Annotated in this window: 44 protein-coding genes and 3 tRNA genes; 17 read left to right on the forward strand and 30 right to left on the reverse strand. The window is 65.0% G+C overall.

Annotated elements, in window-relative coordinates; translation table 11 throughout:
* Positions 1-209: 209 nt before the first annotated feature.
* The 5 genes from CI41S_RS27435 to CI41S_RS27455 all read right to left on the reverse strand — a co-directional run bounded on the left by CI41S_RS27435 (position 210) and on the right by CI41S_RS27455 (position 3,735).
* Positions 210-1,586 carry a TolC family outer membrane protein gene (locus CI41S_RS27435; protein ID WP_139862433.1) on the reverse strand — a complete coding sequence of 459 codons (1,377 nt, stop codon included), beginning with the start codon at positions 1,584-1,586 and terminating at the stop codon, positions 210-212.
* Positions 1,587-1,815: 229 nt separating this feature from the next.
* Complete coding sequence (locus tag CI41S_RS27440; protein ID WP_139862434.1) at positions 1,816-2,481, reverse strand: protein-L-isoaspartate O-methyltransferase family protein; 666 nt, start codon at positions 2,479-2,481, stop codon at positions 1,816-1,818.
* Between the two features lie 124 nt (positions 2,482-2,605).
* On the reverse strand, positions 2,606-2,785 hold the full coding sequence (locus CI41S_RS27445; RefSeq protein ID WP_139862435.1) for a hypothetical protein: 180 nt from the start codon (positions 2,783-2,785) through the stop codon (positions 2,606-2,608).
* Positions 2,786-2,915: 130 nt separating this feature from the next.
* A tRNA-Asn gene (locus tag CI41S_RS27450) sits at positions 2,916-2,990 on the reverse strand.
* Positions 2,991-3,249: 259 nt separating this feature from the next.
* On the reverse strand, positions 3,250-3,735 hold the full coding sequence (locus tag CI41S_RS27455) for an anthrone oxygenase family protein (RefSeq protein WP_139862436.1): 486 nt from the start codon (positions 3,733-3,735) through the stop codon (positions 3,250-3,252).
* Between the two features lie 93 nt (positions 3,736-3,828).
* On the opposite strand from CI41S_RS27455, the gene CI41S_RS27460 reads away from it, so the two are divergent.
* Positions 3,829-4,476: a TetR/AcrR family transcriptional regulator gene (locus tag CI41S_RS27460; RefSeq protein WP_139862437.1), complete on the forward strand. Its 648-nt coding sequence runs from the start codon at positions 3,829-3,831 to the stop codon at positions 4,474-4,476.
* 287 nt (positions 4,477-4,763) lie between these two features.
* Positions 4,764-4,946 (forward strand): hypothetical protein, encoded by a 183-nt coding sequence (locus CI41S_RS27465; RefSeq protein WP_139483694.1) that lies wholly within the window; start codon positions 4,764-4,766, stop codon positions 4,944-4,946.
* A 67-nt stretch (positions 4,947-5,013) separates the two neighbouring features.
* Here CI41S_RS27465 and CI41S_RS27470 read toward each other — a convergent pair.
* Positions 5,014-5,087: transfer RNA gene (locus CI41S_RS27470), tRNA-Cys, on the reverse strand.
* 405 nt (positions 5,088-5,492) lie between these two features.
* Between CI41S_RS27470 and CI41S_RS27475 the strand changes: the two genes are divergently transcribed.
* A complete protein-coding gene (locus CI41S_RS27475) occupies positions 5,493-6,671 on the forward strand; it encodes a hypothetical protein (RefSeq protein ID WP_139862438.1) in 1,179 nt (392 codons plus the stop codon).
* 26 nt (positions 6,672-6,697) lie between these two features.
* Here the strand turns inward: CI41S_RS27475 and CI41S_RS27480 are convergent, their stop codons facing one another.
* From CI41S_RS27480 to CI41S_RS27505, 6 genes are all read right to left on the reverse strand, one after another.
* Entirely contained in the window at positions 6,698-7,414 is a 717-nt protein-coding gene (locus CI41S_RS27480) for a tRNA-uridine aminocarboxypropyltransferase (RefSeq protein WP_139862439.1), read from the reverse strand.
* Between the two features lie 72 nt (positions 7,415-7,486).
* Complete coding sequence (locus CI41S_RS27485; RefSeq protein ID WP_139862440.1) at positions 7,487-8,392, reverse strand: thermonuclease family protein; 906 nt, start codon at positions 8,390-8,392, stop codon at positions 7,487-7,489.
* Between the two features lie 255 nt (positions 8,393-8,647).
* Entirely contained in the window at positions 8,648-11,752 is a 3,105-nt protein-coding gene (locus tag CI41S_RS27490) for an efflux RND transporter permease subunit (protein ID WP_139862441.1), read from the reverse strand.
* Positions 11,749-14,895, reverse strand: coding sequence for an efflux RND transporter permease subunit (locus CI41S_RS27495; protein WP_139862442.1), 3,147 nt, complete (start codon positions 14,893-14,895; stop codon positions 11,749-11,751). Before CI41S_RS27495 ends, CI41S_RS27490 begins: the two co-directional genes overlap by 4 nt.
* A gap of 48 nt (positions 14,896-14,943) precedes the next feature.
* Entirely contained in the window at positions 14,944-16,407 is a 1,464-nt protein-coding gene (locus CI41S_RS27500) for an efflux RND transporter periplasmic adaptor subunit (protein ID WP_139862443.1), read from the reverse strand.
* Positions 16,397-17,830, reverse strand: coding sequence for an efflux transporter outer membrane subunit (locus tag CI41S_RS27505; RefSeq protein WP_244626718.1), 1,434 nt, complete (start codon positions 17,828-17,830; stop codon positions 16,397-16,399). Before CI41S_RS27505 ends, CI41S_RS27500 begins: the two co-directional genes overlap by 11 nt.
* Before the next feature lie 636 nt (positions 17,831-18,466).
* Between CI41S_RS27505 and CI41S_RS27510 the strand changes: the two genes are divergently transcribed.
* A complete protein-coding gene (locus CI41S_RS27510) occupies positions 18,467-19,501 on the forward strand; it encodes a cysteine synthase A (protein ID WP_139862445.1) in 1,035 nt (344 codons plus the stop codon).
* 76 nt (positions 19,502-19,577) lie between these two features.
* Here the strand turns inward: CI41S_RS27510 and CI41S_RS27515 are convergent, their stop codons facing one another.
* The 4 genes from CI41S_RS27515 to CI41S_RS27530 are packed head-to-tail and all read right to left on the reverse strand — an operon-like array spanning position 19,578 to position 24,099.
* Complete coding sequence (locus tag CI41S_RS27515; protein WP_139483710.1) at positions 19,578-20,318, reverse strand: amino acid ABC transporter ATP-binding protein; 741 nt, start codon at positions 20,316-20,318, stop codon at positions 19,578-19,580.
* An 11-nt stretch (positions 20,319-20,329) separates the two neighbouring features.
* Positions 20,330-21,850: an amino acid ABC transporter permease gene (locus CI41S_RS27520; protein WP_139862446.1), complete on the reverse strand. Its 1,521-nt coding sequence runs from the start codon at positions 21,848-21,850 to the stop codon at positions 20,330-20,332.
* Positions 21,847-23,058: an amino acid ABC transporter permease gene (locus CI41S_RS27525; RefSeq protein ID WP_139862447.1), complete on the reverse strand. Its 1,212-nt coding sequence runs from the start codon at positions 23,056-23,058 to the stop codon at positions 21,847-21,849. Before CI41S_RS27525 ends, CI41S_RS27520 begins: the two co-directional genes overlap by 4 nt.
* A gap of 24 nt (positions 23,059-23,082) precedes the next feature.
* Entirely contained in the window at positions 23,083-24,099 is a 1,017-nt protein-coding gene (locus CI41S_RS27530) for an amino acid ABC transporter substrate-binding protein (RefSeq protein WP_139483716.1), read from the reverse strand.
* Positions 24,100-24,427: 328 nt separating this feature from the next.
* Here CI41S_RS27530 and metC point away from each other — a divergent pair, with 328 nt between their 5' ends.
* The 5 genes from metC (at position 24,428) to CI41S_RS27555 (ending at position 30,249) form a co-directional block, all read left to right on the forward strand.
* Positions 24,428-25,624 carry a cystathionine beta-lyase gene (gene metC / locus CI41S_RS27535; protein ID WP_139862448.1) on the forward strand — a complete coding sequence of 399 codons (1,197 nt, stop codon included), beginning with the start codon at positions 24,428-24,430 and terminating at the stop codon, positions 25,622-25,624.
* Between the two features lie 291 nt (positions 25,625-25,915).
* Entirely contained in the window at positions 25,916-26,719 is an 804-nt protein-coding gene (gene cpaB, locus CI41S_RS27540) for a Flp pilus assembly protein CpaB (protein WP_139862449.1), read from the forward strand.
* Between the two features lie 14 nt (positions 26,720-26,733).
* On the forward strand, positions 26,734-28,227 hold the full coding sequence (locus CI41S_RS27545) for a type II and III secretion system protein family protein (RefSeq protein WP_139862450.1): 1,494 nt from the start codon (positions 26,734-26,736) through the stop codon (positions 28,225-28,227).
* Positions 28,228-28,258: 31 nt separating this feature from the next.
* Positions 28,259-28,996, forward strand: coding sequence for a CpaD family pilus assembly protein (locus CI41S_RS27550; RefSeq protein ID WP_139862451.1), 738 nt, complete (start codon positions 28,259-28,261; stop codon positions 28,994-28,996).
* On the forward strand, positions 28,993-30,249 hold the full coding sequence (locus tag CI41S_RS27555; protein ID WP_139483725.1) for a CpaE/TadZ family protein: 1,257 nt from the start codon (positions 28,993-28,995) through the stop codon (positions 30,247-30,249). Before CI41S_RS27550 ends, CI41S_RS27555 begins: the two co-directional genes overlap by 4 nt.
* Positions 30,250-30,275: 26 nt before the next feature.
* On the opposite strand, the gene CI41S_RS27560 is transcribed toward CI41S_RS27555, so the two are convergent.
* Together CI41S_RS27560 and CI41S_RS27565 are read right to left on the reverse strand one after the other, a co-directional pair.
* The gene (locus tag CI41S_RS27560) at positions 30,276-31,100 is read right to left on the reverse strand and encodes a tetratricopeptide repeat protein (protein WP_172626928.1); all 825 of its coding nucleotides are present in this window, start codon (positions 31,098-31,100) and stop codon (positions 30,276-30,278) included.
* A 161-nt stretch (positions 31,101-31,261) separates the two neighbouring features.
* Positions 31,262-31,507, reverse strand: a complete 246-nt coding sequence (locus CI41S_RS27565; protein WP_139862452.1) for a PilZ domain-containing protein — start codon at positions 31,505-31,507, stop codon at positions 31,262-31,264.
* A 248-nt stretch (positions 31,508-31,755) separates the two neighbouring features.
* Here CI41S_RS27565 and CI41S_RS27570 point away from each other — a divergent pair, with 248 nt between their 5' ends.
* The gene (locus tag CI41S_RS27570; RefSeq protein WP_139862453.1) at positions 31,756-33,447 is read left to right on the forward strand and encodes a Na/Pi cotransporter family protein; all 1,692 of its coding nucleotides are present in this window, start codon (positions 31,756-31,758) and stop codon (positions 33,445-33,447) included.
* 231 nt (positions 33,448-33,678) lie between these two features.
* On the opposite strand, the gene CI41S_RS27575 is transcribed toward CI41S_RS27570, so the two are convergent.
* On the reverse strand, positions 33,679-34,134 hold the full coding sequence (locus CI41S_RS27575) for an RbsD/FucU family protein (RefSeq protein WP_139862454.1): 456 nt from the start codon (positions 34,132-34,134) through the stop codon (positions 33,679-33,681).
* A gap of 359 nt (positions 34,135-34,493) precedes the next feature.
* Here CI41S_RS27575 and CI41S_RS27580 point away from each other — a divergent pair, with 359 nt between their 5' ends.
* Positions 34,494-35,513 carry a restriction endonuclease gene (locus CI41S_RS27580; protein WP_139862455.1) on the forward strand — a complete coding sequence of 340 codons (1,020 nt, stop codon included), beginning with the start codon at positions 34,494-34,496 and terminating at the stop codon, positions 35,511-35,513.
* 214 nt (positions 35,514-35,727) lie between these two features.
* Here CI41S_RS27580 and CI41S_RS27585 read toward each other — a convergent pair whose 3' ends face one another.
* From CI41S_RS27585 to CI41S_RS27615, 7 genes are all read right to left on the reverse strand, one after another.
* Positions 35,728-36,807 carry a c-type cytochrome gene (locus CI41S_RS27585; RefSeq protein ID WP_244626714.1) on the reverse strand — a complete coding sequence of 360 codons (1,080 nt, stop codon included), beginning with the start codon at positions 36,805-36,807 and terminating at the stop codon, positions 35,728-35,730.
* Between the two features lie 71 nt (positions 36,808-36,878).
* The gene (locus CI41S_RS27590; RefSeq protein WP_139483734.1) at positions 36,879-37,217 is read right to left on the reverse strand and encodes a lipid-A-disaccharide synthase N-terminal domain-containing protein; all 339 of its coding nucleotides are present in this window, start codon (positions 37,215-37,217) and stop codon (positions 36,879-36,881) included.
* A complete protein-coding gene (locus CI41S_RS27595; RefSeq protein WP_139862456.1) occupies positions 37,217-38,050 on the reverse strand; it encodes a glycosyltransferase family 2 protein in 834 nt (277 codons plus the stop codon). The genes CI41S_RS27590 and CI41S_RS27595 overlap by 1 nt, the downstream gene beginning before the upstream one ends.
* A gap of 65 nt (positions 38,051-38,115) precedes the next feature.
* Entirely contained in the window at positions 38,116-38,946 is an 831-nt protein-coding gene (locus CI41S_RS27600) for a phosphatase PAP2 family protein (protein WP_139483738.1), read from the reverse strand.
* A gap of 6 nt (positions 38,947-38,952) precedes the next feature.
* A complete protein-coding gene (locus CI41S_RS27605) occupies positions 38,953-40,617 on the reverse strand; it encodes an ArnT family glycosyltransferase (RefSeq protein ID WP_430650047.1) in 1,665 nt (554 codons plus the stop codon).
* A 139-nt stretch (positions 40,618-40,756) separates the two neighbouring features.
* Positions 40,757-42,784 carry a penicillin-binding protein 1C gene (pbpC, locus tag CI41S_RS27610; protein WP_430650049.1) on the reverse strand — a complete coding sequence of 676 codons (2,028 nt, stop codon included), beginning with the start codon at positions 42,782-42,784 and terminating at the stop codon, positions 40,757-40,759.
* Positions 42,785-42,867: 83 nt separating this feature from the next.
* Entirely contained in the window at positions 42,868-48,087 is a 5,220-nt protein-coding gene (locus CI41S_RS27615) for an alpha-2-macroglobulin family protein (protein ID WP_139862459.1), read from the reverse strand.
* Between the two features lie 297 nt (positions 48,088-48,384).
* Here CI41S_RS27615 and CI41S_RS27620 point away from each other — a divergent pair.
* Positions 48,385-48,461 (forward strand) — tRNA-Arg (locus CI41S_RS27620).
* A gap of 236 nt (positions 48,462-48,697) precedes the next feature.
* Here the strand turns inward: CI41S_RS27620 and CI41S_RS27625 are convergent.
* Positions 48,698-49,981, reverse strand: a complete 1,284-nt coding sequence (locus tag CI41S_RS27625) for a hypothetical protein (protein WP_139862460.1) — start codon at positions 49,979-49,981, stop codon at positions 48,698-48,700.
* A gap of 567 nt (positions 49,982-50,548) precedes the next feature.
* On the opposite strand from CI41S_RS27625, the gene CI41S_RS27630 reads away from it, so the two are divergent.
* The 3 genes from CI41S_RS27630 to CI41S_RS27640 all read left to right on the forward strand — a co-directional run bounded on the left by CI41S_RS27630 (position 50,549) and on the right by CI41S_RS27640 (position 53,888).
* Complete coding sequence (locus CI41S_RS27630; RefSeq protein WP_244626715.1) at positions 50,549-51,658, forward strand: acyltransferase family protein; 1,110 nt, start codon at positions 50,549-50,551, stop codon at positions 51,656-51,658.
* Positions 51,659-52,089: 431 nt separating this feature from the next.
* Complete coding sequence (locus tag CI41S_RS27635; protein ID WP_172628213.1) at positions 52,090-52,749, forward strand: GDSL-type esterase/lipase family protein; 660 nt, start codon at positions 52,090-52,092, stop codon at positions 52,747-52,749.
* Positions 52,750-53,030: 281 nt separating this feature from the next.
* Positions 53,031-53,888: an FkbM family methyltransferase gene (locus CI41S_RS27640; RefSeq protein WP_139862462.1), complete on the forward strand. Its 858-nt coding sequence runs from the start codon at positions 53,031-53,033 to the stop codon at positions 53,886-53,888.
* 77 nt (positions 53,889-53,965) lie between these two features.
* Here CI41S_RS27640 and CI41S_RS43700 read toward each other — a convergent pair whose 3' ends face one another.
* On the reverse strand, positions 53,966-54,112 hold the full coding sequence (locus CI41S_RS43700) for a hypothetical protein (RefSeq protein ID WP_172626929.1): 147 nt from the start codon (positions 54,110-54,112) through the stop codon (positions 53,966-53,968).
* A gap of 473 nt (positions 54,113-54,585) precedes the next feature.
* On the reverse strand, positions 54,586-54,849 hold the full coding sequence (locus CI41S_RS27645; RefSeq protein ID WP_139862463.1) for a hypothetical protein: 264 nt from the start codon (positions 54,847-54,849) through the stop codon (positions 54,586-54,588).
* Here CI41S_RS27645 and CI41S_RS27650 point away from each other — a divergent pair.
* On the forward strand, positions 54,848-55,144 hold the full coding sequence (locus tag CI41S_RS27650) for a hypothetical protein (RefSeq protein WP_139862464.1): 297 nt from the start codon (positions 54,848-54,850) through the stop codon (positions 55,142-55,144). The two genes, CI41S_RS27645 and CI41S_RS27650, sit on opposite strands and share 2 nt — an antisense overlap.
* Positions 55,145-55,169: 25 nt before the next feature.
* Here the strand turns inward: CI41S_RS27650 and CI41S_RS27655 are convergent, their stop codons facing one another.
* The gene (locus tag CI41S_RS27655) at positions 55,170-55,388 is read right to left on the reverse strand and encodes a hypothetical protein (RefSeq protein WP_139862465.1); all 219 of its coding nucleotides are present in this window, start codon (positions 55,386-55,388) and stop codon (positions 55,170-55,172) included.
* A 119-nt stretch (positions 55,389-55,507) separates the two neighbouring features.
* Here CI41S_RS27655 and CI41S_RS27660 point away from each other — a divergent pair, with 119 nt between their 5' ends.
* A complete protein-coding gene (locus tag CI41S_RS27660; RefSeq protein ID WP_139862466.1) occupies positions 55,508-55,885 on the forward strand; it encodes an SH3 domain-containing protein in 378 nt (125 codons plus the stop codon).
* The last annotated feature ends 205 nt before the right edge of the window (positions 55,886-56,090 follow it).

Genomic DNA, 56,090 nt, shown 5'->3' on the forward strand with positions numbered 1-56,090 from the left:
CCCAGATCAAGCCCGCCCGAGGCCTTCGCGCAGCCTCGTGTCGCTCGTTGCGTCCGCTGCACCAACATCATGGCCCTGCCGCGAATCGCCTTGCTGCCCGGCATAACGGTAAGTCAGCCTTTATCGATTGCAAGCAAACGCGCGCGCTCGCGGTCCTGATTGACACAGAACCACGAGCTTAAGCGCAACAAGCAACGTTGATGTGGCGGCTAGCGGCCGTCGGGCGTGCGGACGCCGGCCCAGCTGTCGCGCACCTGGTGGTAGTGCACGCTCGGATCGTAGACCGAGGTGGGCAGGCCCATCACTGTCGGCGACAGCCGGCCGATCGCGTTCAGCACGTTGTAGGAAGCGACGACGCGGTCGTGCTGCGCCGTGACCAGCGAGTTGCGCGCGTTGACCAGCGCCTGCTGCGCGTTGAGCACGTCGAGCGTGGTGCGCTGGCCGGCCTTGGCCTCTTCGCGCACGCCGTTCAGCGCGATCTCGGAGGCCTGCACCTGCGCCTGCGCCGAGGCTACCTGCGACTTGCCGGCGATCAGCTGGCCCCAGAAGGTGACGACGTTGGCGCGGGCCTGGTCCCGGGTCTGCTCCAGCACCAGGCGCTGCTGCGCCAGCGATTCCTTGGACTGCCGGATCAGCGCATATTCGGTGCCGCCCTGGTAGATCGGCAGGGACAGTTGCACGGACGTCAACGCGTTGAAAGCGCGCTGCGTCAGCAAGGTTTGCTCGTATTGCTGCGTCACCTGGGTCGACAGCGTGACGGTCGGGAGCAATGCGCCCTCGGCGATCTTGGTCTGCAGGAAGTTGACGTCGACGCCGAACATCGCCGCGGTGACGTTCGGATTCTGGGTCAGGCCGAGATCGACCGCGGCGGCCAGTGTCGACGGCAGGAAGCGGTCCACCGGTGATCCCGGCGCGAGATTGGTCGGCTCGCTGCCGATGATGCGTCGGAAGTTGGAACGCGTCGTCGTGAGATTGGCTTCGGCAGTGAGTTGCTGCGTCCTGCCGGCCGCGAGCTGCGCTTCGGACTGCGCAACGTCGGTCCGGGTCACTTCGCCGACATTGAAGCGGTCCTGGGTCTGCTTCAGGGTCTGCTCCAGCACGCGGGTGTTGCTGCGCTGAACCTCGACGATCGCCGAATCGCGGAGATAGTCCATGTAGATCGTGGCGGCCTGCAGCAGCACGGACTGCTCCAGCACCCGCAACCCTTCGCGTGCCGACGACACCTGGCTCTCGGCCGCGCGCACCCGTTGCGGCGTTTGCGCATTGAAGAGCGGCTGGTTGACCGTGATGCCCGCGCTGCGCGGCACCGTGGGGCCGATCACCGGCTGCCCGCCCTGCCGCGAGTCGGTATATTGATAGCCCGCACTCGCGGTCAGCGCGACCTGCGGGCGATAACCTGAGAGTGCCTGCGGAACGCCTTCGTCGGTAGCCCGCACCTGCGCGCGTTGCGCGTTCAGCTGGGGATTGTTTTGGTAGGCACGCACCAGCGCGGCCTCGATTGTATCGGCGAGCGCAGGCACGGGGCCCATCTCAGCCAACAGAAGGACCGCAATCGCAGCCGCGGTGATGACCTTCACCCCACGCATCCCCAGTAATCCATCCATTTGTAGTCGCCCGGCTCATGAACATGGGCCGACCGTCGCCTCAGACGAAGTGAGTCCGGCCTCACCTTAGTCCGCAGCTAGGGGCAACGGAACTACCCCGCAACGCAAGACGGTGGAAACTCTTTACGTGGGGCAAACGGGCCACACTTCTGATTCAGAACGGGATTTTATCGAGCCCCGGCAGCGCAGTCCCTGGCGGCGCGGTAATGGCTCAGAAGACGAAGGCCGGCAGCCGCTCAAGTCCGGGCAGCACAGGAGCCGTGGCGTCGAACAGCTCCCGATGTCCGTAGTCCCCCCGGGTATGGGTCACGAGGCCTGCCCTGGGCGGCCGCGTCAGCGCGAAGACCCCCACCAGCCGGCCGCCTTCCTTGAGCTGGGCAAACAGCCCGGTCGGGAGGATTTCGGTGGCGCCGTTGAGGACGATGACGTCGTAGGGCGCGCCCCCAGCGTCGCCGTCGGCGGCGGCGGCGGTCGTCACTGTGACATTCCGGCTGCCGAGCTGGGCCAGCGCCGCGCCAGCCTTGGCGGCCAGGGCCGGATCGCTCTCGGTCGCCCTCACCTCGCCGGCGAAGCGCGCCACGATGGCGGCGGCGTAGCCGGTCGCACAGCCCACCACCAGGACGCGGTCGGTCGCCTTGATGTCGGCCGCCTGCAGCAGTTTGGCGAGCAGCGCCGGCGTGATCAGGCAGCGCCTGGTGCTGCCGCCCTCGGCGACGTCGAGATCGAGGTCGAGATAGGCCAGCGCCTGCTTGTCGGCCGGCACGAAGGCCTCGCGCGGCACCGTCAGCATGGCATCGAGGATTCGATCATCGGTGACGTCGCTCGGACGCACCTGACCATCGACCATGTACTGGCGCGCGGTCGAAAAACCGGACATTGGCGAAGACCCTGCAAGTCGCGCGGCATTGCCGCTGGAGGAGCTAGAACAGGGCCATCTTTTGGAACAAGCTCCGCCAAAACGCAACACGCGGTTAACCTGCGCGCGTGCGCCCGGCGGCCGCCTATTCGATTGTGACGGCGAGCCGGCCGATCAGCCGGGCCACTTCGTCGAGATGCGCCGAATCGTGGTCCTCGACGGCCTTCGCCAAACGGCGCACGCATTCATCGTCGCTGATGTCGGGAACATCGGCGGGAACAAGCGTCGGCTGCTGGAATGACAGGTCGACCAGGTTAATGGACATGACAATCACCTCTCGAGACCCGGCGAGATGGAATGTCTGAAGTTATTGAGTCGATTTGACGACGGGAATGGTCTGTCGCGACAGGCCACAGGCTTGTGATCGGGTGATGGATGATCGATGGGGCCAGGACTGGCTCCCCGGGCTGGATTCGAACCAGCGACCATTCGATTAACAGTCGAATGCTCTACCGCTGAGCTACCGAGGAATAGGCGAACCAATCGTTCGCGAGCGGGCAGCGTATAACAAAGCCTTTCGGCCTTGCAAAGAACCAAATGCTGGCTCCGGGGAAACTTTAGCAAGTACGGTAAAGTCACTGCCGCACAAGGGTTTATCCCACAGCCGGCCATCCGCCGGGCCCCGCCGCAGGCCGACGAAGCCTTAACCACGATGCGGTGAACCGCCCTGCCCCGATTCTCGACAGATACGCTTCGATTGCTGACACGGCTCTCCGGACCGCAATCGCGCTATCGCTGGGCGATCGCGACCATGAACAGCACCATCGCCGCGGTCGAGGCGACCGTCCGCACGTGGTTCCAGAAGGTCCAGTCGGTCAGGTGGCGCGCCCAGATCGGCGCGGCCGCGCTGCTCGCCGGATCGGTCGCGGCAAGCCGGTCGTTGAGCGGCACGTTGAAGACCATCGTGACGACGAACATGCCGACAACATAGATGACGCCGCCGCAAATCATCGCGAGCGCGCCCGGCTCCTGCCACTGCAGGCTTGCCAGCAACACCAGCGCCGCGCAGGCGAGTGTGGTGCCGAGGAACAGCGGCATGAACAGCGAGCGGAGGATATCGACATTGATGGCGTTCATCGCGGAAATCCCGGCCGACTGATCAATGCGGCCGAGCGAGGTCATGATGAAGGCCGAGAACGCGAAATACAGCCCGGCGATCAGGCCGCAGCCGATCGCGGAAAACCACAACAGGCCCGAGGTCAGAAGCTGGCGCATCGTTCGATCTCCAAATGCGAGGATTGCTCGTGTTTGATAAATGCGATAAACTCTCGTATTAAGGAGGTCAACACCCGATCGCGGAGCCGACCGATGACGAGACGAAAGGCCGCGCCCGCGGCGACAGAGCCTAAGGCCGGGCTGGCGCGGCTTGCCCCGGCGCAACAGCGCAGCCGCTTGCGCTTCGAGCGCATCCTGGCCTGTGCGGCCGAGATCATGGCCGAGAAGGGCAGCGAGGCGTTCCGGATGAGCGACATCGTCGAACGCAGCGGGATCGCGTTCGGCTCGCTCTATCAATATTTCCCGGACAAGACCGCGATCATCGGCACGCTGGCGGAACGCTACAACGCCGTTGGGCGCCACTGCGTCAGGCGCGACCTGGCCGCCGTGACCACCGCGCGCGACCTGCACCCTGCCCTGTGCCGCATCGTCGACAGCTACTACGAGATGTTCATGCGCGAGCCCGTGATGCGCGACATCTGGCAGGCGACCCAGGCCGACCGCGCCCTGCAGCAGCTCGACGCGAAGGACATGGCCGCGCTCGCGGGCCTGCTGTCCGAGGCTGTCAGGCGGATCGCGCCCGATCTGCCCGCAGCCGCCCTCGCCACCTTCTCAGGGCTGACCATGACGCTGATCGCAGCCGCCGTACGTCACGCGATCACCCTGCCGGCACGACAGGCACGGCGCGTGCTCGAACTGTTCAAGGGGATGCTGCCGCGAGATCTGACCAGGCTGGCGTGATCGCTTGACCGACGCGTCCGGCGGCCGCGTCCGAGACGTGCCTTCATGGTCACGTCTTCCTGACACCGTAGGATTGCTGCAGCGCTCAAGCGTCCGCTGTTTTTCGCAGAATGTGATTTGTTTCACACGAGGCGATCGACGGCCCGGCCTAAAACGCGAAGGGAGATGTTAGCGCCTCATTAACCAGAGCGGATGCCATCGTCCTTTTCGTAAAATTCGAACGATTCGCTCAATCCGGACCGAAGACCGTTTTGCGACCATGGCGCTCTCGAACCTCGGAGAGCGCGATGAGCGAAGTCGAATTTGATCTGTTGCTGGACGCCGTGCGAGCGGCCGTCGCGCCCATTGCTCAGGAGGATTTCGTGGCCCAGACGTCGCCCCGCATTCAGCCGCCGCCGCGCGCCGCCAATGACAATGATGCGCCCTGGCCGTTGATTCCGTTTCCTGAAGGCTGGTACGCCGCAAGCTAATGCGGCTTCTCATCTGTTGGCTGCAAGTCGCTGAAAGCAAGCCGCTAAGCAAGCCTCTAAGAATGAGTGGAGGCCACGACCAGAATTGAACTGGTGTACACGGTTTTGCAGACCGTTGCGTAACCACTCCGCCACGTGGCCCCTTGGGGGCGGATCAATACAGACCTGCAAGGGCTTAAGCAACCGCTCTCACGCGGTTCCAGGTGGAGTTCTGAAACTCGACCCGCCGCGCGTCTGACGCTGGCGTGCCCATTCTGTTCTCGGTAGGATGATGTTCCTTTGCTTGGGAATTCCTTGGGAACCCGGCACAGACCTATTGTGCCGGGCAGACCGGCCGGGAGATTACCGAAACCTTTGGCAGAGCCGCGCGTCAATTCGGGACCGCCGGCTTGCAAACCTGGCGCATAATGCGCGATGTGGAGCGGCGCAGACTGCCTTCTCAACAACCATCACTGCTGATGTGCTGTCTTTGCAGCACAGCGTTCGATAGTCACGTACCCATCATTCGTTTGTTTCACACTATTTGAATTTCAGAGTACCAACGCCGTGAAAAACGTCCATGAACGCCGCCTGGAAGAACGCCGTTCCAGTGCCTCTTCGGAAGCGGCGACGCAACGTCTGGTAGACCACACCATCAGGTTCATACGCGCCGCCACCCCGGATGCCAGGCCCGATGGCCGGGCGAGCAGGTCCATCGACAGGCGATGGCTGTGGTCGCTTTGCGCGGCCATGCTTGCCGTCTATTTCGCCGCCGCCCTGTATCTCGATCGAAGCTTTGTCGATCCGACACCGAAGGGCGAAGTGGTCGTGCGCCTGACGCGGCCCTTCGAGCGGTACGGGCTTGCTTCGGTGGCGTTCCCGGTCAACCTGAATGCCGAAGCCGACAACCCAGCCATCGACGGCGACCGCACATCGCGGTTGGTCATCTACGAGGACGATCGCCCGCTCGGCCCGGCGCATGTGGGGTTCGGGGAAATCGACAAGCTGGGCGGCGGCCGGTTTTCCCACCTGCCGAACGGCATCTTGTTCTCAAGCAGCGACGGCACCGATCCGAACACCAACCGCCGCAACTATTGGGCTGTCGTTCCGATCGAGCTGAAACCGAAGGGTGACAACGTTGTGCGTCTGATGGGCCCCTTCGAGCGGTACGCCCTTGCATCGGTGGCGCGCCCGAGCAAGCTGGAGGCCGCAGCCGACGACCCGGCGGTTGAGGGGGATCGCACATCCAAGGTGGTCGTCTACGAGAATGACCGTCCGCTCGGACCCGCACACACGGGGTTCGGCGAGATCGACAAGCTGGGGGGCGGTCGATTTTCTCATCAGACAACCGGCATCGTCTTCTCGAGCAGCGACGGCAGCGATCCGAATACCAATGGCCGCACCTATTGGGCCGTCGTCCCGCCTCCCCCGAAACGGCCGGCAGGGCGAGAAGTCGTGCAACTGACCGGGCCCTTCGAACGGTACAAACTAGCATCCGTGGCGCGCGACCTGTCGCAGGAACTGCAGGCCGAAGCCGACAAGCCGACCGTCGAGGGGGATCGTACGTCCAAGCTGGTCGTCTACGAGAATGAGCGTCAGCTTGGCCCCGGGCACGCAACCTTCACCGACATCAACGAGCACGGCGGCGGCCGATTCTCCCATCAGCCAACCGGCATCATCTTCTCGACCAGCGACGGCACCGACCCGAACACCAACGGGCGCGTCTACTGGGCGGTCGTCCCGTAAGCACGCGGGATGGCCTGGCAAGCGATCTAGTTCCGGCGGCGCCGGCGAAAATCCCGCTTCTTCGGTTTCGGCGCCAGTTCCGGCATCGTTGCCTGGACGTCGCGGAAGCGCGTCAGCATCCGATCGAAACTGTCGTTCAAGGCCTCGGCGATGTCCGGCCGCTTTTGCAGCGCCCCCAGCAGCATCGCCGCCGCCTCGATGGTGGACAGGCCGTCGCGGCGCGGTTCCCGTCGCAACTGGCCGTAGCGCGAGGGCCGTTTCGGTCCGAGGATCACCCGCTGACACCTGAGCATCCAGGGATTGCGCCACCACAGCGCCTTGGCCTGGCTCCAGGTGCCGTCGAGCAGCACGATGCCCTCGATGCGGCCGAGGATGCTGCGCTGGTTCGGCTCCAGTTCGCCCTTGCGGTTGATCGCGACGATCTCGGCATCGGTATCGAGGTCCTCGACCTTGGCCGAGCCGAGATAGAGCACCGCCCAGCGCGCCGGATCGGCCACCGGCCGACCGAGCGCCTTGGCGAGGCTGGGCCAGGACAATCCGATCCGGTGCACCGCATTCTCGAAATGACGGGCGGTCAGCCGCGCGGTGCCGAGCGCCCTGTCCTGCTCCTGCGGATGCTGCAGGATCAGTAGCTGGATGCGGCTTTCGATCGGCGTGACGCTGTCGCAGATGCAGAGCGGCAGCGGCTTGCCGCAATGCGGGCAATCGGCCACGACATCGGGGGCTTCGACAGGATTCGACATGCCACGGCTATACGCCGCCAATGGCCGCGCCAGCAACATCAACGCAAGGCCGGCCTCGCTCAGACCGTCTCGTTAAGGGGCCGGATCGGGCGCAATGATCAGATCCTCGGGATTGAAACGCAGCGACAGGCGGTTGCCGGAGATCTCGAAGGTGTCGTGCATGTTGGCCTTTTCGCCGTTCGGAAGGCGCAAAGTGTCGTCGCGCCTGACCGGGTCCTGGCGAATCCAGCTGTCGAATTCGGACAAACCGCTGTGGCCCTCCCGGATAAAGGTGACAAGCCGCCTGAACAATTTGGGCCACATCACCAGAGCCTGGAGATCATTGAGCGCGACGATCGTGGCCGGTTTTTCCACCCCGACGCTCTCGCTGTCGAACATCCCGGCGTTATCAGCCCTGGCCTGCGCAATGATGCTACGCAAGCGATCGATGAGAGCGATTGGCATCGTGTCATAGGGTTCGACATAGGCAAGGCCCGCGCGCACCAGTGTGGCGTTCACGCTGCCGTCGAGCCGTGCCTCGTCGACAAACAGCGGCTGTCCATCCTCCGTCGGTGGAACGCCGACATAGACCAGTCCGAGCAAGCGGCCGTTGGACTCGATGCCGTTGGCCACCACGTAACCCGGCAACGGGTCAACGTCGACGGCCGACACGATGTTGGGTTCGTCCGCAAAAAATTGGACACCTTTGTAGCCGAGCAGCGCCAGATTCCTGTCGCGGGCACCGAAGGCGAACCTGTCGTTTTGATGGGCCCCGTCAAAATGGGTTTCCAGCGTATCGATGCCTTCGTAGCGAACATTGATGCCTTTCGACCGGATGTCCGGCGGCCGGGCGGAAAAGCGCGGCAACGAGGCCAGGAGCTCGAGGTTGGCCGGCTCGAAGCGGATGGTGTCGCCGTCGGGCTGCGGGCCTCGCCGCGGATCGTCGGCGCGATGAATACGATACTGACCGTGGAGAACCGTGTAGCGTGCCTTCGCCATCATCCTCTCCTTCCGCAATATGACATCGAGTTGGCGGCGTGCGCCCAGCGCATCGCCGGCGACCAAGCCTAGCATCCCGGCCACAACCTAAAGTGTGAAGTTGACGACAATTCGCTCCGGCCGCGGCGCTTTGCGGCGAGGCGTAGACGCAATCGACAAGCCATTCTCGCGTCTGCCGAAAATCGTGTCTCTTCCGCTTCGATGCGAGGTGCGGCATTTTGCCGTGCACCTCGCGCCAGAGCGCTCTCGAGCCGTTTATTCCGCCGGCGCGGGGACGGCGGACGGCGCGGAGCGCTGCCGCAGCCGGTCGATCAAGAGATAGATCACCGGTGTCGTGTACAGCGTCAGGATCTGCGACACGAACAGGCCGCCGATGATGGTGATGCCGAGCGGCCGGCGCAGCTCGGTGCCCGGGCCGGTCGCTATCACCAGCGGGACGCCGGCGAACAGCGCCGCCATCGTCGTCATCAGGATCGGGCGGAAGCGCGCCCGGCAGGCCTCGAAGATCGCATCGCGCGACGACAGGCCCTGATGCCGCTCGGCCTCGAGCGCGAAGTCGACCATCATGATGCCGTTCTTCTTGACGATGCCGATCAAGAGGATGATGCCGACGAAGGCGATCACGGTCAGCGGCGTGTTGGTGACCTGCAGCGCCAGCAGCGCGCCGAGCCCAGCCGACGGCAAGGTCGAGATGATCGTGATCGGATGCGCGAGGCTCTCATAGAGCACCCCGAGCACGATATACATCGCGACCAGCGCGCCGAGGATCAACAGCGGTTGCCGGCCGCTGGTCTTGTTGAAGTCGCCGGCATTGCCGTCAAAACTGCCGCGAATGCCCTCCGGCATGTGCAACTCGTTGACCGCCTGCTGGATGTTGCTGGTTGCGACCTCGAGCGGCACGTTGGGCAGCAGGTTGAACGACACCGTGGTCGAGGGGAAGCCGCCGGAGTGATAGACCGCGAGCGGCGACAGTCCGCGCTGGTAATGCACCACGGCCGACAGCGGCACCTGCGCGTCGCCGGCGCCGGCGACATAGACGCGGTCGAGGTTCGACGGGTCGCTCTGGAATTTGGGATCGGTTTCCAGCACCACCATGTACTGGTTGCGCTGGGTGTAGATGATCGAGATCTGGCGCTGGGCGAACGCGTTGTTGAGCGCGTTGTCGATGTCCTGGACGCGGACGCCGAGGCTGGAGGCGGTCTTGCGGTCGATCACGAGGTTGAGCTGCAGGCCGCCGGGATCGCGGTCGGAGGAGACGTCGGTGATGCCCTCCACCGTCTCCATCCGCTTGGCGACGATCGGCGCCCATTTCTGCAGCAGATCGAGATCGGTCGAGGCCAGCGTGTACTGGTAGTCGGAATCGCTCTGCCGGCCGCCGGTGCGGATGTCCTGCGCCGCGAACATGAACAGGCGGATGCCGGGCACCATGAACAGATTGCGGCGCAGCCGGTCGATCACCTGCGCGGTCGAGAGCCCGCCGCGCTCCTCCGGCGGCTTGAGGCTGATGAACATGGTGCCGCGGTTGGAGGTCGCCCCGCCCGGCCCGCCGCCGGAGCCGACCGACGAGCCGATGCCGGCGACCGCGGGATCGGCCATCACGATGTCGGCCAGCCGCTGCTGCAGCGAGAGCATCGCCTGGAACGAGATGTCCGCCGAGGCGCGCGTCGAGCCGATGACAAAACCGCTGTCGTCGGTCGGGAAATAGCCCTTCGGGGTCTTGATGTAGAGCGTCACCGTCAGCGCGATAGTGGCGAAGAACACGATCAAGGTGAGGAACGGATAGCCGAGCACGATCCGCAGGGTCGACGTATAGAACGCGACGACGCGCGACAGCGTGCCCTCGATGGCGCGGTCGTACCAGGTGGCGTGGTCCGAGGTCGCCTCCTTGATGTAGTGCGCGCAAATCATCGGCGTGACCGTCAGCGACACCACGGTCGAGACCGCGATCGCAAACACCAGGGTCAGCGAGAATTCGCGCAGCAGCCGGCCGACCACGCCGTCCATGAAGATCAGCGGCGTGAACGCGGCGATCAGCGACAACGAGATCGACAGCACGGTGAAGCCGATCTGCTTGGCGCCCTCGAGCGCGGCCGGATACGGCGCCATGCCCTGCTCGAGATTGCGGTACATGTTCTCGATCATCACGATGGCGTCGTCGACCACGAAGCCGACCGAGATCGCGAGCGCCATCAGCGACAGATTGTCGATCGAGAAGCCGGCGAGCCACATCCCGGCGCAGGTGCCGGCCAGCGCCAGCGGCACCGAGACGCCGGCGGCGATGGTCGGCACCATGCGGCGCAGGAACACAAACACCACGACCATCACCAGCACCACGGTCGCGAGCAGCGTGAACTGCATGTCCTCGACGCTGGCGCGGATCGTTCCGGTGCGGTCGACCAGGGTCGAGATCTCGACCCCGGCCGGGATCCATTGCTTCAGCTCCGGCAGCAGCGCGCGGACGCGGTCGACGGTGTCGATGACGTTGGCATCTCCCTGCTTGGTGATCTGGATCAGCACCGCCGGCTGCTTGTTGAACCAGGCGATCGAGCGCGAATTGCGCACGGAATCCTCGACTTCGGCGACGTCGGCGAGGCGGACGAAATTGCCGATCGAGCTCTTGATGATGATGTCGCGGAACTCGGCCGCGGTGCGCATTTGCCGGTTGATCGATAGCGTCTCGCTCTGCCGGCCGCCGTTGAAGATGCCGACCGGCCCGAGCGGATTGGCGTTGATGATCGCGAGCCGGACGTCGTCGGTCGCGATCCCGGCGTTGGCCAGCGACACCGGGTTGAGCGCGATGCGCACCGCCGGTTGGTCGGCGCCGCTGACGGTCACCTCGCCGACCCCCGGCACTTGCGAGATGCGCTGCGCGATCACGGTGTCGGCGACGTCGTACATCGCGCTGGTCGAGATCGTCTTCGAGGTCAGCGCCAGCACGAACACCGGCGCCGCCGCCGGATTGGCCTTGCGGAATTTCGGCAGCGTCGGCAGGTCGCTCGGCAGGTCGGCGAGCGAGGCGTTGATCGCGGCCTGGACGTCGCGCGCGGCGCGGTCGATGTCCCGGCCGATCGAGAACTGCACCTGGATGCTGGTGGTACCGAGCGAGCTCGTCGAGGTGATCTGGTCGACGCCGGCGATGGTGCCGAGCTTGCGCTCCAGCGGAGCCGCGACAGTCGCGGCCATCACCGACGGATCGGCGCCGGGCCGGGTCGCCGACACCCGGATGGTCGGGAAGTCAACATTCGGAACCGACGACACCGGCAGGAACTGATAGGCGACGATGCCGACCAGGAACAGCCCGATCGCAAGCAGCGTGGTGCCCACCGGCCTGCGAATGAAGGGCTCCGAGATCGACATCACTGAATGCCTTCGGTCGCGCCCGCGGTCGGCGGCCCGCGGGGACCGGGATCCGGCACCGCCCGCTCGATCCGGCGGTTGAGCCGGTCGAGCGCCAGATAGATCACCGGCGTGGTGTAGAGCGTCAGCAACTGGCTGAGCAGCAGGCCGCCGATGATCGAGATGCCGAGCGGGAAGCGCAGCTCGGCGCCGGTGCCGCTTTCGATCGCAAGCGGCAGCGCGCCGAACAGCGCCGCCAGCGTCGTCATCATGATCGGACGGAAGCGCAAGAGGCAGGCCTGCACGATCGCGTCATAGGACGACATGCCCTGATGCCGCTCGGCCTCCAGTGCGAAGTCGATCATCATGATCGCGTTCTTCTTGACGATGCCCATCAACAGGATGATGCCGATCAGGCCGATCACCGAGAGGTCCTGCCCGCACAGCCACAGCGCGAGGATCGCGCCGACGCCGGCCGAGGGCAGCGTCGAAAGGATGGTGATCGGGTGGATGTAGCTCTCATAGAGCACGCCGAGCACGATGTAGATCGTGACGATCGCGGCCAGGATCAGCCAGGGCTGTCCGGCGAGCGAGCGGGCGAATTCGGCGGCGTCGCCGGAATAGATGCCGGCGATGCTGCCGGGCATGCCGATCCGGGTTTCGATCGCCTTCACCGCGTCGACGGCGTCGCCGAGCGCCTCGCCCGGCGCCAGATTGAAGCTGAGCGAGGCCGACGGGAACTGGGCCTGGTGCGAGATCGCAAGCGGCGCCGTGGTCCGCGTCAGCGTCGCGACCGCCGACAGTGGCACCTGCCCGGCCGGGCTGCCCGGGGTTGCCGCGACGCCCGGGACATACAGCTTCGACAGGATCGATGGATCGCGCTGGTACGTCGGCAGGGCCTCCAGCACCACGCGGTACTGGTTGGCTTGTCCGTAGATGGTCGAGATCTGCCGCTGCGCGAAGGCGTCATTCAGCGTGTCGTTGATCACCTGCAGGCTGACGCCGAGCTGGCCGGCGCGCTGGCGGTCGATGTTGAGCGCCGCACGCAAGCCGCCCTCCTGCGCCTCCGAGGAGACGTCGCGGAAGATCGGATCGCGCCGCATCTCGGCGACCAGCTTCTGCGCCCATTGCGAGACCTCGGCGGCGTCGGTGCCGGTCAGCGTGTACTGGTATTGCGAGCGGCTCGACTGAGTCGAGATCTGCACGTCCTGCACCGGCTGGAAGTAGACGGTCATGCCGGGCACCGTCGCCACCTTCTGCTTGAGGCGCTCGACCACCTTGGCGACGCCATCGGGCCGCTCGTCGAGCGCCTTCAGCGTCATCACCAGGCGGCCGACATTGGTGGTCGGGTTGACCGAGCCCGAGCCGATCACCGAGACCACGCCGACCACGTCGGGATCGGCCTTGAGGATGTTGGCGACCTCGGTCTGCCGCCGCTGCATTTCCGCGAACGAGACGTCGGGGCCGGCCTCGGTCACCGCGGTGATCGAGGAGGTATCCTGCAGCGGCAGAAAGCCCTTCGGCGCCAGCACATACATCACCAGGGTCAGCGCGATGGTCGCGAACGTCACGAACAGCGTCGCGCGCTGGCGCTGCAGCACCCAGAGCAGCGTGCGGTGATACAGCGTCACCGTCCAGTCGATGAAGCGGCTGACCGCGGCGAGGCCAGGGATCGCGACTTCCTCGTGGATGTTCTTGAGCAGCCGCGAGCACATCATCGGCGTCAGCGTCAGCGACACGATTGCCGAGGTCACCACCGCGATGGTCAGCGTCAAGGCGAATTCGCGGAACATGCGCCCCACGAGTCCGGACATGAACAGCAGCGGGATGAACACCGCGATCAGCGACACCGTCAGGGAGATCACGGTGAAGCCGATTTCGCTGGCGCCCTTCAGCGACGCCTCCATCACCGTCTCGCCCTCTTCCATGTGGCGGACGATGTTCTCGATCATGACGATGGCGTCGTCGACCACGAAGCCGGTTCCGATGGTCAGCGCCATCAGCGACAGATTGTCGAGGCTGAAGCCGGCGAAATACATGATGCCGAAGCTCGTGATCAGCGACAGCGGCAGCGCGACGCCGGCGATCAGGGTCGCGCGCAGCGACCGCAGGAACAGCAGCACCACCAGCGTCACCAGCACCACGCTGAGCACCAGCGTGAACTGCACGTCGCGGACCGAGGCGCGGATCGTCACGGTGCGGTCGGACACGATGGTCAGATTGACACCGGCCGGAACCGCGCGCTGCATCCGCGGGATCTCGTTGCGGATCTGCTTGACGACGTCGATCACATTGGCGCCCGGCTGGCGCTGGATGTCGATGATGACGGCCGGCGTGCCGTTGTACCAGCCGCCGGTGCGGTCGTTCTCCAGCCCGTCGATGATCTGGGCGACGTCGCCGATCGTGACCGGCGAGCCGTTGCGGTAGGCGATGATGATGGGACGGTAGGCGTCGGCGGCGGCGATCTGATCGTTGGCGGCGATGGTGTAGGACTGCTGGGCGCCGTCGAGCGAGCCCTTCGGCCCCGACACGTTGGCGCCGGCGATCGCGTTGCGCAGGTCCTCCATTGAGATGCCGTAGGCGGCGAGCCGGGCGAGGTCGGCCTGCACCCGCACCGCCGGCTTCAGGCCGCCGAGGATCGAGACCCGGCCGACGCCGGAAATCTGCGCCAGCCGCTGCCCCAGCAGGGTGTCGGCGAGATCGCTCATCGCCCGCAGCGAGATGGTGTCCGAGGTCAGCGCCAGCGTCATGACCGGCGCGTCGGCCGGGTTCACCTTGTTGTAGACCGGCGGGTACGGCAGCGTTTTGGGCAGGATGCCGGCCGCGGCGTTGATCGCGGCCTGGACGTCCTGCGTCGCACCGTCGATGTCGCGGTTGAGGTCGAACTGCAGCGAGATCTGGCTGACGCCGAACGAGCTCGTCGAGTTCATCGACGACAGCGACGGGATCTGGCCGAGCTGCCGTTCCAGCGGCGCGGTGATCAGCGACGCAATGACGTCCGGGCTCGCGCCCGGCAATTGCGTCGTCACCTGCACGGTCGGGAAGTCGACCTGCGGCAGCGCCGAGACCGGCAGCGCCCAGTAGCCGAGCGCGCCGCCGATCATCAGCGCAATGCCGAGCAGCGAGGTGGCGATCGGCCGGCGGATGAACGGTTCGGAGACGCTCATGGCTGCGTGCTCGCTGTGAGATCGATCATGACGAGGTTGTCGGTTAGGTCATGGCTGCTTCGCCGCGCCTGACTGTTCGCCCCCCGCCGCCGGTGCCGGACCGGTCTGCCCCTTCTGATCGCCTTCGCTGTGCTCCTGCCGGCCGCGATGTTCGCCGCCCTTGCCCGGCCAGTCCTTCTTGCCCTCTCTGCCTTGCCCCTGACCCTGCCCCTGGCCTTGGCCCTGACCTTGGCCGCCGCCCTTGCCGTCGGGACTGCGGCTGCGCTTGCGCGGCGCAAGATCGGCGGCCGGCGGGCCGTCATCCTTGCCGATCACGACCTTCGCGCCGTCGGCGAGATTGGCAAAGCCCGTGGTCACGACGCGGTCGGACGTGGTGAGGCCGCTGGCGATGACGGCGTCATGCTCGTTCTGCTGCGTCACCGTGACGGGCCTCGCGGTGACGACGTCGCCCTCGCCGATCACATAGCTGAAGGTGCCGGCCGGCCCGCGCTGCACGGCCGAGGTCGGCACCACGATCGCCTGTGACAGCGTCTCGACCTTGAGGCGGACATTGACGAACTGGCCGGGCCAGAGCTGATAATTGGCGTTGGGGAATTCGGCCTTCAGCTTCAGCGTGCCGGTGGTCGGATCGACCTGGTTGTCGATGCCGGTCAGCTTGCCGGTGTCGATCACGGTGACGCCGTCATTGCCGAACACGTCGACCGCAAGCTGGCCCTTCGCCGCTGCCGCGTTGACCCGCATGATCTGCTGCTGCGGCAGGCTGAACCACACCGCGATCGGCTGCAGCTGGGTCAGGATCACGAGCCCTGTGGCGTCCGCCGCGTGGATGATGTTGCCCTGGTCGACCTGGCGCAGGCCGGCGCGGCCCGACATCGGCGCCACGATCTTGGTGTAGCTCAGCGTCGCCGCCGAATTGTCGATCGCGGCCTGGTCGGCCTTGATCAGTGCCTCCTGCTGCGCCACCAGCGCGCGCTGGGTGTCGGCCTGCTGCTTGGAGCCGGCATTGGTGGCAGCAAGCTGTTCATAGCGGGCGAGGTCGAGCTTCTGGTTGGCGAGCAGCGCGACGTCCTGCGCCTTCTTGGCCACCGCCTGGTCGTATTGCGCCTGGTAGATCGCGGGATCGATCTCGCCGAGCACATCGTCCTTCTTGACGTCCTGGCCCTCGACGAAATTGACCTTGATCAGCTTGCCGTCGACTTGCGAGCGCACCGTGACGGTGTTGAGCGCCTTCACCGAGCCGACGCCGTCGAGATAGACCGGCACGTCCTGTACGCGCGGCGTTGCGGCCAGCACCGGCACCGGCAGGTCAGGCCGCGCGAACGCGCCGCGGCCGCCACCGCCGCCCTGCTTGGGCTGGTACGCGAGCCAGCCGAGATAGCCGAGACCGCCGAGGATCACGAGCGTGATGATGAGCGACACGATGCGCCCGAGCACGCGCGAGAGCACGCTCCGCCGGGGCCGCGCGGTGCTTTTGTCGTCGTCCCTTTCCTTGGAATCGGGCCTAAAGAGCATCGACCGGTCTTTCCATCTTCGGTTCCCAGCCGCCCCCCAGTGCCTGATACAGGCTCACGATCGCCAGCAGCCGCGCCAGTTGGGCCTGGGAATACGCATCTTCAGCCTGGAACAGAGTCAGCTGGGTGTTTAGCACAGTTACGATATCGGCGGTGCCGGCCTTGAGCTGCTGCTCGGCGAGCTGAAAGGCGCGCCGCGAGGCCGACAGCACGTCACGCTGCAATTGCAGCTTTCGCGTGGTCTCGCGAATCGCGACCAGCGCATTGTCGACGTCGGTAAAGGCCTGGACCACGGTCTTGCGGTAGGTCTGCAGCAGCTCGTCCTGCTTTGCCTTCGCGTTTTCGAAATTGCCGAGAATCCTGCCGCCGTCGAAGATCGGCTGGGTCGCGCTGCCGACCAGACTGAAGAACGCCGCGTGCGGCTGGAACAGCGAGACCAGCGCCTGGCTCTGATAGCCGCCCTGCCCGGTCAGCTGGATGCTTGGAAAGAACTGCGCCCGCGCGCTGCCGACATTGGCGGTGGCGGAGGCGAGCTGCGCCTCCTGCCGGCGGATATCGGGACGCTGGGTCAGCAATTCCGACGGCAAGCCCGGCGTGACGCGGGGGATACCGACCGAATTGAGCGTGCCGCCGGCGATCCGCACGCTTTCCGGCGGCCGCGACACCAAGACCGCAAGCGCGTTGATGTTCTGCTCGAGCGTCTGGCGCAGCGGCGGCACCAGCGCGCGCTGGTTGGCGAGCACGCTCTCCTGCTGCGCGACGTCGAGATCGGTGCCGGTGCCGGCCTTGAAGCGGTCCTTGATGGCGTTGAGGATGCGCTCGGCGCTGGCGATGTTGCGCTGGGCAGTGCGCAACCGGTCCTGGCTGGCGAGCACGGTGAAATAGGCGTTGGCGACGCTCGACAGCGTGGTCAGCGCCACCACCTCGCGGTCGAACCGATTGGCGACCGCGGTCTCCTCCGCCGCCTGCAGCGCGTCGCGGTTCTGGCCCCAGAAGTCGAGCTGATAGCTCGCGCTCAGCGACGCGTTGTAGTTCACGACCTCGCGGCCGCCGATCGAGAGGCCGCTGGCGCTCGAGCCCGAGGTGCGCGAGTAGCTTTCCGATCCGTTGAGATTGACGGCCGGCAGCAGCGCAGCGCCGGCCTGCCGCGCCAGCGCGTCGGCCTGGCGAAACCGCGCCACGGCTGCGGCGATATCGAGGTTGACGGTCTGCGCCTCCTCCATCAGCTGCGTCAGCTCCGCCGAGCGAAAGCCCCGCCACCAGTCGAGCGTCGGCACCGCATCCCCCGGCTTGCCGAGACGCGCGGCCTTGTAGCCCTGCGGGATATCGAGCGCCGGATCGGGAATGTCCTGGGTCAGGATGCAGCCGGCGGAACTGGCGAGGAGACCGAGCGCGACAAACGACCGGCCCGCGAGCCGTCGCACGCGGACGACGAGGCCAAGGGGGCCTCCGGGGACCGTCGCGGGCACTGGCTGGGTCACACCCGTTCTCCGCCGAGCACAGAGTCCACCCGCGGCGTCCCAATGACGCGTTCGGGGATGGTCTGGGGGTCGTTCACGGGGTGATGCTTTCAATGGAACCGGCCTGGCCCATACTACCCCTGGCGCAAGGGGGCGGACAGTCCTGTCGGGGGCGTCCAAGGTCGCATCCACCGCGATTTCGGGCGCGCTGAAAGGTCGATTTCGCCCTATTTTTTACGGCCTTTTCGCGCAATCGCAGGCGCGCGGTCGGTCGCGATTCTTACCAAGATTTCATGGGGATTTCTCCCTCCTGTGGCGCCGAATCCGCAACTTGCCGCGTGTCGGGTCGAGGCCGGCACCATCATTGCGCCCACACGCGGCCGCCGCCGGCGATCGCACGGCGTCCGTGAATCGATCGTCGGTGGCCTCGCGCAACTTCGCGCGAAACGTTGATCCGCAGGAAGATTCTGCCAGCCGGTCGCATGGCCAGAAGAACCGTGTTCTCCGCCCCTTTGCCGCGGTGCAAAAGCCCTTTCCTTTTTCGATCGGCGCACTAGGTTCGCTCGGGTAAGACACCGTCAGACAAAGAAATTCCCCAACATGGCATTCAACACAGACGTCATCGAAGCGATCGGCAATACGCCGCTGATCAAGCTGAAGCGCGCCTCCGAACTGACCGGCTGCACCATCCTCGGCAAGGCCGAGTTCATGAACCCGGGCCAGTCGGTCAAGGACCGCGCCGGCAAGTGGATGATCCTGGAAGCCGAGAAGCGGGGTGATCTCAAACCGGGCGGCCTCGTGGTCGAATCGACCGCGGGCAATACCGGCATCGGGCTGGCGGTGGTGGCGAGCGCGCGCGGCTATCGCACGATCATCGTCATTCCGGACACCCAGAGCAAAGAGAAGAAGGACTTTCTACGGCTGTGCGGCGCCGAGCTGATCGAGTCGCCGCAGCTGCCGTACTCCAATCCGAACAACTACCAGCATGTCGGGCGTCGGCTCGCCGATCAGTTGCGCAAGACCGAACCGAACGGCGTGCTGTTCGCCGACCAGTGGAACAATCTCGACAATGCCAAGGCGCATTACGAATCGACCGGGCCAGAGATCTGGCAGCAGACCGGCGGCAAGATCGACGGCTTCATCTGCTCGGTCGGCACCGGCGGCACGCTCGCCGGCGCCAGCCGCTATCTGAAGGAGAAGAACAAGGACATCGTCACCGCCTGCGCCGACCCGCACGGCTTTGCGATGTACGAATTGTTCAAGAACGGTCAAGCCAAGTCGACCCCGGGCGACTCGATCACCGAAGGCATCGGGCTCGGCCGCGTCACGCCGGTCGTCGAGACCGCGAAGGTCGACACCGCCTTCCTGGTCTCCGACGAGGAAGCCGTGACCGTGATCTATGAACTGCTCGAGCACGAGGGCCTGTGCCTCGGCGGCTCGACCGGCGTCAACATCGCCGGTGCGATCCAGCTCGCCAAGCAGCTCGGCCCCGGCAAGACCATCGTCACGATCCTGGCGGACTCCGGCAGCCGCTATCTGTCAAAGCTGTTCAATCCGGAGTTCATGCGCTCGAAGAACCTGCCGGCGCCGGAATGGCTGGAGAAGCGCAGCAAGATTCAGCTGCCGTTCGTGTAAGTAGCGAATAGCGAATGGTGAGTAGCGAACAGCGGAAAATCTCTATTCGCCATTCGCTATTCGCCGCTTCCCGCCCTCACCGCAAAATCTGACTCAAGAACAGCTTCGTCCGCGCGTGCTGCGGGTTGGCGAAGAATTCCTGCGGCGTGTTCGACTCGATGATCTGGCCGGCGTCCATGAACACGACGCGGTTGGCGACCTCGCGGGCAAAGCCCATTTCGTGGGTCACGACCAGCATGGTCATGCCCTCCCGCGCGAGATCGACCATGGTATCGAGCACCTCCTTGACCATTTCCGGGTCGAGCGCCGAGGTCGGCTCGTCGAACAGCATCACCTTCGGGTTCATGGTCAGCGCGCGCGCGATCGCGACGCGTTGCTGCTGACCGCCCGACATCTGGCCGGGAAACTTGTTGGCCTGGTGCGGGATCTTGACCCGCTCCAGAAACTTCATCGCGGTCGCCTCGGCGTCCTTCTTCGGGATGTTGCGCACCCAGATCGGCGCCAGCGTGCAATTGTCGAGCACGGTGAGATGCGGGAACAGGTTGAAGCTCTGGAACACCATGCCGACCTCGCGGCGGACCTCGTCGACGCGGCGCAGGTTCGGGCCAAGCTCGATGCCGTCGACCACAATCTCGCCCTCCTGGAATTCCTCCAGCGCATTGATGCAGCGGATCAGCGTCGACTTGCCCGACCCCGACGGGCCGCAGATCACGATGCGCTCGCCGCGGCCGACTTCGAGGTTGATGTCGCGCAACACATGGAAGTCGCCGTACCATTTGTTGAGCGTGGAGATGTTGACGATCGGATCGGTGGACATGGTGACCTTGTTCAGTTGCGGCGGTGGGCGTTGAGCCGGTTTTCGACGAACAGCGAGTAGCGCGACATGCCAAAGCAGAACACGAAGTAGATCATCCCGGCAAAGGCGAAGCCGGTGAAGGCCGTGGTCGGCGTCGACCAGGTCGGATCCGAGAACGTCGCGTGCAGCGAGCCGAGCAGATCGAACAGCGCGACGATCGAGACCAGCGAGGTGTCCTTGAACAGCGCGATGAAACTGTTGACGAGGCCGGGAATGACGTGGCGCAGCGCCTGCGGCATCACGATCAGCGACGTCGTCTTCCACCAGGACAGGCCGAGTGCGCTCGCCGCTTCGCCCTGCCCGCGTGGAATCGCCGCTAGGCCGCCGCGCACCACCTCGGCCTGGTAGGCGCCGGCGAACAGCGCGATGCCGATCAGCGCGCGGACCAGGCCGTCGACGTTGAAATTGCCCGGCAGGAACAGCGGCAGCATGTAGGTCGCAAAGAACAGCACGGTGATCAGCGGCACGCCGCGCCAGAACTCGATGAACGCGATCGAGAAGACCCGAATCAGCGGGATGGTCGAGCGGCGGCCGAGCGCCAGCGCAATGCCGATCGGCATCGAGGTGACGATGCCGGTGACGGAGACCACGAGCGTCACCAGCAGGCCGCCCCACAGCCTGGTGTCGACGACCGCGAGCCCGCCGCGGTCGAGCCCCATCAGCTTGATCACGACGGCGATGCCGGCAAAGGTCACGAGGCTCGCGAGCAGCGCGCGCTGCCCGGTCCGCATGCCGCCGCCGAGGAAAAACAGGATCAGCGAGACGATCACCGCGGTGAGCAGGAAGTCGTACCACAGCGGCTGGCCCGACATCTGGAGCTGATCGCGCAGCCAGGTCAGCGGGAAGATAAGCCAGCCGACCGCGCTGCCGATCAGCACGATCAGCTTGCCGATCCCCCACAGCACCGGGCCGATCGCCGAATTTTGGCTGAGATTGACCAGCACCTGCCCGGCATTGACGATGCTGTCGCCGAACAGCTGCGAGAGGCTTGCGACCCAGCTGACGCCAAAACCGGTCAGGCCGCCGCCGCGCAGCAGGAAGAACGCGACCACCGGGAAGGCGAAGAAGAACAGGCTCGCATTGAGGCCCTTCGCCGGCAGCCGTGGAATCAGCAGCGGTGCCAGCAGCACGACCGCGAGGATGAAGGTCAAATTGACCCGCCAGCGCTCGGCTTCCGGATAGAAGCCGTAGATCAGTTGGGTCAGCTTGGCCTGGATATATGGCCAGCAAGCGCCGACCTGATGCCCGGTATTTTCTGCAAGGCAGGCATTGCGGTCCTTGCCGCTCCAGACCGCATCGACCAGCAGGAATTTCAGCGCCGGAATGATGGTGTACCAGAGCAGCAGCAGCGCCACGATGGTGAGCAGGATGTTGGTCGGCGAATTGAGCAGCCGCGTGCGCACGAAGCCGATGAAGCCGGTGGTTTTCACCGGCGCCGGACGTTCCGGGACGAGGTCCTGCCGGACGAAGGATGACGCAGTGACGTCGGTCATGCCCCTGCCCCCAGGCTCCGGTTGATGCGCCAGCCATAAACGCTCATGACCGCGCTGGTGACCAGCGAGATCAACAGATAGACACCCATGGTGATGGCGATGATCTCGATCGCCTGGCCGGTCTGGCTCAGCGTCGTGCCGGCGAACACCGAGACCAGGTCGGGATAGCCGATCGCGACCGCCAGCGACGAGTTCTTGGTCAGATTGAGATACTGGTTGGTCAGCGGCGGCACGATCACGCGCATCGCCTGCGGCACCACGATCAGCCGCAAGGTGGCGCCGCGCGACAGGCCGAGCGAGGAGCCGGCCTCCATCTGCCCCTTGTGCACCGACAGGATGCCGGCGCGGACGATCTCGGCGATGAACGCCGCCGTATAGGTCGACAGCGCGACCAGCAGCGCAACCAGTTCGGGGATGACGCGCGCCCCGCCGGCGAAATTGAAACCCTTCAGCTGCGGCATCTCGAAGGTCAGCGGCAGTCCGAAGATCAGCATCGTCGCCAGCGGCAGGCCGAACAGGAGGCCAAGTACAGTGGGCCAGATCCGGATCGCCTGCCCGCGCTGGAACAGGGCCCGCCGCGCGTAGCTGCGCAAGGCCAGCGCGCCGACAATGCCGATCGCGATCGCGATCAGGAACGGATCAAGCCCGGCCTCGCCGATCGGCCGCGGGATCACGAGGCCGCGGTTGGACAGGAAGGCGGTGTTGAACAGCGAGATGCTCTGCCGCGGCCCCGGCAGCGCCGCCAGCACCGCGAGGTACCAGAACAAGAGCTGGAACAGCAGCGGCAGATTGCGCACCAGCTCGACATAGATCTCGCCGATCCGCGCCAGCAGCCAGTTCGGCGACAGCCGGCACAGCGCGATGATGAAGCCGATGATGGTGGCGAAGATGATGCCGATCACCGCCACCAGAAGGGTATTGAGCAGGCCGACCAGGAACACCCGCGTATAGGTGTCCGATCCCGAATACGGGACCAGGTTCAGGCTGACGTCGAAGCCCGCGGTGTTCTTGAGAAAGCCGAAGCCGGAGGCGATGCGCTGCGTCTCCAGGTTGGCGCGGGCATTGGCCACGATCTCGTAGGCCACCCAGGCCAGCACCGCCGCGAACACGATCTGCACGGCAAGTCCGGTCCAGCCGGACTTGCCGCCGAGCGCGCGCTTCAGGCGGAAGATGAATTGCGGCGGTGGTTTTCGGGGCTCGGTCGTCATCGCCGCAGCCGCCCTGTCACCAGATCAGCGGATCGGTGGCGCGTACTGGATGCCGCCCTTGCTCCAGAGGTTGTTGAGCCCGCGCGCAATCTGCAGCTTCGAGCCGGCACCGACGTTGCGATCGTACATCTCGCCGTAATTGCCGACCGCCTTGATGATCCGGGAGAACCAGTCCTTGGTCAGGCCGAGCTGCTCGCCGAGATTGCCGTCGGTGCCGAAGGCGCGCTTCAGGTCGGGCTTGTCCGACTTGGCCATCTCGTCGACGTTCTTCTGGGTGACGCCGAGTTCCTCGGCATTGAGCTGGGCGAACAGCGTCCACTTCACGATGTCGAACCACTGGTCGTCGCCATGGCGGACCATCGGGCCGAGCGGCTCCTTGGAGATCACCTCGGGCAGCACGACGTGGTCGGCGGGGTTGGCGAGCTTGAGCCGCTGGGCATAGAGCTGGGAGACGTCGGAGGTAAACACGTCGCAGCGGCCGGTCTCGTAGGCCTTCACGGTCTCGTCGGCGCCGGCGAACGCGATCACCTCATACTTCATATTGTTGCCCTTGAAGTAGTCGGCGAGGTTCTGCTCGGTGGTGGTGCCGGTCTGCACGCAGACCGAGGCGCTGTTCAGTTCCAGCGCCGAATTGACCTTGAGCGACTTCTTCACCAGAAAACCCTGCCCGTCGTAATAGGTCACGCCGGTGAAGTTGGCGCCGAGCGAGGTGTCGCGCGACAGCGTCCAGGTGGTGTTGCGCGACAGCACGTCGATCTCGCCGGACTGCAGCGCCGTGAAGCGGTCCTTGGCCGACAGCGGCACGAACTTGACCTTGGTCGGATCGTCGAAGATCGCGGCCGCGATCGCGCGGCAGACGTCGACGTCGATGCCGGTCCAGTTCCCCTTGTCGTCGGGCGACGAGAAGCCCGGCAGGCCGCCGCTGACGCCGCAGGACAGCTGACCCCGGTCCTTGACTGTCTTGAGGGTTTGCGCCGAGGCGGCCTGGACCGAAAGGGCGGCGGCTGCGGCAAGGGTGAGAGCCAGGGATACGCGTTTCATGGGCGGGGGCCTTTCAGGGGTCGTCCGTTGGACGTTTGCTAGTGATCGCCTCGCGTTCACGGGCCACCCCGATGATCCCCTGCAGCAATAAAGCCGATCTGACCGGTAGTCTTGACGTGCTATCCGGTCAGGCAAAGGATCGTAGGTCGCGGCAGGCCCCTCAACGTGCGGCGACTGGTAGTTGCGGCGCATCACATAGCGACTGACGAGCCGGGTCAAGGGGTTGACGCACGTCTTCTACCTCTTGTTAGTAGCAATCCCGGCGTAACCCGTCGTCCCGACGGGTTACGGCTGCGGCAAAAAGTCTAAAGTCCAATGGCTGCGCCCCATGACCTCATCCGACGGCTCCACGCCCGCCCCTCCGCAACATTCCGCAACACGCCTGGTTACGGCCGGCCGTGACACCAAGGCCCAAAAGGGCTTTGTCAATCCGCCGGTTTTCCACGGCTCCACCGTGCTCTATCCGACCGCGGAGGACCTGCACGCCCATCGCGCCGAATTCACCTATGGCCGCCACGGCACCCCGACCACACGGGCGCTGCAGGACGTGCTGATGGCGCTGGAGGGCCCGCAATGCGCCGGCGTCGGCCTCGCCCCCTCGGGACTGTCGGCCATTTCCACCACACTGCTCGCGGTACTGAAGGCCGGCGATCATCTCCTGGTCTGCGACAACGCCTACCGGCCGACCCGCAATTTCTGCGAGGGCATGCTGAAGCGGCTCGGCATCGAGACCAGCTATTTCGATCCTATGATCGGCGGTGGCATCGCGGCGCTGTTCAAGCCCAACACCCGCGCGGTGCTGGTCGAGGCGCCGGGCTCGCAATCCTTCGAGATGCCCGACCTCCGCGCGATCGCGGACGTCGCGCACGCCCACAGCGCTCTCGTGATCGACGACAACACCTGGGCGACGCCGCTGTACCACCGGTCGCTCGAGCAGGGCGTCGACATCAGCATGCAGGCCGGCACCAAATATATCGGCGGCCATTCCGACATCATGTTCGGCACCATCTCGGCGAATGCCAAGGCCTGGCCGCTGGTTACGGAGGCGATCCGCCTGCTCGGCGTCTGCGCCGGACCCGATGACGTCTATCTCGCGCTGCGCGGCGTGCGCACGCTGTCGGTGCGGCTCGCGCAGCACCATCGCTCCGGGCTCGACATCGCGCGCTGGCTCGCAGGCCGGCCGGAGGTCGCGCGCGTTCTGCACCCAGCGCTGGAAACCGATCCGGGACATGCGATCTGGAAGCGCGATTTCACGGGCGCCTCCGGCCTGTTCAGCATCGTGCTGAAGCCGGTGCCGCAGAAGGCCGTCGACACCATGCTGAACACGCTCAAACTGTTCGGCATGGGGTTTTCCTGGGGCGGCTTCGAGAGCCTCGCGATCCCGTTCGACTGCAGCGAATATCGCACCGCGACCAAATGGGCGCCGGGCGGGCCGACGCTGCGGCTGCATATCGGGCTCGAGAATGTCGACGACCTCAAGGCCGATCTCGATCGCGGCTTTGCGGCGCTGCAAGCCGCGGTCTGATCCGCGCACGCCCAAGCCGCGCATTACCGCTGCATTAACCACGGCCGCCGTGCCGCGGCATCGCGCATCGTGATCGACGACGCGCGTCGCACACGCGCGCGATATCCGGAATTTTGCGGGGATTTGACCGCATCGATAACCAGCCGTTCACCATCCCCACCAATCCCTTAATCGGCCGGCCCGGCCATCAAGTTCCCTTATACTTTTGCCGCCGTAGTCATGCTCCCGGGAAGGGCTGTCAGCACCGCAAGGTTGTGTGACCGCCTGCTGCAAGGGCATTCAGTCAAGCACATGAAGACGGCACGCATCGTGGTCCTCGCCATCGCCGGCGTCGCAGGCCTCGCGGCCACCTATCTCGCGAGCGTAAGCCAGCAGAAGCCGGAGCCGCCGCCCGCGCCGGTCGTGCAGTTGCCGACCGTCGAGGTGCTGGTGGCGAAGGCCGACATCGGCCTCGGCCAGCCGATCAAGCCGGAAGACGTGCAATGGCAGCGCTGGCCGGCCGAGACCGCCAGCAGCGCCTTCCTGCGCCAGGATACCAATCCCGACGCGATGAAGGATGTGATCGGTTCGATCGCGCGCTCCCCCTTCATCGGCGGCGAGCCGATCCGCGAGCAGAAGCTGGTCAAGGCCGACGGCAGCGGCTTCATGGCCGCGATCCTGCCTTCCGGCATGCGCGCGATCTCCACCGAAATCTCGCCGGAGACCGGCGCCGGCGGCTTCATCCTGCCGGGCGACCGCGTCGACGTGATCCTGTCCAAGCGCGACAAGAACCCCGAGCGGTCCGGCGCCGACGTCATCTCCACCGAAGTCCTGCTGTCAAACGTCCGCGTGCTGGCGATCGACCAGGCGCCGAAGGAGAAGGACGGCAGCAACTCGCTGGTCGGCCGCACCGTCACCCTCGAGCTGAAGCCCGAGCAGACCGAAACGCTGGCGCGGGCGCGGCAAACCGGTGTCCTGACGCTCGCGCTGCGCAGCATCGCCGACGTCAACGAGAAGACCGACGAGACCTCGGCCGACGACCACGCCTCGAAACGGGGCGAGAGCATCAGGGTGGTTCGCTACGGCGTGCCCAGTGCTCCGACGACACAGAAGTGATGGGGGCTTCGACAATGACATCGCCTGCAAAACAATTCACGCTGCGGACCGCACTGGCCCGCTCGCTGTCGTTCTCGGCGGTCGCCGCGCTGCTGCTGGCCCCTCTCCTTGCACCGGCGGTTGCGGCCGATTCCGACAGGAGTGGTGAAGCCGGAGGGAAAGTCGACTTCTCGACGACCAGCAGCATCGCCGCCAAGACGCGCTTCCTCTCGCTCGGCGTCGGCAAGTCGATGGTGGTCGACCTGCCGCGCGAAGCCAAGGACGTGCTGGTCGCCGATCCCAAGATCGCCAACGCGGTGATCCGCTCGGCGCAGCGCGCCTACATCATCGGCGCGGCGGTCGGCCAGACCAACGTGGTGTTCTTCGATGCCGACGGCCAGCAGGTCGCCTCCTACGACATCGCCATCAAGCGCGATCTCAACGGCATGCGCGCCGCGCTCAAGCAGATGCTGCCGGGAGTCAATATCGAGGGCGTCGGCGACAGCGTGGTGCTGACCGGCACGGTGGCGAGCCCGGTCGAGGCGCAGCAGGCCGGCGACATCGCGGCCAAGCTGGTCGGCGCCGCCGACAAGGTCGTCAACTCGATCGTGGTGCGCGGCCGCGACCAGGTGATGCTGAAGGTCACCGTCGCCGAGGTGCGCCGCGACGTCATCAAGCAACTCGGCGTCGATCTCAGCGCCAGCATGAACTTCGGCACCGCGGCGGTGGCTTTCAACAACAGCAACCCGTTTACCGCGAACAGCGCCGCACTGGTTCCCGGCAACCAGCTGACCGGCGCGGCCCTCAACAAGCTGGGCCAGGCGTCGGTGACCGCGACGTTGCGCGCGATGGAGAGCGCCGGCGTGGTGCGCACGCTGGCGGAGCCCAACCTCACCGCGATCTCGGGTGAATCGGCAACCTTCATTTCGGGCGGCGAGTTTCCAATTCCGACCGGCGTGACCTGTCAGACCACGACCTCGGGCACGATCGGAAACTGCGTCCAGACCGTCAGCTTCAAGAAGTTCGGCATCTCGCTCAACTTCACGCCGGTGGTGCTGTCGGAGGGGCGGATCAGCCTGAAGGTGATGACCGAGGTCTCCGAGGTCTCGACCGAGAACTCGCTGACCGGCGGCCAGAACGGAACGACGATCCCCTCGATCAAGACTCGCCGCGCCGACACCACGCTGGAGATCCCCTCCGGCGGCTCGATCGCCATGGCCGGATTGATCCAGCAGCAGACCAAGCAGGCCATCAACGGCATGCCCGGCGTTGACCAGATCCCGGTTCTCGGCCAGCTGTTCCGGAGCCAGGACTTCGTCAACAACGAGACCGAGCTGATGGTCATCGTGACGCCCTATGTGGTGCGCGCCGTCGCGCAGAAGGAGCTGTCGCGTCCGGATGACGGATTTGCCCCGGCCTCCGACGCCCAGTCGGCGCTGCTCGGGCGCATCAACCGGATCTACGGCATCGCCGCCCGGGCCGAGCCGATCGGCGCCACGCCGGCCAATTTCGGCTTCATCATCGACTGACGCGGGGCATCAGGGGTTGGGGGATCGAACGATGACACGCAACACAACAGCCGGCCGCACCAAAATACTGCCGATGTTCGGCGCCCTCCTCGTTGCGGGGGTCGCGCTCGGCGGCTGCAATCTGACCGGCGACGGCGTGACCGGAAGCGTTCCGGACGACTACCGGCAGCGCCATCCGATCGCGGTCACCGAAGGCGAGCAGTCGATCGTGGTGTTCGTCGGCCGTGGCCGCGGCAACCTGACCGAGACCCAGCGCGACGACGTGATGGGGCTGGCGCGCAACTGGCGCCGCGAAGGCACCGGCGCGATCGCGGTCGACGTGCCGGTCGATACACCGAACTCGCGCTCCGCGCAGGCGGTGTATCAGGAGATCCGCGGCCTGCTCACGTCGATGGGGGTGCCCGGCCACGCCATCACCAAGCGCGCCTACAATGTCGACGATCCGCGCGCGCTCGCCACCATCCGCCTCAGCTATCCGAAGATGGCCGCGGTCGCCGGCCCCTGCGGGGTCTGGCCCGCCGACCTCGGGCCGAATATCTACAATCCGAACTACAACGAGAACAAGCAGTTCGACAATTTCGGGTGCGCCTCGCAGCGCAATTTGGCGGCGATGGTCGGCAATCCGTCCGACCTCGAGCAGCCGCGCAGCGAGACCGCCGCCTACACGCCGCGCCGTACGATCGCGTTTGACAGATACCGCAGGGGCGAGTCGACCGCGACCACCTATTCCGAAGTTGAAAAAGCCAAGCTGAGCGACGCCGCGAAATGACTGCTCCACAGCAAGACGAGCCACCGCACGCCGACGATTACATCGCGCCGGCGCCGCGGATTTCCGTGCAGGCGTTCTGCGCCAGCGTCGCGACCGCCACGACGGCGCGCGCCGCGGCCGAGGACCGCCGGCTGGCCAAGGCCCACCTCTCCGTCCACATGGGCGGCATCGTGGCTGCGATCGACACCTATCACAAGGCGCCGACGCCCAACGTCATCGTGCTGGAAACCGAGCCGGACAAGGATTTCCTCGCCGGCCTCGACGAGCTCGCCACCGTCTGCGATCCCGGCACCCGCGTCGTCGTGCTCGGCACTCCCGGCGAGGTCGCGCCCTATCGCGAGCTGGTGCGGCGCGGCGTCAACGACTACGTGGTCGGCCCGGTCAAGGTGCTCGACATCGTGCGCTCGATCTGCAGCCTGTTCTCGGCCTCGGAAGCGGTCTCGGTCGGCCGCCTGATCGCGGTCGCGGGCGCCAAGGGCGGCGTCGGCGCCTCGACCATCGCCCACAACGTCGCCTGGACCATCGCGCGCGATCTCGGCCTCGATTCGGTCGTCATCGATCTCGACCTCGCGTTCGGCACCGCCGGCCTCGACTACAACCAGGATCCGGTGCAGGGCATCGCCAACGCGGTGTTCGCGCCCGAGCGTCCTGACACCGCCTTCATGGACCGCCTGCTCGCCAAGTGCAGCGACCATCTGAGCCTGCTGGCGGCGCCGGCCACGCTCGACCAGGTCTACGATTTCGGCGCCGACGCGTTCGACGCCATCTTCGACACGATGCGCATGACGACGTCCTGCATCGTGCTCGACGTGCCGCATCAATGGACCGCCTGGACCAAGCGCGTGCTGGTCGGCGCCGACGACATCCTGATCGTCGCCGAGCCCGACCTCGCCAACATGCGCAACACCAAGAACATGCTCAACCTGCTGAAGTCGGCGCGCCCCAATGACCGTCCGCCGCTCTACTGTCTGAACCAGGTCGGCATGCCGAAGCGGCCCGAGATCGAGGTCAAGGAATTCGCCAAGTCGATCGAGAGCCAGCCGATCGCGGCGATCCCGTTCGACTGCCGGCTGTTCGGCGAGGCCGCCAACAACGGCCAGATGATCGCGGAAGTTTCTGCGCGCCACCGCACCACGAAGACCTTCCTGCAGATCGCGCAGCGCCTGACCGGTCGGCCCGACCTCGCCGAGGAGCGCGAGTCGCTGCTGTCGCCGATTCTCAAGCGGCTGCAGGGGCGCCGGGCTGCCGGCTAATCATCACTGTTGATGGCTAGATGGAGCTAGTCGCGGCGGCTGGTCGCGACCGGAATCTTGTCGGTGTCGGCGCGGCTGGCTTCCTTGCGCGCCAACAGCCGCTTCAGCGCGGCGACGTTGGCGGTGCCCTGCTCCGGCGGCAGATCGGCCTTCATGATGGTCTCGGCCTCGGACTGGCGGCCCTGCAGGCCGACCACGACGGCGAGATTGGTCCGCACCCGCATGTCGCCGGGCGCACGCTCGCGGGCCTTGCGCAAGGTCTCCTCCGCCTTCGGCAGGTCCTTTGACAGCAGGTAAGACAGACCGAGATTGGACAGCACCGACGGATCGTCAGGCGTGATCTTCAGAGCGCTGGAATAATACTGGCGGGCCTCGTCATGGCGGTCGAGCTGGTCGAGCACCGCGCCCTGCGCGGACAGGATTCGCCAGTTCGGATCTTCGGGGCTGTGGGCGCGCCCGAGCACCTCGAACGCCTGCTGGAAATTGCCGTTGTCGGCGAGCGCCCGGCCATAACCCGCCAGCAGCGGCTTGTTGCCGGGCTGGGCCAGCACCGCCTGCTCGAGCACGGCGACCGCCTGGGCCCGTTGCCCGGTGGCGCGCAGCGCCCGGGAATATTTCAGCGTGGCGTCGACGTCCTTTGGATTGGCGCGGACGCGCTCATGATAGGCTTCGATGTCGCGCCTGACATCGCTGGGCGCCGGGCTCGGCTCCGCCATGTCGCCCAATGACCCAGTGATATCGGACGGCCCCGAGGTCTGGCAGGCGGACAGCCCGATCAGCAGGATCGCGGCAGACATCGTGCCTGCGAAACGGCGCGCGCGGCCTTTTGGTCGGAATGATTTCTCAGACATCAACGGGACTCGGGAACGGCGAAGGTTCCCGGATGCTCACAGCTTAACCCTAATGCCGGGTTAAGCCCGGTATCATGCCCCCGTCATACCAATGGCCGACACGGCCCAAGGTACGGTCGGGGCGCGGCCAGGCCGCGCCAAAAGCTGCACCGAAATCGGGATCAGTCGACGAACTGGGCGCCGAATTCGTGTCCGATCCGCCAGGCCAGGCGGCACTGGCGCGGCCTGCCGGTCGAGAACAGGATGGTGAATTCCGGCGGAATCTCCAGATATTCGGCGATCACCTTGACGCCGCCGGAGGAAATATCGGTGATCATGCAGTCACGCGGCAGCGAGCCCGTTCCTATCTGGATCTTGGCGACGCTGCGGCACGCACGGCGTTCGCTCTTGCGGCGATTCACAAACATTCTCTGCCCCAACCCTTGCTGGACAATCCTTCGCGTCCAACCGTGATAGCGGGGAAAGATTGGGATCTGCCTAGCGGAACGCCACGTAGTTTAGCGATTGCTTTCAACCTTCACTTACCTCGACGGCCCCCGCGAGCCCGCAGCCCGGGCTGGATCGGCGCGAAACCTTCGGGAACAAAAGGGGTTGAACCCCCGCCGATTGGGCTTAGCCTGTTCGTTCGACTCGATTTTCCGGGGTACGACCGAGCATGGGAACCATGGTCTTACTTGATCTCCTGGGTGGCGTGGCGCTGCTGCTGTGGGGCCTTCATATGGTCCACAGCGGGATTTTGCGCGCTTTCGGCCCCGATCTGCGGCTGTTGCTCGCCAAAGGTCTAACCAACCGCTTCACAGCGTTTGCCGCCGGGCTCGGCCTGACCGCCCTGCTCCAGAGCTCGACCGCGACGGCCCTGATCACGAGCTCGTTCGCCGCCGAGGGGCTCGTCAGCCTGGTGCCGGCGCTCGCCATCATGCTGGGCGCCAATGTCGGCACCACCCTGATCGTGCAGGTGCTGTCGTTCAACGTCGCCGCGGTCGCGCCGGTGCTGTTCGTCATCGGCCTGGTCGCATTCCGCAGCGGGCCGCGCTCGAAGGTGAAGGATCTCGGCCGGGTCTCGATCGGCCTCGGCCTGATGCTGCTGGCGCTGCATATCCTGCTCGACACCCTCGCGCCGGCGGAGAATGCGCCCGGCATGCGCGTCTTCATGAACGCGATCACCGGCGATCCGGTGCTCTGCATCCTGATCGGCGCCGTCGTCACCTGGCTGGTGCATTCCAGCGTCGCCAGCGTGCTGCTGGTGATGTCGCTGGCCTATTCGCAGTTCATCTCGCCCTACGCCGCGTTTGCCCTGGTGCTCGGCGCCAATCTCGGCAGCGCGATCAATCCGCTGATCGAGGGCGCGCGGCGCGACAATCCGGCGAGCTACCGCTTGCCGGTCGGCAACCTCGTCAACCGCCTCGTCGGCATCCTCCTGATCGCGCCGTTCCTGCGCCCGATCACCGAGCACATCCACGCCTGGCAGCCCGATCTCGCCAAGGCGACCGCGCAATTCCACATCGCGTTCAATGTCGCGACCGCGGTGCTGTTCATCGGCGTGCTCGACGGCATGGCGCGGCTGCTTGAGCGTGTCCTGCCCAAGCGCGTGCAGGAGACCGATCCGTCACGGCCGCGCTATCTCGACGAAACCGCACTGGAGACGCCCTCGCTCGCCCTGACCGATGCCTCGCGCGAGGTGCTGCACATGGGCGATTACGTCGAAGCCATGCTGCGCAAGGTGATGGCAGCGATGATGACCAACGATCGCGGCGTGGTCGACCAGGTCTCGAAGATGGACAACAGCGTCGACAGCCTCAACGAGGCGATCAAGCTCTACGTCACCAAGCTGACCCGCGGCAGCCTCGACGAGCGCGAGGGCCAGCGCGCCATGGAGATCGTCGCCTTTGCGATCAATCTCGAGCATATGGGCGACATCATCGACAAGAATTTGAGCGAGCTCGCGACCAAGAAGATCAAGCGCCGGCTGCAATTCTCCAGCGAGGGCGCCGAGGAATTGTCGGCCTTCCACAAGCGAACCATCGATTCGCTGCGCATTGCGTTCGGCGTGTTCATGTCCGGCGACGCCAATGAGGCGCGCAAGCTGCTGACCGAAAAAGCCGCGTTGCGCGCGGTCGAGCTCGCTGCCGTCGACCGCCACCTCGAGCGGCTGCGCGAGGGCCGCCCCGAGACCATCGAGACCACCTCGCTGCATCTCGACGTGCTGCGCGACCTGCGCCGCATCCATTCGCACATCTGCTCGGTCGCCTATCCGGTGCTGGATGCCACCGGCGAGACCGCGGCCGATCGCAGCCGCGACGCGGAGGTGGACCCACTGCCGGCCGCGCCGTCGCCGGGCCGGCCGTAACGGTCGATCAGAGATTTCACCTCTCCCTTGGGAGAGGCATCGGCCGCCTTCGGCGGCCGTCGTCAGGAACGCCGAAGCGAAGCTTCGGCTATGGCGCAGCGCCGGGTGAGGGGCTACGGTCTCTCGTTGGATCTGCGGCCCCTCACCCGATTTGCTGCGCAAATCGACCTCTCCCCATCGGGGAGAGGTGAACCGAGATGCCAGACCGGATTAACCCAATTTCATCCCCCGCTACGCTTCGTCGGGTGGGATGACACCCTTCTTCAGGATGAAATTGCCGTAGAAGCGGCGCTCGCCGGTCTGGATGATGCAATAGGCCTTGCGCGCCGCCTCATAGAAAGCAAACCGTTCGATCGCGCCCATCGGCGACGAGCGCCCCTGTGCGGCATCGATCTCGTGCTGCACCTCCTGCCGCACCGGCGGGATCTCGCGGGGCTGGCCGACCACCTCCATCGTCGTCACCGCCGTGTCGACGAAGGAGTCGAGCGGCAGCACCGACAGGATGGCACGGGCCGCCCGCGGCGCAGACACGTTATCGATACGCAGCAGCTTGCCGAGGACGGTCTGGCGCGCCACGGTGTCGGCCGGGAAATTGGTGTCGCACAGCACCAGCTCGTCGCCATGACCCATCGATCGCAACGCATGCAGCACATCCGCGTTGAGCAGCGGATCGATCGATTTCAGCATGGTGCCCGCCTCTCTGACGTATTCTCTGTTCCGATTGTGCCACGCCCGACGGCTGCACGACCTCCGCTGTATCCGGTCGCATATCCATCCGGCAGACTACCGTGCTGAACGCGCCGGCGAGCTAGACTAGCGTCCGATCACGTCGGTACAATGGAGCCCGCGAGCTTCCGGCTCTGGCCGCCCGACCCGACTCATCAACGAGCCTTCCAGCAAACTGGACATTAGTCCGGTGGGAGGACGATGGCCCAGGAGTCTTGATAGACACCATATCAACATAGACACCATATCAACGCGCATACACACTACTCCCGTCCAGAAACAACCTGAGCTATACAGCTGGTCAACGGGGGAGATAGCTCATGTCTGACAATAATGTCTGGGGCATTCACGGCGGGAAGACCGGAGACGCAGAATCGTTGTTTTTCAAACACGACTGCGTGGCTCTCGGTTGGGCGTCGGTCGGCGACCTTTCAAAACTAAAGCCAGACCGCGAAGCCTTCAAAGAAGTCATTGCAGCAACCTATCCGGAAAAGAAACCAGGCTCAGTCCCCGTAAATGCTGGCCAATTGTTTCGATTTGTGCACGAGGTTGAGCTCGGGGATCTAGTCGTCTACCCATCGAAGGCCGATCGCAAGATTTATGTCGGGAAAATTGCCGGCGGTTATTTGTACGATCCGACGACGGAACCAACGTATCCTCATCGTCGCGCCGTGAAGTGGCTGCACTCCGTACCGCGTACCAAGTTTAGTCAGGGCGCCCTATACGAAATCGGTTCGGCAATGAGCCTCTTCCTGGTGAAGAACTATGCTGATGAATTCCGAGCCGTTGTGGTTGGCAAGGCGATCCCAGTCCAAACTGTGCCGGTCTCTGAGGACGAGACGGTTGCGGCGGTTGCGGAGGACGTTGAAGAGAGTACAACCGACTATATCCTCAAGAAACTAGCTACCGATCTAAAGGGGCACCCGTTCGCTGAGTTTGTTGCACACCTCCTTGGCACTATGGGGTATCGCACTCGTCTGTCCCCAGAAGGTCCGGATGGCGGGGTCGATATTATCGCCCACAAGGATGAACTCGGCTTTGAACCTCCCATCATCAAGGTACAGGTGAAAAGTAGCGAGGGTAGTGTCGGCGACCCTGCTCTCTCCGCCCTTTACGGCAAGGTAGGGCATACCGAGTTCGGCCTCTTTGTTACGTTGGGCACCTTTACCAATCAGGCGAAAAGCTTTGCAAAGGGGAAAAGCAACCTCCGGCTTATCGACGGTCAGGAGCTAGTCAAGCTCGTCTTCGAACACTATCAGCAATTTGATGCTCGTCACAAAGGGCTTCTGGCTTTGCGCCAAGCCTATGTCCCTGACGTCATCGAAACCGAGGACGATTGAGCCTTTTAGAGGTTGTGGGCCAGTCTAGCGATCCAGCGTCTTCGATGCGGAGCCGCGGCTCTTCACCATCAGCATGATGTTGCGGGTGCAGATCAGCGTGGCGAGCCCCCTGCCCGATGATGATGAGGGTTCGCGCCTGCTTCCCACTTTTCGAGGGCATAGCGAACGTCCCGTCATTGCGCCCCAGAGGTTCTGCCGTTGACAGTCGGCCGCTTCACCGGTCGAGCGTGGCGAGATAGGCGGCAAGTGCCAAAAAGTCCGCCTCGTCGAGCGGTTTGACCACATCGATCATCGGCTTGCTCTCGGGCCCAGCGCGGAAGCCGTGCCGGTATTCGTAGAGCTGGCGGAAGATGTAGGTCGGCGAGCGCCCGGCGATGCCCGGCACGACGTCGGTGCCGGTCAGCTTCTCTCCATGGCAGCCGGCGCAGGCGATCTCCGGCTTCGCGGCCAGCCCACGACCGGCAGCGACGCTACCGGGCGGCACGTAGGCGGTAAAGCGGACGCGCGCGTCGCGGTTGACGAAGCGGCCGACGTCCGCGGGTGTCTCGATGATGCGCATGCCGATCGGCTGGCGTTCATCGCCTTTAGTGACGAAGAACCAGCCGGCGACCGTCGGTTTCGGCACGGTCTCAGTCTCCACCACATCGACCAACTTCTTCGGCTTGATGGCGGAAAAATATTCAGCCGCCGCCTTGATCTCATCGTCGTTCGCAGCCTTTGCGACCGAGATCATCCATGCTTGCGGAATGCGGTCGGGTAGTGCTGTCGTGCGTTTGCCGCTCCTGTAGTCTTGCATCTGTCGAATGAAATAGGACACCGGCAGGCCGGCGACGTCGGCGTTCTCCGGACCACCCGTTCCAGAGGCACGATGGCAGAAGCCGCAGGCGTAGACGTCAGGCGCGCGGCCGCTTGCCACCACCGTCGGCATCGCCGGATGGTCACCCGGGTGCCAATCCGGTGCGAGAAAGCGATCGCGCGTTTGTGGAACCGTATAGCTCACCGTGCTGTCGGGAACGTGGCGAGGTTGGCCGTCATCGGACGGCGGCTTGAAATCAGGCGGATTGTAAGTGTAAGCCCAGAACGGCGGCTTGTCGGTGGTCTGCGCTTCCGCCCCCGCCGCTGATACGAAAATTATGGGCAGTGCAACTAACGCCTGAACGGCCGCTCCCAACCGTGCCATGTTCGCCTCCGGCTTTCGGGCAGCGAAGAGAGACAAGCTAGCCTTGAATCCGCGCGGGAACAATTGGCTTGCTTGTTGTTGAGGCCGGCCGCCCTGAGGCTCGCTGTGGGTCATAAGTCGCCGATGGCGACCGAACTGGGCAACTTCCGCTTATGACTGGACGCCGACGTTTATGAGCACACGCTCTAACGATCCAGCGTCTTCGATGCAGCGCCGCGGTTCTTGATGATCAGCATAATGTTGCGGATGTAGATCAGCGTGGCGAGCCCCTGCCCGATGATGATGACCGGCTCGCGCTTGGCGAGGCCATAGATCAGCGTCATCAGGCCGCCGCCCATCGAGAAGAACCAGAACGCCATCGGCACCACGCTCTGGCCGGCGCGCTCGCTGGAGATCCACTGCACCAGGAAGCGCGCGGTGAACAGCAACTGCGCGACGAGGCCGAACGCCAGCCAGAAATCGAACTTGGCGATGAACACGTCGTAGAAATAGGCGTTCAGCGCCTGGCCGTATTGGATCAGCATCAGTTCACCTTCGTCACGCCTGGCACTTTGGCGCCTTCAGCCACTTCAGTGAGGTCCGTTACCTCAGTGACATCGGTCACTTCAGTGACCCCGGTCACCTCGGTGACCACAGGCGTCGGCTTCTTGCGCCGGATCAGCCACCAGACACCGGCGAGATCCATGATCCCGATCCAGAGCCGGTCGAAGAATCCATAGTTCGAGACGCCGGAATGGCGCGGGCGATCGACGACGTCGACATAGGCAATTGCAAAACCTTCGCGGCGGACCAGCGCCGGCAGGAAGCGATGCAGGCCGTCGAAATACGGCATCGCCAGAAACACCTCGCGCGGAAACGCCTTCAACCCGCAACCGGTGTCGCGGGTGCCGTCGCGAAGGATCACGCCGCGTACCGCATTGGCGATCCGCGACTGCAGCTTCTTGAAGCCGGTGTCCTTGCGCCCGACCCGCTGGCCCGCCGCGAGGCCGACGCGGCCGCCTCCGCTCTCGATGGCGGAGATCAGGTTTGGCAGGAAGGCCGGGTTGTTCTGGCCATCGCCGTCGAGCGTCGCCACGATCGCGCCGCGCGCCGCCCGCACGCCGCTGCGCACGGCGGCCGACTGGCCGGCGGAGGCGGCGTGGCGAAGCTGCCGGAGATTGGGCCGCTGCACCATGATCGCGGCGAGCCGTTCGCCGGTGGCATCGGTCGAGCCGTCGTTGACATAGATGATCTCGTAACCCCAGCGGCCGTCGAGCGCGGCCGCGATCTCGGCGATCAGCGGCGCGATGTTGTCCGCCTCGTTGCGGACGGGCACGACGATGGAAACGGCGACCGTCGTCTGGTCGGAAGCAGGCAAATCGGCTCTCGTGGTTGGTTTGGAGTTCGCGGAACCCGCCCGATCCGGCCGTCGGGCGACCGCTTTTATGGGGCGAAGGCGCTCCTCGCAACCCTTTTGAGGCGCCCGGACAGCGCCACGACCGTGCCGTCCCGATGAATGGCAAAACCAAGGCGGCGGGCGGCGAACCAGTAGCGCACCGCCATGGCGCCGATCACGCCGACCAGCGCGCCGGCCACCACGTCGCTCGGGTGATGGGCCAGCAGCACCAGCCGCGTCGCGGCGATCACCAGCGCATAGACCAGCATGATGATCCGGGCCCGCGGCCACACCGCCGATACCGCGAACGCCAGCGCAAACGCCGTGATGGCGTGCCCCGACGGCAGGCTCGCATAGGCTTCGCTGCCGTTGAAATGCTGGAAGTTGAAGGCATTGGCCTTGCCGCCGACAAACGGCCGGCCGCGGCCGACGATCCATTTCAGCACTTCGCCCACGGCCACCGACAGCGCAACCGACAGAAACAGATATTGCAGGCGGGTCCCGAGGCCGAGCAAGGTCGCGCGCGAGGTGCCATGCAGCGCCGGCGCCGCCAGCGAGACCGCAATCAAGAGACCGCCGAGCGTCCACAGCACGTAGACGTCCTTGCCGAAATTGGTGAGCATTTTCACCCACCACAGGCCCGGCGTATCGCGCGGCGGCATCAGGCTGATCTCCGCGACGTCGACCGCATACATCAGCGTGATGATGACTACGCCGATAACGACGAAGAGCAGCAGCACGTGGCGTGCCGAGCGGCGCGCCGCTTCGGCGCGGCGCGAATGCGACGGCGAGCGCACCAGTTGCGCGAAGGACAGCCAGACCAGCGTCAGCAACCGTCCAAAATAATGCGATGGTTCCACGATTGCCGGTGTCGGCATCTCATCTCACTCCGTTCCTTCGGAGCGGAAGATCGCGATCGAGATCGCCTTGCCCTGCGAGATGTTGTAGCCGTCGACCCGCACCGGCGCGTTGTAGCGCAGCCCGATCGCCTCGGCGCGCTGCACGAAGGCGCGCTCGGAGCGCTGCTCGACCAGCGCGAAGCGGCAGGTGCCATGGGCGAGGAAATCGGCGGCGCCCGATCCATCGGTGAGCAAGGTCGAGGTGTCGGTCATGAACACGAGGCTCGGCTCATGGAAGCCGGCGGCCGCCGCCTTCGGGCCGACGCAGGTGACGTTGCGCAGCGCGCGCGCCACTTCCTGGCTCGGAAACACCGTGTTGAGCCGCGGCAGCACCACGCCGTAGGTGGCGCCTGCGAGCAGCGCCGCGGCGACCACGGCGTTGAGCAGAGAGCGCTCGGCGCGGCTGTCCTCGAACAGCCACCACGCGATCAGGCCGAACACCATCGCGAAGGCAAACAGCGGCCAGGCCGGAAATACCGGCTGATGGATCGCCTTGATCGCGCCGACGATCACCAGCACCGCGGCGATCGCCGGCAGCGCGAACCACCAGGCGGCGCCGCGCACCAGCCAGGAGTTGCGCGACAGCACCCGCCGTTCCAGCGCGCCGATGGTGAGGATCGCGATCGCCGGATAGAGCGGCAGCACGTAATGCGGCAGCTTGGTCAGCACCGCCTCGAACACGATCCAGGACGGCACCAGCCAGGCCAGCAGGAACTGGGCGCCGGGCTCGCGCCGCGCGCGCCAGACCGCCGGCGCCGCCATGCCGGCGAGCGGCGCGGCGGGCCAGAACGTCACCCAGAGCAGCAGCAGATAGGTGCCGGGCGGCGCGCCATGGGATTCCTGGGCGCCGAGCTTGCTCAGCATGTCGCCGCCGACGGAGTCGGCAAAGAAGGTGTCGCCGGCGCGCAGGAAGATCAGCACGAACCACGGCAGCACCAGCACCAGCGTCCACATCAGGCCCCAGACCGGGCGCAGGCGCCAGAACCAGGCCATCGAGCGGTCGAAGAACGCGACCACGGCCATCGTCAGGCCGACGAACATCAGGATCAGCGGCCCCTTGAGCAGGATGCCGACAGCGAGCGCCGTCCAGAAGATTGCAGGCGGGCCCCATGACGGATGCGCGGGATCCTCGCCGCGCTGCCAGGACATGTAGACCCGTGCCATCGCGCCCATCGCCGCGGTGACGGAGAGCAGCAGCATGGCGTCGGTCTTGGCGAGCCGCGCCTCGACCCCGAGCAGCACGCAACTCGCCAGCATCAGCGCGGCGAGCACCGCGCCCTGCCGCGTCACGAACGCCAGCGCCGTCCAGTATGTCAGCAACACGGCGCCGATGGCGCCGATCAGCGACGGCAGCCGGTAGACCCAGATGCGGACCTGGGCGCGCGGAACCCCGAGCGCCGAGATCGTCTTCAGCGTCGCCGCCTGCATCCAGTAGATGCCGACCGGCTTCTTGTAGCGGACGTCGTCCTGGAAGCGGATGTCGACGAAATCACCGCTCTCGACCATCTGCTTGGTCGCCTGGGCGAAGCGCACCTCGTCGCGGTCGATCGGCGGGATGGTGAAGAAGCCCGGCAGGAACAGCACCAGGCAGGTCAGCGTCAGGAACAGAATCGAACGCCATTGGCTGGCTGTAGCGAATTCGAACGCCATGAACAGCCTGCGGCTGGAATGCGCAGGCTTTACAGACTGTTGCCCTGCTCCAAAGCGGGGTTGGAGGCTATCCACCATGGGTTTCGCATACGATGAAACCGCAGCGCAAACAACCGTGCTGTTCCGCTTTCCCGCGCGGTCATTGCACGCGGATCACAACTGTGTCCGCGGCGCCAGTGGCGTCGATCACGGTCAGCCGCGCGAAGCCCGGCCCCGGCGGGTCGATCAGGCGCTGGCGGCGGCTGTCGATGTCCCCGGCTGAGACACCGTTCACCAGCACGGTCAGCGGCAGCACGCCGCCGGCGACCTTGACCGGCATCGCCGCATAGCGGCCGCCTTCGGAGTGATCGACGTCGATGCGCGAGCCGTTCAGCGGGAACTGGATGTGCGGCGCCTGGTCGCTGCCGGAGCGCACCAGTTCGCCGAGCGGCCGGAACCGGCGCAGCGGCGGCGGTAGCTTTGTGTTGCTGGCGACCAGCACGCCCTTCGGCGGCTTCGGCAGCGCCGCCGGAATTTTCCCGGTGCGCGCGAAGGCATCGAACAGGATCGGCGCCGCCGAGACGCGGCCGACCAGGCCCGGCACCGGCACGCCGTCCGGACGGCCGACCCAGACGCCGATGGTGATGCGGCCGTCGAAGCCGACCGACCAGGCGTCGCGATAGCCGTAGCTGGTGCCGGTCTTGAACGCGATCCTGCCGTGCACGCCGTTCTCCGGCGGCGGCGTGCCGAGCAGCACGTTGCCGACCTGCCAGGCCGCGGCCTGATCCATCAGCCGCATCGTGTCGCGCTCGTCATTGGCGCGCATGATCTCGCGCAGCGGCTTGGTCGTGCCGAGCCGCGCCAGCCCGGCATAGAGCTGGGTGAGATCCTGCAGCGTCACGCCGACGCCGCCGAGGCCCATCGCAAGGCCCGGCGTCTCGTCCTTCGGCAGTACCAGGCTGGTGCCGGCCTGCTTCAGCCGCGACGACAGCCGGCTGGCGCCGACACGATCGAGCAGCGCGATCGCCGGCACGTTCAGCGACAGCTGCAGCGCCTTGCGCACCGGCACCGTGCCCTGGAACGTCATGTCGAAGTTTTCCGGCGCATAAGTGCCGAACCGGATCGGGCGATCCTCGATCAGGCTGTCCGGATGCACAAAGCCGTCCTCGAAGGCGAGGCCATAGATGAACGGCTTCAGCGTCGAGCCCGGCGAGCGCACCGCGCGGGTCATGTCGACCTGCCCGGCCCGCCGCTCGTCGAAATAATCCGGCGAGCCGACCCGCGCCAGCACGTCGCCGCTCTCATTGTCGACCGCGATGATCGCGACCGAAATGTCCGGCCCCTGCACCACGGCACGGTCATGCGCCAGCGCCTCGAGGTTTTTCTGCAGCGTCGCGTCCAGCGTCAGCCTGATGACCGGCGCGTCCTTCATGGTCGCGACCGCCTGGTCGGCGGAATGCGGCGCCAGGATCGGGATCTGCTTGCGCATCTTCGGCACAGCCGTCGCCTTGGCCTGCGCCGCGTCGTCCTTCGAGACTACGCCGTCCTCGACCATGCGGTCGAGCACGCGGTTGCGCGCTATCTGCGCCGCCTCCGGATGGCGATCGAGCCGCCGCCGCTCCGGCGATTGCGGCAAGGCCACCAGCAGTGCGGCTTCGGCCAGCGACAGCCGTTTCGGCTCCTTGCCGAAATAGGCGATCGAGGCGGCGCGCACGCCTTCGAGATTGCCGCCGAACGGCGCCAGCGCGAGATAGAGATCGAGGATTTCTTCCTTGGAGAGCTGCTGCTCAAGCTCGACCGCGCGCACCATCTGCCGCAGTTTTGCGTACAGCGAGCGCTGCTGCCGCGGCTCCATCAACCGCGCCAGCTGCATCGTGATGGTCGAGCCGCCGGAGACGATGTGACCGCGCGTACCGAGCTGCAGCGCCGCGCGCGACAGCGCCAGCGGATCGACGCCGTGATGCTCGTGGAAGCGCTTGTCCTCGTAGGCGAACAAGAGCTTCAGATAGGTCGGATCGACCGAAGTCTTCGCGTCAGCCGGCAGCCGCCAGCGCCCGTCCGCCATCGCATAGGCGCGCAGCAGTTTGCCGTTGCGGTCGATCACCGTGGTCGAAACCTGCCGGGCCTGATCGAGCGGCAGCGGCCCGAGCGAGGCGACCCAGGCGACGAAGGCGCCGGTCGCAAGCATGCCGGCGACGGCACAGCCTGCCGCCGCCAGTTTGAGCCATCGCCAGCGCGATGGCCGCGCCGGCGCCATGGTCGCCGTCCCGCTCATTTCGCCGGCCTGACCTCGACCGCGCCGGTGCCGCTGCGGCCGTAGCGCGAGGGATTGTACATGTCCTCGACATAGGCCTGCGGCAGCACGTATTTGCCGGGCGAGACCGCGCGCACGACATAGGCGACCGTGAACACCGACTTGTCGTTGGCGGCACGGTCGATCGCCGCGGTGAAGCGGTCATCGCGGAACTCGGTGTTCTTGGCTTCCACGCCGTCCTCGATCCAGCTCAGCGTGCCGGAATCGCCCGACGACACCAGATGCGGATTGTCGATCTCGAGCCCGGCCGGCAGATAGTCGGCCACCATGATGTGCCCGAATTCCGGCCGCGCCTCGGTGACCTTGAGGACAACAGCGAAACGGTCGTTCTGTTTCGCCTTGGTGACGTCGGCCGGCTTGCCGTCGAGCGTGAAATAGCTGCGCTCGATCTTGAAGCCGTTGGCGGCGGCGGGCTCCGGCGTGACCGGCGAGCCCGACACCGAGATCACCGCCTGCACCGGCGCATCGCCGGTGTTGGTGATCTTCAGCGGCTGGCTCACCATCTCCTCGGCCTTGTAGCTGCGATAGACCGCGGTCTTGACCGGCTGGCCGTTGATGTCGAGCGTCAGCGTCTCCTTGGCGAGCGCGCGCGCCGCCAGCACCATCCACGCATTCTCCTGCGTCGAGGTGTAGGGCGTGAGCCCGCGCGCGGCTTCGACCCGCAGCACCGCCTGGGTCAACGTCGCACGCGGCGCGTTGCCCTCGCCGGCCAGCGAGACCAGCGCCGCCGCATCGCGCAGCGCCGAGCCGTAATCGACCCGGCCGAACTCGAAGACCGGCTTCGGGTTCAGCGCGTCGAGCGCGGAGCCATAGACCCGCTCCGCGCGCGCCTTGTCGCCGACCAGCGCCAGCGCCGCGGCAAGCTGCGCCTTGGAGATCGGCGTCGCCAGATTGTTCAGCTTGGTGTCGGCGAGATAGCGCAGGTCGCCGATCGGCGCGGCGCCGTTGCGCGCGAGCACGTAGAGGCCGTAGGCCAGATCGCGGCCGCCGTCCTTCTCCGGCTCGTTGGCGTTGACCACCGAATTGCGGATGCGGTCGAGCGCGTTCTTGAACAGTACGTCCGGCACCGCAAAGCCCTTTTCACGGGCGCGGGTCAGGAAGTCCGTGACATAGGCATCGAGCCAGGCATCGTCGCCGCCCGCCGACCACAGGCCGAACGAGCCGTTGGAGCCCTGCCGTGCCAACAGCCGCTCGATCGCGTCGCGGATGCGCTGGTCGACGGCGGTGTCCATCGCCAGATGGGCGCCGGCAGCGAGATCGTTGACATAGAGCAGCGGCAGCGCGCGGCTGGTAATCTGCTCGGAGCAGCCATAGGGATAGCGGTCGAGCGCCTTCAAGATGCTCGCGGCGTCGAGCGCGGTCGACAGCGACGCCGAGAGCGAGACGCTGCCGGTGCCCGGCACGAGGTCGGAGAACATGTCCGCGGTCAGCGTCAGGCTCTCGCCCTTCGCCAGGGTGCGGATCGAGCGCCGCGCCAGCACTTGCGTCGCCGGCTTGACGTCGATCGCATAGTGCCGCGCCAGTGTCAGCCCGTTCGGTCCGGTGATCGCGACGTCGAATTCACCACGTCCGGCGCCGCCCGCCTCGAGGCCGAGCGACATCGACGAGCGCTGCTTGGCGTTCAGTTTCAAGGTCGTGGTCGGATTGCCCAAGACCTTGACCGGTCCGGTGGTCTTGACGCCGACGGCGAAATTGCCGGCGGCGCCCTCGACATTGTCGATGTCCAGGCTCAGCGTGCCCTTGTCGCCGGTGAGCAGGAAGCGCGGCAAGGTCGCGGTCAGCACCACGGGATCGCGGATGATCACGTCGGTGGTGGCGCGGCCGAGTTTGGTCGCGCTCCATGCCACCGCCATGACCCGCGCGGTGCCGGCGAACTCCGGGATGTCGAAGCTGATCTCGGCGGTGCCGTCGGGGCCGACGGTGACGATGCCGGAATACAGCGCCAGCGGCTTTTGCGTCGGCGGCGAGCCCTGCAGCTCGGCTCCCCCTGCGTCACCGCCGCTGCGGATCTGGCCGGCCGTGCCCTGCATGCCGTCGATCAGCTGGCCATAGAGGTCGCGGATCTCGGCGGTGAGGCGGCGCTGGCCGAGATAGTAATCATCCGGCGCCGGCGGCTTGTAGTTGGTGAGGTTGAGGATGCCGACATCGACGGCGGCCAGCACCACCTTGGCGTCCTCGCCGGGATTGAGCCCGCCGAGTTTGACCGGGATCTTCAGCGTCGAGCCCGGCCGCACCAAAGCGGGCGGCGGCAGCTCGACCGCGAGCGTGCGGGTCTTCTTGTCGATGCCGAACCATTTCAAACCGATCGCACGGCCCGGCATGCGGCCGGCGGCGACGTCGAGCGGACGGCGCAGCGTCGTCAGCACATAGGCGCCGGTGCCCCAGTCCTTGCCGACCGGGATTTTCACCTGCTGGGTGCCTTCCTTGACGTCGACGCTTTGCGTCGTCAGCAGGCGGTCGCCGAGCACATAGACCGTGAGCTTGCCGGCGGTGCGCGCATTCACCGTAACAGTCACGGTGTCGCCGGAGGCGTATTCCGGCCGGTCGATCGAGGTCTCCAGCAGGTCAGGCGTGTCGGCGCTGCCGTCGGAATACCAGCCGACGTCGAACTGCACCGAGGTGACCGGACCGTCGGCATCGGTCGACTTGACGTCGAGCCGGTAGCGGCCGGGCTGCGGCTGGAACGTCAGCCGCTGCGCCTTGTCGGCGACCAGGTTGACGTCACCGTCGGCGACGCGGCGGGTCGACTTCACCGGCTCGTAATTCCACGACGAGTTCTGCCGGTACCACTGGTAGCGCGACTCCAGCTTCAACAGCTCGTAGCGCAGCCCGCTGCGCGCCAGCTGCTTGCCGTCGGGCGCGACGAACAAGACGTCGAACTCGGCCTTGTCGCCTTCGGCCACGCTCTTGTCGCCGAATACAGGCTTGATGCCGATCAGCGAAGTCGCGGGCGCCACCGGCAGCACGATCTTGCGCTCGACCGAGCGGCCGCCGGTCTCCGCCATGCGGATGAAGATCTGGGCCTCCTGCGGCCGGGTCGAGGTCGGCGCCTTCTCGAGCTTGACCGGGAACGTCGCCGCGCCCTTGTCGTCGGCCTCGGGGAGGTCTGCGATCGGGGTGCGCTCGTTGCTCGCGCTCTCCTCGTCGGCGACGCCGAACTGGTAGCCGGGATAGCCCGGCCTCCCCGACGCCGCTGACGTCACCAGCATGTCGCCCTCGAGCTGCAGGCCGGAGGCCGGCGCGCCATAGAGGAAGTGGCCGCTGACCTGAAGTTCCACTGGAACTTCGGCTTTGATGGTCTTCTCCTTGCTGGTGAGATCGAATTCGATCCGCTCAGGGATGTAGTCCTCGACCATGAAGGTGGTTTCGCCGACCGAGCTTGCCTTGGGGTCGGTGAAGACGCGGGCGCGCCAGGTGCCGGACGGCACCGCCGAGTTCAGCGCCACCGCCAGCGAGCGGCCGCCGGCGCCCTGGTCGGGCAGCACGGCGCGGCGGAATTCGACGCCGTCGGGCCGCTCGATCACCATGGTGAGCGGCGTCCCGGTCAAGGCATTGCCCTGTCCGTCGCGCAGCAGCGCGGTGAGATAGACGGTCTCGTTGGAGCGGTAGACGCCGCGCTCGGCATAGACGAAGGCGTCGGCCCCGAGCGGGATCGCGCGTCCGGCAACCCCGCGGTCGGTGAGGTCGAAGGCGTTGGTCTTCAGGCTGAGGAAGGCATAGTCGGCCTTCTCGCCCATCACGGTGAGCAGCGCCGGCGACAGCCCGCCCTCGCCGCGCGCGAGCCCTTGCTCGAACAACACGTGGCCGGCGGCATCGGTCTTGCGGGTGGCCAGGATCTCGTTGTTGCGGGCGACCAGCTTCACCTCGGCATTGGCGACCGGCTCGGTCGAGGCCAGCGAGTTGACGAACACATGAATACCGTCATTGCCGGAGAACGCCGACAGGCCCATGTCGGAGACGATGAACCACTGCGTCGCCAGCGAGCTGTCCTCGTCGGACCCCGGGCTCTTCGCCGCCGCCGTCATCACATAGACGCCCGGCTGCAGATCGCCGAGCGCCTGGTCGACCGGGAACGCCGTGACGACGTCCTGGTTCAGCGTCGTCGCGGTCGACAGCTCGCCGGACCAGACCTTGACGCCGCGCTGGTCGCCGAGGTCGGTGAGCTGGTAGCGGCTCAGCGTGCTCTGGAAGTCGGAATCGATCACGGTATTGATCAGGTTGCGGTCGCCGATCCGGAACACGTCGATGGTCACCGCCGGCGTGTTGACGCTGACCAGCGGGATGCCGCGCTGTCCGGTGCGCGGCAGCACATAGGCGCGGCCGGTGAAGCGCACGAACGGCTTGCGGTCGCGGACATAGATGTTGAACTCGGCCGATTTCGGTAAGCCCTCCTTGACGCCGGACGGCAGGCCGGCGCGCAAATTGATGTTGTAGCGCTCGCCGTGCTTCAGCCCGTCGACGCAGAGCTGCTTGCCCTCGGCCGACAGCGCCGGCTTGTCGGTGCCGGCCAGCGCGAGGAACGGCGCGAAGTCGACGCGCTTTGCGAGTTCCTCGGAGAACTGGAAGCAGGCCCTGGGCGAAGCCGAATCGGAATCGACGGTGTAGTCGAGCAGCCGGAAACCGTGCTCGTCGCGCATCCGCTCGTATTGGCCTCTGATATCGGCGACCTCGCGGATGTCGAGCGACAGCCGCAGCGCATCGAGCGCCGGCCGCCACAGTTTTCGCTCCGACAGCGCCTTGCCGAGCACGGCCAGCGCATCCGCTTCCTCGCCGGCATTGCCGGCGCGCTGATAGGCGATGTAGGCCGCGGTCGAGGCGCGCTCCATCAGAAAGGTCTGCTCGCTGGACGAGACGGTGCGGATCTGGAAGATGGTCTTGGCCAGCTTGAGCCAGTTGGCGCCGTCCTCCGGCGCCACCGCCGCGATCTGGCCGAGGATGCGCAGCCCGGTGCGGGCGTCGTTCTTCGCCAGCGCCGCATCCGCGTCGGTGCGCAGGCTCGCCGCCGGCTTGTTGACGGGGCCCGCCTCGGTCTTGATCTGGGTCTCCAGCTTGACCGCCGAATCGGCCAGATCGTCGCGCTTGAAGGCCTTGTCTGCGGCCGCGGCGCTCACGATGCCAAAGCCAACTCCAAGCGCCAGCGCGGCGCAAACTGCGGCGGCCCGAACCAAACCGATCATGATGGAGCTCCCAAGGGCGCCGCGGACCTCTGCCCGCGTGCGGCTAAAACATGCGCGAAAACGTGACGGAGTGAAGGCGAGATGAACGGACGAATACGTCACAGCTTGCATTGCCGGCAATCCTTCGACCCGCGCTTACCCGGCGCCGCCACATCGCGCGGCCGGCCGGACAGACGCAAGGGGAACGCCCCTGCGGCACACCCCTGCACGCCTTTGTCGCCCGACCACAAATTCCGGTTCGGTCCGGCTTGGCGAAAAAGCGGATTTTTCATATTGACGGTGCTACAAGGCCGCCACGGTCCCGTAGCTCAACTGGATAGAGTAGCGGATTTCTACTCCGCGGGTTGCAGGTTCGAATCCTGCCGGGATCGCCAGCGGCAAAAACGCATACTGAAATCACTCCACAATTTAGGCCAATGCGACCCACCTTTTGGAACGCATGTTCTGGTGGGTCACATAGACTTGCAGAAACGTACGCACCGGCGTTGTAGTGCGTCGACCATGACCAAAGACCCGCCACATTACGGTGACAGTGCACTTAATGGGTACGCGTCCGCGAACCGCGTGGTGACCTGCTAAATGCACTGTCAACGTAATACCCGTAATGCCTTCACTTCGGCTGCATGAGAAATGCTCCCATTCCGTCCCGAGCGCCGGGATATTCGCGGAGGAAAACTTCCAGTTCATATAATTTGGCATTCTGGGCGTCGTAAATGATGCGCACCTGCCCATTATTCCTTACCTGGCCGTAGGTTATGTGGCCACCACCACGAGGATTCCTCATAGTTACCGCGTAGTGTCCATCCGGTAGGGGCGCCTTTCCTCCAAAGTCGCCTTTGAATTCGGAACGCGCGCCGATTGCGAAGGCAACCTGGCTTGCAGCAGTCGATCCCTTGAGCGTGGGCGTCATAGTTTCAAAGTCAGCAGCTTTGGCACCTGCTCCCTTGACAAATTGGTTTTTTAACATCGCCGCCGTGCAGGCCACGCAATTCTCGTTGCTGCGAAATCCTTCCAAGTCTGGAGGGTTGATTGGATTGGCTCCTCCTGGATCCGTAAGGGTCGGCTCTGCTTGTACGCGACCAGGTCCTGCACCCCTAAACGCGTCTCCTGGTCTGGGCTCCCCTCGCCCGTAGTCTGCGGTTCGGCGGACTGAGCGGGGCGGCCCGAAGCGCTGCATTTCTTGGGCAAGCGCATACCAAGCTTCCCTATTTTGATCCGCCGACAGCTTAAGCCACTCTTCTTCCGCCTCTTCTGGTGTCCACCACCCTTCGACGGCTTCCTTGTGCAGCGGATTGAGTCCATCTCGCACATAAATTGTTCGACGGCGGCGATCGTAGGGCTCGTGCAACTCTTTTATTTCGCCGTACTGCTTCTCAATTTCATCAGATGGGTCAGGGCCTCCGAAGTCTCGGATTGTTACGCCCTTGCTGATGACAAATCGAGCTAACGCCTGGTTCGTAACCGGGCCTAATCCCAGCTGCAATTTAAGTTCGTTCAAAGTTACGGTCTGCCGCAGCAACGCGAGAATCTCTGCCTTCGTGAGCTTATCGGGCGTCCGGTCAAGCACCATCACGACTTCGAGCTTGATCCATGCCGATTGATCCAGGCCCGCCTCGACGGTGACTTTCTCGACGAGATCGCCTGCCTGCAACGTGTAGATTTTTTCGATGTCGTTGTGGACCTTCTCACTTACGACCTTAACAACCCGGTCGTTTGTCGATTTCAGCCACAACTCCCTGTTGTTGACCTTGTAAAACTCCAGACCGACTTCCTTGCGTTCTCTTGTCTTAATCGTCATCCGACCGACTGACAGTGGTCCACCAGCACCGCCTTCGGGGAAATAGCCCGTCGTGTCGCCGAGGGGTACGCCGGGCGGCGCGCAGAAATTGGCCATAGCCTAGGTCCTCCAACAGTGTGTAAAGCGGCGGCTAGCTCGTCTATCTCGTGTGAACCTGAAGGATCAGGTCCTCGCCTTCTCTGGTAGTGTCGTCTTCTTACTCCTGTGGTCCAGCTAACTAGCAGGCCGTCGATTTGTTCGGCGCGGACTCTCAGGTTTCCAGCGCAATGTGCTTGAAGTTGCGCACGGATGTCGAGGGGTTAGCCTCGGTTGCCAGCAAAGAACCTGCTAGTGAGGGCGTTAAGGCGCGGCCCCCTCCATACCTCAGGGGTGGTGACATTTCTTCGTCTGGGATGGTTCAACTGGCTTCCGGTCCAATCCGGCGGCCATATACGCGTGAGCCAAGCGTGCGGATCGACGTCATTCATATTACAGGTCTCCAGCAGTGTGGCGATGTCATTACGGTGACAGTGCATTTAATAGCAGGTGTCCCGCGAACCGCGTGATGACCTGTAAATGCACCGTCACCCGTAATACCGACAATTGGGCGTCCCGTAAAAACCAGGGACCTGCTCGAGCTTGGTTGTGGTGATAGGCTCGCGTCATTTTTGAAGGGGCGCTAATTTGGATTCTCAGCATATTGAACCCCGCCCTCATCTTAGGGCGTTAACTGGACTGCGCGGCGTCGCCGCGGTCGTTGTCATGTTGGGGCACTACAACCTCAAGCTGCCCTATCATCTCGCGGATTTTTTCGACTGGTTCTACTCCGCAGTCGATCTGTTTTTTTGCTTGAGCGGATTCACGCTGTCGTACGTATACGCCGCTACCGACTTTCGTTTCTCGCAATATCTGGTGGCGAGGGTGGCGCGGATTTATCCGCTTTACATCGTCACGCTGATCGTCGTCGGAGCAGCATATACCCTACCAGCCCAGATCGTTCCGGCTACATATCCTGCAGTCGCGGCCTTCTCCGATTTTGTGCGGCAAGTGCTGATGGTGAATAGCTGGCCGATTATCGGAACGGGCGTTCACTGGAACACACAGTCGTGGTCGGTGTCGATCGAATCGCTCTGTTACGTGGTTGTGTTTCCGATATTGCTGCGCCTGAGGCCGCCAGCATCTGAGAACGCCAGGCTTCTGCTATTGGTGGTACTCTCGGCCGCCTGCTTCGCCGCCCAAATATCATTCTACGATCCGGCGACGAACACAGTCCCTCATGATGCGAATGTCTGGAGGACCTGGGGAGAAACGATACGAGGCATTTCGGCATTTTCGATGGGCTGGATCGCTTTCTGGAGTTACGAGCAGCGCGACCAGATACACTCGCTCTGCACGAGATTTTCGACAGCGCTCTGGCTATGCTTCGCAGCCGCGTTGACGCTTTCGTATCTCGGCATTGTGCGGTCTCACACGGTGACGTTCCTGTTTCCGTTTATCGTGCTGGCGGCAACAGACCCTTATTCTCGATCATCGCGCCTGCTTGAATCGTCACCTGCTCATTACATCGGCGTCATCTCCTATTCGATCTACATGGTGCACTTCATCTCGTATCTGGCATTTTTCTACCTCTTCGGTAGGCCTGTAATGTGGACGGCTCCCGTTCAGGTGGCATTGATCGGCACGACATTCGCGTTCTCCTCCCTGACTTATTCCTTTCTTGAGAGACCGGCGCGCGATGCCCTAAGACGATGCCGCATCATCCGGCAACCTGAAGGTCAATTGAATCCGGATTAGACCAATCCGTGGCGATCCGCGTCCATTGCGGCCCGAAATCCCTGGCAACCATCCCGTAAAACCACGGCCCCGCCTCCTGATTGAAACACGGCTGGCTCGCGGTAGGTTTGGTTCCATTGTTTAAGGGGTGCGATTCTTCGGCCCACGGCCGATGAGGCGTCCCGCCGGATTGTCACGGGGATCTATTTTGACGAAGGAACAACTCGCTCGAGATGCAGCGGACATTTTCCGACTGCTGCGAGCATTTCGCTCGATCAAGAATCGGGCGACGCGTCAGCACCTTATCGAGACCATAGAGGCAATGGCCGAGGGGCGGATACCCGACACACCACTTGAGGGGACGGCCGGTAAACCGCATGGCTGAGCCGGGCCGGCGCCGGGAGGATCTGATTGAACTGCGCTAGGGAGCTTGCGTGATGGGCCCAACCGGAATGATCGAGCATCTCAGCGGTCGAACCGGAGAGATTGATCCAGCTCACGACTGGCCGAACCTTGGTCATTACCGGGACAGCAATGCCGCAATCACGGCGCCGCCGCGCGCGGTGTTCATCGGGGATTCCCTGACCGAGGCATGGCCTCACGTTGATACCGAGCTGTTCTCGAACGGGATTGTCGGGCGTGGCATCGGTGGGCAGACCACGCCGCAGATCCTGCTGCGCTTCATGGCGGATGTCGTCGCACTCGGGCCCAGGGTGGTTCACATTCTGTGCGGCTGCAACGACATCGCCGGCAATACCGGCCCGACGACCTTCCGCGACTATCAGAACAACGTGCTGGCGATGCTGACACTCGCCGATGCGCATGGCCTGCGGGTGATCCTCGGCAACTACGCCGACTACGACCGGTTCGCATGGGCGCCGGAGGTCGATGCCAAACCCTGGATCCGGCGCATGAATGGCTGGATCGAGGATATCGCAAGAGCGCGAGGGCATGTCCTTGCCGACTATCGAACCGCATTCGGAGAGATGGATGAAGCCAGAAAGGCGGCCGTCATGCCTGATGGTGTCCACCCCAACGTTGCGGGTTATGCCTTGATGCGGCCCGTCGCGCTCCGCGCATTGGACCAGGCCTTCGAACGGGCGCGCGTATAGCAGCAAGGGACAAGGCGCCCCGCGGCACCACGGTCCTGCCGGGGTTGCGAACGTCCGGCCGAACTTCAACTGGAACATCACGGAACCAATTGACGGTATGGCGTATCGGGTGCCTCTGCGATCGTTTGAACTGAGGATCTCAGGTGCGGGAAAGGCTTAAAGGAATGAAGAAAAAGGAAAGGCCGATGCCCCCCGATGTCGTATCCCACCTGCGCCTCACTTAGGCCTTGCCACTGCGCCAGTATCGCTTCGAACACGATCAGCGGTTGCGAGGGGCCACGATGGCAAGAGCAGAGCCGAGCGATATTTCGCTATCTGCAAGGGCGCATTTAGCGGCAGAGCGAAAAGTGGGTGCGAACCACCTGATATATGATGTGGGCGTAAATGACGGAACCGACTCCACCTACTATCTCTGGCGGGGATACAGGGTACTCGGCATAGAGGCGAGCCCGGTCTTGGCTGAAAAGCTGAGGGAGAAGTTCGAGCCGGAGATCCGGGAAGGTCGTTACACTCTGCTGGAGGTCGGAGTGGCGGACGACGATGGCACAGCTGAATTCTGGATGTCAGACGTTACCGAGTGGTCGTCTTTCAACAAAAGCATAGCGTCACGCGACGGGACGCCTCATCGCGCCGTGCAAATAGCAACCAGAAGATTTTCCTCGATCGTCGAAGAGTTTGGCGTTCCGCTTTATTGCAAGGTGGATATCGAAGGTAATGACCGGTGTTGCGTGAGAGGTTTCACCAGCCATACCGCGCCTCCTTATCTGTCCATCGAAATGTCACACAAAGATGGCGGGGTCGATCTCGATCTGCTCGACTCGCTGGGATATCGGCAGTTCAAGATCATCAGCCAGGTGACGCGCGCGCAGCCGGTTCCATCGTTGATGAGAATTGATGGCTTGCTCTCTGGTTTTCCCAAGAAGGCGTTGAGGGCAGCGATCAAGCGAACGTTGGGTGTACGGTCTTTCCAAGGCCGGAAATTTCCTTTGGGCGCGTCCGGTCCATTCGCCGAGGACACGCCCGGCCGGTGGCGCTCGGTCAGCGAAGTCAGACGGCTTTGGGCATTCCTGAAGGACATCGACGAACGCGCCGGCAAGAATCGCCTCGGCGAGTGGTTTGATTTTCACGCCAAGCGGTAGTCTCGACATCGGAGACCGCGTCGCCATCCCGTGCTGCTATACCACCCCTCCTCCGGCCGCTCGCTCGCCCAAGCCCGCTAGATCGACGGGGTAACCGATCCGCAGGGCTTCAAGGTCTTGATGATATGCCCGCTCCAGCACTCCTGGTGCTCCTGGGCGTAGCTGATCGCGGCAATCACGATCAGGGCGACGACGACTAGTCCGGCGACGATGTTCTGTACCATGGCTGCCACTCCCGGGACCTCACCGCGCTGAGGGTCGGATGATGGACAACGGGACCCGCAGCCGTCAATGCGCCACGTGGCCCTCCTCGCGGCGTTTTCGCGGCCAGTCCTGCGTCGGCACAATTTCGGAATATTGGAAGAATACCGGTGACTTGCCCGACGTGTCAAGGGGCCGTATCGGCTGCCGGCAGCCGCCGGCTACTTTGCATGGGGTTGTTTTCTCGGGTTTGACCATGGCAGGGCGCCGGCCGCCGCAATGCGCGCAGGCCTGCGCCCCGGGATGGCAACGGCTACCACGGATCGATCCACACGCCGAACGCAATGATTGCGAGAGCGACCGCAATGACGATCAGATCCGTCGTCAGCCAGTCAGGGATTCCACTCGATGGCTTTGCGCTCATGTCCGCGACTCCTTCTGTTCGCGTCCAAGCTCAAATCTGCAGCGGATCGGCCGCCGATGCGCGTGAAGCAGCTCACATCGGTCCGGAAAAAGTGACGGATGCAAAATTCCCCGCGCGCCACGCGCCCGCGTTGCGGCGCTCCGTCGCCGCATCCTGCAAGATAGGCCTCGACATCACGACCACGGCGGCGCGCGCGAATGGCCGCCCGTGACGGGTGCAGCATCGTTTCACGATTTGTGAAGATTGATCGACAATGGTTTTCCCCTCGTTGTTTTTCTTTTCTCCACGGCGAGCGACGCCGACCGCCGCCGCGACCGGGCATTTCGGGACCGTCATGGAAGATTCCGTCCAGATCCGCTGCACCCGCTGCAAGAACGTGTTTCGCGATCGCGCCAAGCGCCTGCAGAACGGTTATTCGCGCCAGTGCCCGAGCTGCGAGGTGGTGCTGTTTTTCGACGAGGACTCGCCCAATCCGCACATCAAGAAGGCGATGCGCGCGGCGCGGCGGCTGCGCAAGGAGATGCGCGAGATGGAGAGCATGCAGTCGGGCCGGGCCACCGCGGTGTCGCGCCGGTTCAGCGGCCGCTCGGCCTCCAGCGCCCAGGACGAGGGGGCGGACGACGAGGGTTGAGCTGGTGGCGCGCGGCCGCGCCCGACTACCCGCCGCCGAGACCCTCCGTGGCCTTGTCGAGCCATCGTTGCGTCGACTCGTCGCTCCAGCCCGGCACCGCGAAGCGGGCGCCCGGCCGGGGCTGGGGCGCCTCCGCGGGTGGACGGGTCGCCACGGGCTCGCGCGCGCGGGGGTGGCGGCGCGGCGCCGCATCCGCGGGCACGCACAGCATGACCAGCAGACCAAGAGCCAGAACCGAGCGCATCGCAGGTGCTCCCAACGATCGATATTGCCGGCTGCATTCCATCACGGTGGATGTTGACGCCAATTTTGCCGCTGGTCCATGCTGATCCCGCCCTCTTCACCCGCCGGTGAGCCCGTCCGATGCCGACATTGCGTGATCTGGTGGTTTGCACCGCGCTGCTGCTCGCGAGCCCGCAGGCGGCGCTGGCGCAGGCCGGCAGTAGCGGCGGCAGCGTCGGCAATGACGAGAAATCGCTGTCAGGGACGCGCGAGACGCCCGATCGGGGCCGCGGCGAGAGCATGGCCGGCACCAATTGCGTCATCGCCGATCCGACATCGACGCCGTTGAACGTGCGCACGTCCCCTAACGGCACCATCGTCGGCACCGTCGCGAACGGGACCCGTGCGCGGATCCTCGATCAGGCAAGGGACCGCGGCGGCGAGCCGTGGGTCTATATCGCCGACGCCACCGCCCGCCCGCTGGGCTGGGTGATCCGGAAATTCATCGTCTGTCGATGACGCCGCGCGGCTGCACGCCCCACGAAACCATTTTCCCGGCGGCGCGAAGCCGGCCCGAAACAATCCGGGTCTAGGCTGTCACCATTGAACCAAAGGGGATTGGTCATGTGGGACCTCATCAACGCATTGTACCGAGATTATTGCCTGGCGCGCCTGCAGGAGATGCGCAAGCTCGAACTCACGATGTGATCCGGCGCAAGACCGA

This window comes from Bradyrhizobium ivorense (genome assembly GCF_900696085.1).
Lineage (GTDB): Bacteria > Pseudomonadota > Alphaproteobacteria > Rhizobiales > Xanthobacteraceae > Bradyrhizobium > Bradyrhizobium ivorense.

Excerpts from the sequence above, each read along its gene's own strand:
- CI41S_RS27440 (WP_139862434.1), bottom strand. The coding sequence starts at position 2,481 with ATGTCCGGTTTTTCGACCGCGCGCCAGTACATGGTCGATGGTCAGGTG.
- CI41S_RS27660 (WP_139862466.1), top strand. The coding sequence starts at position 55,508 with ATGCCGACATTGCGTGATCTGGTGGTTTGCACCGCGCTGCTGCTCGCG.
- CI41S_RS27585 (WP_244626714.1), bottom strand. The coding sequence starts at position 36,807 with ATGACCCACAGCGAGCCTCAGGGCGGCCGGCCTCAACAACAAGCAAGC.
- CI41S_RS27590 (WP_139483734.1), bottom strand. The coding sequence starts at position 37,217 with ATGCTGATCCAATACGGCCAGGCGCTGAACGCCTATTTCTACGACGTG.
- CI41S_RS43700 (WP_172626929.1), bottom strand. The coding sequence starts at position 54,112 with ATGGTACAGAACATCGTCGCCGGACTAGTCGTCGTCGCCCTGATCGTG.
- CI41S_RS27555 (WP_139483725.1), top strand. The coding sequence starts at position 28,993 with ATGACTGCTCCACAGCAAGACGAGCCACCGCACGCCGACGATTACATC.
- CI41S_RS27515 (WP_139483710.1), bottom strand. The coding sequence starts at position 20,318 with ATGTCCACCGATCCGATCGTCAACATCTCCACGCTCAACAAATGGTAC.
- CI41S_RS27600 (WP_139483738.1), bottom strand. The coding sequence starts at position 38,946 with ATGCCGACACCGGCAATCGTGGAACCATCGCATTATTTTGGACGGTTG.
- CI41S_RS27435 (WP_139862433.1), bottom strand. The coding sequence starts at position 1,586 with ATGCGTGGGGTGAAGGTCATCACCGCGGCTGCGATTGCGGTCCTTCTG.
- CI41S_RS27550 (WP_139862451.1), top strand. The coding sequence starts at position 28,259 with ATGACACGCAACACAACAGCCGGCCGCACCAAAATACTGCCGATGTTC.
- CI41S_RS27625 (WP_139862460.1), bottom strand. The coding sequence starts at position 49,981 with ATGGCCAATTTCTGCGCGCCGCCCGGCGTACCCCTCGGCGACACGACG.
- CI41S_RS27525 (WP_139862447.1), bottom strand. The coding sequence starts at position 23,058 with ATGACGACCGAGCCCCGAAAACCACCGCCGCAATTCATCTTCCGCCTG.
- CI41S_RS27560 (WP_172626928.1), bottom strand. The coding sequence starts at position 31,100 with ATGTCTGAGAAATCATTCCGACCAAAAGGCCGCGCGCGCCGTTTCGCA.
- metC (WP_139862448.1), top strand. The coding sequence starts at position 24,428 with ATGACCTCATCCGACGGCTCCACGCCCGCCCCTCCGCAACATTCCGCA.
- CI41S_RS27605 (WP_430650047.1), bottom strand. The coding sequence starts at position 40,617 with ATGGCGTTCGAATTCGCTACAGCCAGCCAATGGCGTTCGATTCTGTTC.
- CI41S_RS27485 (WP_139862440.1), bottom strand. The coding sequence starts at position 8,392 with ATGGCGAAGGCACGCTACACGGTTCTCCACGGTCAGTATCGTATTCAT.
- CI41S_RS27580 (WP_139862455.1), top strand. The coding sequence starts at position 34,494 with ATGTCTGACAATAATGTCTGGGGCATTCACGGCGGGAAGACCGGAGAC.
- CI41S_RS27640 (WP_139862462.1), top strand. The coding sequence starts at position 53,031 with ATGGCAAGAGCAGAGCCGAGCGATATTTCGCTATCTGCAAGGGCGCAT.
- pbpC (WP_430650049.1), bottom strand. The coding sequence starts at position 42,784 with ATGCTTGCGACCGGCGCCTTCGTCGCCTGGGTCGCCTCGCTCGGGCCG.
- CI41S_RS27510 (WP_139862445.1), top strand. The coding sequence starts at position 18,467 with ATGGCATTCAACACAGACGTCATCGAAGCGATCGGCAATACGCCGCTG.
- CI41S_RS27650 (WP_139862464.1), top strand. The coding sequence starts at position 54,848 with ATGGAAGATTCCGTCCAGATCCGCTGCACCCGCTGCAAGAACGTGTTT.
- CI41S_RS27480 (WP_139862439.1), bottom strand. The coding sequence starts at position 7,414 with ATGTCGAATCCTGTCGAAGCCCCCGATGTCGTGGCCGATTGCCCGCAT.
- CI41S_RS27465 (WP_139483694.1), top strand. The coding sequence starts at position 4,764 with ATGAGCGAAGTCGAATTTGATCTGTTGCTGGACGCCGTGCGAGCGGCC.
- CI41S_RS27460 (WP_139862437.1), top strand. The coding sequence starts at position 3,829 with ATGACGAGACGAAAGGCCGCGCCCGCGGCGACAGAGCCTAAGGCCGGG.
- CI41S_RS27455 (WP_139862436.1), bottom strand. The coding sequence starts at position 3,735 with ATGCGCCAGCTTCTGACCTCGGGCCTGTTGTGGTTTTCCGCGATCGGC.
- CI41S_RS27520 (WP_139862446.1), bottom strand. The coding sequence starts at position 21,850 with ATGACCGACGTCACTGCGTCATCCTTCGTCCGGCAGGACCTCGTCCCG.
- CI41S_RS27530 (WP_139483716.1), bottom strand. The coding sequence starts at position 24,099 with ATGAAACGCGTATCCCTGGCTCTCACCCTTGCCGCAGCCGCCGCCCTT.
- CI41S_RS27570 (WP_139862453.1), top strand. The coding sequence starts at position 31,756 with ATGGGAACCATGGTCTTACTTGATCTCCTGGGTGGCGTGGCGCTGCTG.
- CI41S_RS27495 (WP_139862442.1), bottom strand. The coding sequence starts at position 14,895 with ATGAGCGTCTCCGAACCGTTCATCCGCCGGCCGATCGCCACCTCGCTG.
- cpaB (WP_139862449.1), top strand. The coding sequence starts at position 25,916 with ATGAAGACGGCACGCATCGTGGTCCTCGCCATCGCCGGCGTCGCAGGC.
- CI41S_RS27545 (WP_139862450.1), top strand. The coding sequence starts at position 26,734 with ATGACATCGCCTGCAAAACAATTCACGCTGCGGACCGCACTGGCCCGC.
- CI41S_RS27565 (WP_139862452.1), bottom strand. The coding sequence starts at position 31,507 with ATGTTTGTGAATCGCCGCAAGAGCGAACGCCGTGCGTGCCGCAGCGTC.
- CI41S_RS27635 (WP_172628213.1), top strand. The coding sequence starts at position 52,090 with ATGATCGAGCATCTCAGCGGTCGAACCGGAGAGATTGATCCAGCTCAC.
- CI41S_RS27645 (WP_139862463.1), bottom strand. The coding sequence starts at position 54,849 with ATGACGGTCCCGAAATGCCCGGTCGCGGCGGCGGTCGGCGTCGCTCGC.
- CI41S_RS27500 (WP_139862443.1), bottom strand. The coding sequence starts at position 16,407 with ATGCTCTTTAGGCCCGATTCCAAGGAAAGGGACGACGACAAAAGCACC.
- CI41S_RS27655 (WP_139862465.1), bottom strand. The coding sequence starts at position 55,388 with ATGCGCTCGGTTCTGGCTCTTGGTCTGCTGGTCATGCTGTGCGTGCCC.
- CI41S_RS27575 (WP_139862454.1), bottom strand. The coding sequence starts at position 34,134 with ATGCTGAAATCGATCGATCCGCTGCTCAACGCGGATGTGCTGCATGCG.
- CI41S_RS27445 (WP_139862435.1), bottom strand. The coding sequence starts at position 2,785 with ATGTCCATTAACCTGGTCGACCTGTCATTCCAGCAGCCGACGCTTGTT.
- CI41S_RS27615 (WP_139862459.1), bottom strand. The coding sequence starts at position 48,087 with ATGATCGGTTTGGTTCGGGCCGCCGCAGTTTGCGCCGCGCTGGCGCTT.